Source organism: Streptomyces sp. CB01373 (assembly GCF_002803075.1).
Lineage (GTDB): Bacteria > Actinomycetota > Actinomycetes > Streptomycetales > Streptomycetaceae > Streptomyces.
Genome location: NZ_NNBK01000014.1, coordinates 56,207 through 113,249, shown reverse-complemented (window position 1 = coordinate 113,249; position 57,043 = coordinate 56,207). Strand labels below are relative to the sequence as shown.

Here is a 57,043-nt window from a genome sequence, read left to right as displayed (position 1 = left end):
TCTCCATGGCGTTCACCCGCGCCGCCGGGAAGCACCGACGGCCGAGCCGGATGCACCGCACCACCGCCCGCGCTGCGGGCGTCGCGGCCCTGGCCACCACCGGTGCCATCGGCACCCTCGCCGCCCCGGCCCTCGCGGCGGAGGCTGCCGCCCCCGAGGACACCGGCCTCACCCCGGTCGTCACCCTCGGCGACAGCGTCGCCGAGAAGATCGACGCCCAGGCTGTCGCCCAGCACCGGGCCGCCGCGCGCAAGGAGGCCGAGAAGGCCGCGCGCAAGAAGGCCGCCGAGCAGGCGGTGAAGGAGCGCGAGGCCAAGGCGCGCGCCGCCCGCGAGGCCGAGCGCGAGCGCCTCAACGCCTTCGTCACGCCGATCTTCGACTCCTACGTGTCGACCGGCTACCGGAGCGGCGGCTCCCTGTGGTCCTCCGGCACCCACACCGGCGTCGACTTCCACGCCGCGAGCGGCACCAGCGTCCACGCGGTCGGCAGCGGCACCGTCGTCGACGCCGGCTGGGGCGGGGCGTACGGGAACCAGGTCGTGATCAGGATGGCCGACGGCATGTACACCCAGTACGGCCACCTGTCGTCCATCCAGGTCTCGGTGGGCCAGCAGGTGATCCCCGGTCAGCAGATCGGCCTGTCCGGCGCGACCGGCAACGTCACCGGACCGCACCTGCACTTCGAGGCCCGTACGACCCCGGACTACGGCTCCGACGTCGACCCCGTGGCCTACCTCCGCAAGCACGGCGTCAACGTCTGACCCGCCGCCCGGCGTACCGTCCGTCACTCCCGAGGCCCCGGCTCCCGAGCCGGGGCCTCCGGCGTACCCCGGCGGTCTTCCGGCGGCCGACCGGGCACACGGAAGCCGTGCCACCCGTCCGGGCGGCACGGCTTCGGCGCAGGACCGTTCCTGCCGGTCAGACCGTCTCGGGAAGCTCCTCGAGCCCCTCGGCGACCAGCTTGGCCAGCCGGTCGAGCGCGGCGTCCGCGCCGTCGGCGTCGGAGGCCAGGACGACCTCCTCGCCGCCCTCGGCGCCGAGGCCGAGCACGGCCAGCATGGAGGCCGCGTTGACGGGCGTCCCGTCGGCCTTGGCGATCGTCACCGGGATGCCTGCGGCCGTGGCGGCCCGGACGAAGATGGAAGCGGGGCGGGCGTGGAGACCCTCGGCCCAGCCGACGTTGACGCGGCGCTCAGCCATGTGTTGCTGCCCTTCAGGTGATCAGGGTTGTCTAGACCAGTTTTCCACACGTGGTGCGAGCACGGAGCGGGCGTGTGCGCCGCTCCGGGTGGCGTCGGACCGCGGCCTCGGTCCGACGTGTGTCCTCCACAGACTGCCTCGCGCCGCTGTGGGACGCGAGCCGTACGCTGGGCCCCATGCAGACCTCGCCGGACCGGCACGAGTACCCCGCCCACTGGGAGGCCGACGTGGTACTGCGCGACGGCGGCACCGCACGGATCCGCCCCATCACCGCCGACGACGCCGGCCGGCTGGTCAGCTTCTACGAGCAGGTGTCGGACGAGTCCAAGTACTACCGCTTCTTCGCGCCCTACCCGCGGCTCTCCGCGAAGGACGTCCACCGCTTCACGCACCACGACTTCGTGGATCGGGTGGGACTCGCGGCCACGGTCGGCGGCGAGTTCATCGCCACCGTACGCTACGACCGCATCGACGCGGACGGCATGCCCGCCTCGGCGCCCTCCGACGAGGCCGAGGTCGCCTTCCTCGTACAGGACGCCCACCAGGGCCGGGGCGTCGCCTCCGCGCTCCTGGAGCACATCGCGGCCGTCGCCCGGGAGCGCGGCATCCGCCGCTTCACCGCCGAGGTGCTGCCGGCCAACACCAAGATGATCAAGGTGTTCACGGACGCCGGGTACACCCAGAAGCGCAGTTTCGAGGACGGCGTCGTACACCTGGAGTTCGGCATCGAGCCGACCGACCGCTCGCTGGCCGTGCAGCACGCACGGGAGCAGCGGGCCGAGGCGCGGTCGGTACGGCGGCTGCTCGTGCCCGGCTCGGTCGCCGTCGTCGGAGTGGGCCGCACGCGCGGCGGCGTGGGCCGCGGCATCCTCGACAACATCCGCGACGCCGGGTTCACGGGGCGGCTCCACGCCGTGAACCGGGCCTTCGGCGAGGACTGCCGGGAGATCGACGGGGTGCCCGCCCACCGCTCGGTGCGCGACATCGACGGTCCCGTGGACCTCGCCGTCGTCGCCGTGCCGGCCGAGCACGTCCCGGACGCCGTCGCCGAGTGCGGGGAGCACGGGGTGCAGGGGCTCGTCGTGATCTCCGCGGGCTACGCGGAGAGCGGCCCCGAGGGACGCGAGCGGCAGCGCGCGCTCGTGCGGCAGGCGCGCTCGTACGGCATGCGGATCATCGGGCCCAACACCTTCGGCATCATCAACACCTCGCCGGACGTCCGGCTCAACGCCTCCCTCGCCCCCGAGCTGCCCCGGCCCGGCCGCATCGGTCTTTTCGCCCAGTCAGGGGCCATCGGCATCGCGCTGCTGTCCCGGCTGCACCGGCGCGGCGGCGGGGTCACCGGGGTCACGGGAGTGTCGACCTTCGTGTCGGCCGGCAACAGGGCGGACGTCTCAGGCAACGACGTCATGCAGTTCTGGTACGACGACCCCGACACCGACGTCGCCCTGATGTACCTGGAGTCCATCGGCAACCCGCGCAAGTTCACCCGCCTGGCCCGGCGTACGGCGGCGGTGAAGCCGCTGGTCGTGGTGCAGAGCGCGGGCTCCGCCCCGCAGGGGCACGCGGTACGGGCGACGCGGCTGCCGCACGCGACGGTGTCCGCGCTGCTGCGGCAGGCCGGCGTGATCCGGGTCGACACCATCACCGAACTGGTCGACACCGGCCTGCTGCTCGCCCGGCAGCCACTGCCGCCGGGACCGCGGGTGGCGATCCTCGGCAACTCCGAGTCGCTGGGCGTGCTGACCTACGACCGCTGTCTCGCGGAGGGCCTGCGCCCCCAGCCTCCGCGCGACCTGACGACGGCGGCCTCGGCGGAGGACTTCCGGGCCGCGCTGTCCCGGGCGCTCACCGACGAGACCACCGACGCGGTGGTCGTCACGCTGATACCGGCGGTGGGGGAAGGGGCCGCCGCGGACACGGCCCTGGCCGAGGCGCTGCGCTCGGCCGCCCAGGAGGTCCCCGGCAAGCCGGTCCTGGTGGTCCACGTCGAGTTCGGCGACCTGGCGGAAGCCCTCTCCGCCGCCACGAGCACGGCCCCGCCCCCCGGCCCGGGCCCCCAGCCACCGGCGACCCCGCTGCTGCCGCCGTCCACGGCACCCGGGTCGGCCCCGGCTTCCCCGGGGGGCCCGGACCGCCCGGCGGGCGGGGCGTCTCCCTCGGGTCCGGTTCACCAGGCGGGCGCGGCCTCCCCGGCGGGCGCGGAGCCTCAGCCGGGCGGGGCGTCCCCGGCCGACTCGGGCCCTCAGTCGGGTGCGGCCTTCCCGGCGGGCGCGGAGCCTCGGTCGGGCGGGGCGTCCCGGGCCGACTCGGGCCCCGAGCCCGGCGTGGCACCGCACGTCGGCCAGGGCCTCCGGCCGGGGGCGGCGGGCCATCGGCCCGCCCCGGCCTTTTCGTCCGCCGACCCGAACCCCGAGACCGGCACCGGCCCGAAGGCCGTGTCGGGTCCGGACCGAACTCCCGGCGCGGGCGCGCGGCCCGGTTCCGGCCCCCGGCCACCGGCCCCCCACGCGCCCGAAGAGGCCGGGGGCACGGGCCCTGGGACCGTGGCGTCGGCCGGTGCGAGGGCCGAGCCGGTCCCCGCCGGGTCGCGACTGATCACCGCCTACCCCGCCGCCGAGCGCGCCGTACGGGCGCTCGCCGAAGCGGTCCGGTACGGGCAGTGGCGGCGGGAGGCGGCGGAGCCCGGCAGGGTGCCGGAGTACGAGGACATCGACGAGAAGGGCGCCGCCGCGTTCATCGGCGGGCTCCTGGAGCGCGGGCAGGGCCTCACGCTCGGCACGGAGAAGACCTGCGAGCTGCTCGGCCGGTACGGCATCCACGTGCGCCGGGCCCTGCCCGCGCCCACCCCCGACGACGCCGCCGAAGCCGCCCGCACCCTCGGCTACCCCGTCGCCCTGAAGGCCACCGCCCCCCACCTGCGGCACCGCGCCGACCTCGGCGGCGTACGCCTCGATCTCACCGACGAGGAGCAACTCCGCTGGTCCTACGCCGAGTTGACCGACCTCTTCGGCAAGCCCGAGGAGGTGCGGCCGGTGGTGCAGGCGATGGCGCCCCGAGGCGTCGACACCGTCGTGCGCGCGGTCATCGACCCGGCGGCCGGCGCCGTGCTCTCCTTCGGGCTCGCCGGCGTCGCCTCCCAACTGCTCGGCGACATGGCGCACCGGCTTATCCCGGTCACCGACCGCGAGGCCACCTCCCTGATCCGCTCCATCCGCACGGCGCCCCTGCTGTTCGGCTGGCGCGGCTCCGCCCCCGTCGACACACCCGCCCTGCAGGAGCTGCTGCTGCGCGTGTCACGGCTGGTCCACGACCACCCGGAGGTCGTCGCAGTCACCCTGGAACCGGTCGTCGTCGCCCCGCGCGGGCTGACCGTCCTCGACGCCTCCGTGCGCCTGGCACCCCCGCCCGCCCGCGACGACCTCGGCCCGCGCACGCTCCCGGTGTACTGACCGGGACTCCTCGCTCCGCGGCGGTGCCTCGCAGTCAGTGCGCCCCCGTAGGATGGACGGCATGGCCAAGACCAGTACGACGACCCAGGGGCTGCGTTCGGCGATCGAACGCAGCGGCTACTACCCGGCTCTCGTGGCCGAGGCGGTGGAGGCCGCCGTGGGCGGGGAGCCCATCCGGTCGTACCTGGTCCACCAGGAGACCACGTTCGACCAGAACGAGGTGCGGCGGCACGTGACGGTGCTCGTCCTCACCGGCAACCGCTTCATCGTCAGCCACACCGACGAGCAGGCCGCCGACAGCACCTCCCCGACGCCGTACGCCACCACGTCCACGGAGTCGGTCAAGCTCGACCGGATCTCGTCGGTCGTGGTCAGCCGCGTGGTCGCCAACCCCGAGCAGTACACGCCGGGCACGCTGCCGCGCGAGGTCGTGCTGACCATCGGCTGGGGCGCCGTGTCCCGGATCGACCTGGAGCCCGCCGCCTGCGGCGACCCCAACTGCGAGGCCGACCACGGCTACACGGGCAACTCGACGGCGGACGACCTCAGCCTGCGCGTCAGCGAGGCCGGCGACGGCCCCGAGACGGTCCGGCAGGCCCTCGCCTTCGCCCAGGCCATCTCCGAGGCCACCGCGGACCCGACCCGCTGATGACCCGCCCCTTCTTCCCCGACGACGCCACCGCCTGGGACCACCCCGAGCCGCTGGCCGTCGAGTCCGCACCCGCCCCCGCGTACGGCACCGGCTCGCTCGCCGACCTGCTGCCCACGCTGGCCGCCGGCATGGGCGTCCCGCGGATGACGGCCGCGATCGACGAGCTGGCCCCCGTCGACCGCGCCTGTGTCTTCCTGATCGACGGCCTCGGCTGGGAGCAGCTGAAGGCGCACCCCTTGGACGCGCCCTACCTGAACTCCCTGCTCGGCAGCTCGCGCGGCGGCACCGGCCGCCCGATCACCGCCGGGTACCCGGCGACCACGGCGACCTCGCTCGCCTCCGTCGGCACCGGCCTGCCCCCGGGCGCGCACGGCCTGCCCGGCTACACCGTGCGCAACCCGGCCACCGGCGAGCTGATGAACCAGCTCCGCTGGCAGCCGTACTCCGATCCGCGCGCCTGGCAGCCCCACCCCACGGTCTTCCAGCTCGCCCAGCAGGCGGGTGTGCACGCCGCCCAGGTGTCCTCCCCGACCTTCCAGAACACCCCGCTGACCAAGGTCGCGCTCAGCGGCGGCACGTTCCTGGGACGGCTGACCGGCGAGGAGCGCATGGACGTCGCGGCCGAGCAGCTCGCCGCCGCCGACCGGGCCCTCGTCTACACGTACTACTCGGAACTCGACGGCGCCGGTCACCGCTACGGCGTCGACTCCGACACCTGGCGCGGACAGCTCATGCACGTCGACCGGCTGGTCCAGCGCCTGGCCGAGCAGCTCCCGCCGCGCAGCGCGCTCTACGTCACCGCCGACCACGGCATGGTCGACATCCCGTTCGACGAGCGGCACCGCATCGACTTCGACGAGGACTGGGAGCTGCGCGCGGGCGTCGCCCTGCTCGGCGGCGAGGGACGCGCACGGCACGTGTACGCGGTGCCGGGCGCCGAGGGCGACGTGCTCACCTGCTGGCGCGAGGTGCTCGGCGAGCAGTTCTGGGTCGCCTCCCGGGACGAGGCGATCGCGGCGAGCTGGTTCGGGCCGCGCGTCGACGAGCGGGTGTACGCGCGGATCGGCGACGTGATCGCCGCCGCCCACGACGACGTCCTGCTCATCGCCTCCGAGCAGGAGCCGAAGGAGTCGCTGATGGTCGGCAACCACGGTTCGATGACCCCTGCCGAGCAGCTGGTCCCCCTGCTGGAAGTACGCTCCTGAGGCCCCTTCCCCCCCACTCGCTGTACACCACCGTCCTCCACACTCGCCGAAAGGTGCCCAACTGCTCATGCCAGAGCTGGTGTTCTTCTCCGGAACCATGGACTGCGGGAAGTCGACACTGGCTCTCCAGATCGAGCACAACCGCTCCGCGCGCGGCCTTGTGGGCATGATCTTCACCCGTGACGACCGGGCCGGCGAGGGCAAGCTGTCCTCACGCCTCGGCCTTGTGACGGACGCGGTGGAGGTCGAGGACGGCGTGGACCTGTACGCGTACATCGTCGACCACCTCTCGCAGGGCCGCCGCGCCGACTACGTGATCGCGGACGAGGCGCAGTTTCTCGCGCCCGAGCAGATCGACCAGCTCGCACGCGTGGTCGACGACCTGGAGATGGACGTCTACGCCTTCGGCATCACGACGGACTTCCGCTCCAAGCTGTTCCCCGGCTCCCAACGCCTGGTCGAACTGGCCGACCGCGTCGAGGTACTCCAGGTCGAGGCCCTGTGCTGGTGCGGCGCCCGCGCCACCCACAACGCCCGCACCGTGGGCGGCGTCATGGTGGTCGAGGGCGCCCAGGTGTTCGTCGGCGATGTGACCCGTTCCATGGACGAGATCGGCTACGAGGTCCTGTGCCGCCGCCACCACCGCCGCCGCATGACAGCCGCCTCGGCCCGGGCGGCGGCACTGTCCCCGGACGTCCTGCCCGTGACCGCCGACTGACCGAGCGCCTGCGCCCGCGTCCGGACGGCAGCACGCCTCACGGCACCGTCGCCGGTGCCCCGGCACTGTCACCGGCTGTCCTGCCGATATCACCCTCCTGAGCGACACCAGCCGTCAACACTGCTTGCCGTCCTGCTGGGCATCAACGCGCGCTCCGGATCAGGGCGAACCGGGCCCCCTCCGGATCCGTCACGGTGGCCACGCGGCCCTGGGTGGTGTCCCGGGCGGGGGTGAGGACCCGGCCGCCCAGGACGGCCAGGCGGGCGGTCGCCTCGTCGGTGTCGGGGACCTCGAAGTACGTCATCCAGTGCGGGCCCCGGTCAGGGGGCAGGGACCGGCCCACCCCGTGGACTCCGGCGACCGGACGGCCGTCGAGGTGCAGGGTCACGCGGTCGACGTCGGCGGAGCCGTCCGGCTTCCGTTCGTAGCCGAACAGCCTGGTGTAGAACGTGGCGGCGCCCGCGCTCTCGTAGGTCAGCAGCTCGTGCCACACCGGGGTGCCGGGCAGCCCGGCGATCTCCGTACCCGGATGCGGCCGGGCCCGCAAAAGGCCGAAAACCGCGCCCCACGGGTCGGAGCCGATCGTCAGCCGTCCGATGCCGCCCGCGTCCAGCGGGCCCACCCCGATCGTGCCGCCGCACAGCCGTACCGCTTCCGCCGTCAGGTCCACGTCGTCCGAGGCGAGATACGGCGTCCACGCCGCGGTCAGGCGGCGGCCGGGCGGCAGTTGTCCGATGCCGCCCACCTCGTGGCCGTTCAGCAGGGCCCGCGCGCAGGGGCCCGACCGGCTCGGACCGGGCTGGAACTCCCAGCCGAAGAGGTCCCCGTAGAAGGCCTGCGCGGCGGCCATTCCGTGCACCATCAGGCTCACCCGGCACGGTGTGCCCGGTCTGTTCCGGGCGGGTGCCCGGCCGTTCGGGACGCCCGGCTCAGGTGCCTCGGTCATCGTCACCTTCTCCTCGGCCTCCAGGGCCTCTCGACGGCCGCCTCGATTCCGTTCTCCGGACCCCTAGTGCTGTGACCGGAAAGGTTCACCGGCTCGCGACGCCCGGCACGGCTCCCCCAAGCTCTTCGAGCAGGGGGGACCCCCAGCCGCGTTGTCGCATCACCCGAGTACATCCAGTACACGGGCGATGCTCCGCCTTGCGATGCACCGCACCGGACGCCGCGAGCTTTCCGGCAAACCTTTCCGGCCACAGCACTAGCCGATGCGCCGGCGAGGCGGGGTCCCGTCCGGAGGGTGCCCGGTGTGCGGTGTCCCGACCGTTTCGATGCGTTTACCGAAGGATGTCGATCGGCTGTACAGCATGTGGCCGATCCCGTACGCCTCGTGATCGGAAGTGCCCGGCCGAGCAGAGTAGCCCGACGCGGGCGATGCGGCCACCCCGTGCGCGAGGATGGGGCCATGAACGCCATCATCTCCGCATCCGATCTCGCGAACGCCCTCGCGGGGCCGCGGCCGCCCGTGCTGCTCGACGTCCGCTGGCAGCTCAGCCTGGCCGCGGCGGCCGGCGCGGCGCCCTTCGACGGGCGCGCCGCCCACGCGGCGGGGCACATCCCTGGTGCCGTCTTCGTCGACCTGGACCGCGAACTGGCCTCGGCGCCGGGCGGAAACGGTCGCCATCCGCTGCCCGACCTGGAGGTGTTCGGCGCCGCGATGCGCCGCGCCGGGGTGTCCGCGGACCGGCCGGTCGTCGTTCACGACGGCGGTCAGGGCTGGGCGGCGGCCCGTGCATGGTGGCTGCTGCGCTGGACCGGGCACCCCGACGTGCGGGTCCTGGACGGGGGCCTCGTGGCCTGGGAGGGCCCCCTGGAGACCGCCGTGCCCGAACCGGCCGAGGGCGACTTCGTGCCGAAGCCCGGCGCGCTGCCGCTCCTCGACGCCGACGCGGCCGCGGCGCTGGCCCGGTCCGGCGTGCTCTTCGACGCCCGCGCGGGGGAGCGGTACCGGGGCGAGGTGGAGCCGATCGACCTGGTGGGCGGCCACATCCCGGGCGCGGTGTCCGCGCCGACCACCGAGAACGCGGGCCCGGACGGGAAGTTCCTGCCGGCCGGGGAACTCCGGGCGCGGTTCGCGGCGTTGGGCGCGACCGACGGGCGCGATGTCGGCGTCTACTGCGGCTCCGGCGTCTCCGCGGCGCACGAGGTGCTGGCGCTTGCCGTCGCCGGGATCCCGGCGGCCCTGTACGTCGGCTCGTGGTCCGAGTGGTCCTCGGATCCGTCCCGGCCGGTCGCGGTGGGGCCGGATCCGCAGTGACGGGACGTCAGGTCGTCGGCCGGGAAGATACTCCCAACGAGTGACAGCCGGTCAGCCGGAACCGGTACCGGACCGTCAGGAACCGGTGGCGGCGGCGCGCACGGCGAAGGGCCGCACCCGACGGGCGCGGCCCTTCCTCTCGTACAGCCTTGCCACCGCTGCCCGTTACTCCTGCTTCTTGCGGCGTGTGCCGAACACGATCTCGTCCCAGCTCGGCACGGCGGCCCGGCGGCCGGGCCGGACCCCGTCGGCCTCGGCCTGCCGGTCGGTGGCGCCGGTGAGGCGGTCGCGGTGGCTGGTGACGGAGCGCGGCATGAGGACGTCCGCGTAGGCGGAGCCGGCCGAGGCAGCGGGGGCCGGGGGCTCCTCGGCCGCCAGGTCCTCCTCGGGCTCCTCCACGGGTTCCGGCGCGCGCTCGGGCACCACCAGGTCGCCGCGGAAGCTCGGCACCGCCTCCAGCAGGCTGGTCAGCGTGTCCCGCTCGCCGACGCTCTCCTCGGGGGGCTCGGGTGCCTGTCCCGGCAGTGCCGGACGGTCGCGGTCCCGGTCGAAGGGGCGATCGCGCGGCAGACGCGCGATGCGCGGCACGAACGGAAAGCTGGGCTCCGGGGAGCCGAGGTCGTCGGACTCGCCGATCAGGGCGCGGGCCTCGTCGTCGACGGCCTGCACCAGGCGCCGCGGCGGGTCGTACGTCCAGCTCGCCGAGTGGGGTTCGCCCGCGACCAGGTAGACCAGCAGGACCTCCCAGGTGCCGTCGTCGCGGCGCCAGGAGTCCCACTGGGCGGTGTCCTTCTCGGCGCCGCGCAGCAGCAGCCGTTCCTGGACGGTCTCGCCGAGCGGCGGACCGGAGTTCTCGCCGGGGCGGCGGACGGGGGTCTTGCGGGCGCGCTCGGCCATGAAGGCGCGCTCGGCGAGCACGGGGCCCTCGAAGCGCCGTACCCGGTCGACGGGGATGCCGGCGAGCTGGGCGACCTCTTCCGCGGTCGCGCCCGCTCGTATCCGGGCCTGGATGTCGCGGGGGCGGAGATGGCTCTCCACCTCGATCTCGATCTGGCCGAGGCGGGGACGGTCGCCGCGCACGGCGGCGCGGAGCCGTTCGTCGATCGGAAGCGTGTACTCCGTGCTGTCCGCAGCCTTGAGCACCAGCCGTGTGCCGTCATTGGAGACGGCCACGACACGCAGTTCGGGCATGGGGACCTCCCGGGTGGTGCCTGCCGACGTCACGTGCGTCGCTGCTTCCGCTTGTCGAGTGTGGCCTGCCCGGGTGCAGCCTGCCACAACCTTGCCGAGTTGCCCGGCGTGTCGGGCACGGGCCCTGGAACGCCGTTATGGCACGGTTACCTGTTTGCAACGCTAAGTGACCAACGCCGTCACCCTGTGCAATCAGCCCCCTCCCGGCGGTCCAGCATGGTCCCGGACACCCCGAAGGGAGGCCGGGCCCAGGGCTCATAACGGTACTCCATTCGGGCCACGTGCGTGGATGGGCGCGCCGCCCGAGTTCTGGCCGGAGGCGGTACTCGGCCGCCCCCGTCCGGCTTCTTCGATCATGCCCGTGGGGAACTTCACTTAATCGCCGCAAACGGAACTATCGCTTTCGTCCGTACGTCCCTTTCTCGTGCGTTCGGCCGGTCATCTACGAAGGGTGTGGCCCTGCGCGAAAGATGCGGGTTTGTGCGGAAAGGGCAGGCAAGGTCCGGTCATGCGTAAAAGGTCCGACGGTGGCGGTGTGCCGAGCATCGGCGAGGAGGTGAGGAGGAGGCGGTTCGACCTGAGCGTCGCCCAGGTCGCGGGCAGCGCCCTGGCGGCGGTGGCGGCCGCGAAGCTCGCCTCGTACTTCGGCGTCTACGGCACGATCCTGGGGGCTGGTGTCGTCAGCGTCCTGGCCACCTGCGGCGGTTCGGTCCTCCAGCACTTCTTCCGGCGTACCGGCGAGCAGCTCCGCGGGGTGGGCGCCGCCCCGGGTGCCTTCCCGGCTGCCTCACCGGGGACCCGCCCGACCGCTTCCCCGGCCGCCTCTCCCGCGCCGGTCACGGCGGCCGCCCCCGCCGGGTGTATCCCGCCGCCGGTGGGTGAGTTCGGTGAGGGGACCGTCTACCGGGCCCGGATCAAGAGCTGGAAGCGGCCCGTGGTCGCAGCCGCCCTCGTCTTCGGGGTCACCATGGCCGGAATCACCGCCTACGAGTTGGTGTCGGGCGACAGCTTCAGCGGCGGCAGGGGTACGACGGTCGGCTATGCCGTGACCGGCCATCGCTCGCCCTCCGTGACCCCGGACGAACACGCGCCCACCTCCTCGCCCTCCCGCACATCCGGGAGCGGGGAAGGGACTTCGCCGGACGGAGCCGCCTCCGGTGGCCCCGACCGCGGCACCGGGGCGAGCCCGACGCCCGCACCCGAGGCCACGGGTGACAGTGGCGACAGCGGAGGCGGCACCACGGGGACCGCCGGCACCGACGGCGCCGGGGATGGCGGGCCCTCCGACTCCGGCACCACGGCCCCGGCACCCGGCGCGAGCGCTACGGCCCCAGCACCCTCCGCAAGTAGTCGTTCTGGAACAGCCGCTGGGGATCCAGCCGGTCCCGCAGCGCCGTGAACTCGCCGAAGCGCGGGTGGACCGCGGCGAGTTTGCCGGCGTTCCTGGTGTGGAGCTTGCCCCAGTGCGGCCGGCCCTCGTACGCGGTGAAGATGCTCTCCGCGGCCGTGAAGTACCGCTGGTAGGGGGTGCCCCGGAACATGTGGACCGCGATGTACGCGCTGTCCCGTCCCGAGGCGGTGGACAGGGTGATGTCGTCGGCGGGCGCGGTGCGCACCTCCACCGGGAAGCTCACCCGCAGTCCGGAGCGGTCGACCATCGCCTTCAGCTCGCGCAGCGCGTCGGCCAGGGCCTCGCGCGGCACGGCGTACTCCATCTCCACGAAGCGCACCCGGCGCGGCGAGGTGAAGACCTTGTAGGCGATGTCGGTGTACGTCCGCGCGGACAGCGCGCGGCTGGAGATCCGGGCGATCGACGGAATGGTGGCGGGCGCCGCGCGACCGACCCAGTTGGCCACCTGGAAGACGCCGTTGGAGAGGAACTCGTCCTCGAACCAGCCGGCCAGCCGCCCCACCGGCTGCTCGGGGCCGGCGCTGCGGTTGTTGCGCTTGGTGTTGGTGCTACCGGTGTGCGGGAACCAGTAGAACTCGAAGTGCTCGTTCTCCGCCCAGAGTTGGTCGAACTCCGCGAGCACCTGATCCAGGCTCATCGGCTCCTCGCGGGCGGTGAGCAGGAAGAGCGGCTCCACCGCGAACGTGAGGGCCGTGACGATCCCCAGCGCGCCCAGGCCGACGCGGGCGGCGGCGTAGACCTCCGGGTTCTCCTTCGCGGAGCAGGTGAGCACCGAGCCGTCCGCGGTGACCAGTTCAAGGCCCTTGATCTGGGCGGCGATCGACGCGGAATCGCGGCCCGTGCCATGGGTGCCGGTGCTGGTCGCCCCGGACACCGTCTGCTCCATGATGTCGCCCATGTTGGTGAGCGAGAGGCCCTCCCGCGCGAGAGCGACGTTGAGTCGCTTGAGCGGGGTGCCGGCCTCGACCGTGACCGTCATGGCCTCACGGTCGATCCCGCGTATGCCGGTCAGCAACCGCGGGCGGATCATCACCCCGTCCGTCGCGGCGATGCTCGTGAAGGAGTGACCGGTGCCGACGGCCTTGACCCGCAGTCCGTCCTCGGCGGCCCTCCGCACGGCGGCGGCGACGTCCTCCACCGTGGCCGGAGTGACCTCCCGCCCGGGACGCGCGGCGACGTTGCCGCCCCAGTTACGCCATGTGCCGTTCTTCGCGCTCGTCGTGCTGCTCAACGAAGCCTCCCCGACGCGGAGCCGGCCTGCTGAGCCGGCGGTACCCGAGGAAACCGACCGCCACCGCGACGGCCCCGGACACCGCCGGGACCCCGTACCCGGCCCGCGCCCCGGCCGCGTCGATCACCCAGCCGGCCACCGAGGAGCCCAGCGCCACCCCGACCGCGAGCCCGGTGCTCACCCAGGTCATGCCCTCGGTCAGGTGCGAGCGTGGTACGTGCTCTTCGACGAGGGCCATCGTCGTGATCATTGTGGGAGCGACGGACAGGCCCGCAACGAACAGCGCCACGGCCAGAAACGGCAGGTTTCCGACCAGTAGGAGGGGGATCATACTCACGGCCATCGTGCAGATGCCCAGCAGCCAGCGCCGGGCGGGCGGTCCCGCGAAGCGCAGCAGGCCGAAGACGACGCCCGCCGTGCAGGAGCCCGCCGCGTACAGGGCGAGCACGACGCTCGCGGCGCTCTTGTGCCCCTGCTGCTCGGCGAAGGCGACGGTGACCACGTCGATCGCCCCGAAGATCGTCCCGGTCGCCACGAAGGTCGACACGAGCACCTGGAGCCCGCGCGCACGCAGGGCGGAACCGCCGACGTGGTGCTCGCGCGGGTGCGGCGCGGGCTCGGTGGCGCGCTGGGCGGTCAGCCAGAACACGCCCACCGCCAGGAAGCAGGAGGCCAGCAGCGGCCCCGCCTCCGGGAACCAGACCGTGGACAGCCCGATGGAGACGATCGGCCCGAAGATGAAGCAGGCCTCGTCCACCACCGACTCGAACGAGTAGGCGGTGTGCAGCTGTGGTGTCCCCCGGTACAGGGCGGCCCAGCGCGCGCGGACCATCGCGCCCAGGCTGGGCACGGAGCCGATCCCGGCCGCGCAGACGAACAGCACCCAGTCCGGCCACCGGAAGTGCGCCGCGCACAGCAGGACCGCCGAGGCGGTCAGCGCGACGAGCGTCGCGGGGCGCAGCACCCGGCGCTGCCCGTGCCGGTCTACCAGCCGGGATATCTGCGGGCCCAGGACCGCGGCGGCCAGCGCGATGGTGGCCGACAGCGCGCCCGCGAGTCCGTAGCGCCCGGTGAGCTGGGAGATCATCGTGACCACGCCGATGCCCATCATCGCCAGCGGCAGCCGGCCGAGGAACCCCGCGGCAGAGAAGCCCTTGGAGCCTGGAGCGGCGAACAGGGCACGGTACGGGCTGGGCACAGGGTCTCCGCGAATCCGGTAAGGCGTGAAGGAAGCTGATACAGCTTACGGACCGGGCGCCCCCGGCGCACCACCCCCTCCGGACTTCCGGAGACATCTCCCCACGGACACCCGCGCAACGTCCCACTCCGGACTCCCGCGCGCCGCTGCCTCCGGACTCAGGCCCACCCCATTCCAGACTCTCGCGCCCCTGCGGGCCGGGAGCCCGCCCGTCGGTGCGGAGTGGCAGGATCGAGGCATGCCTGACGTGCTCGACGCCACCCCGTACGACGCCCTGCTCCTGCTCTCGTTCGGCGGCCCCGAGGGGCCGGACGACGTGATCCCGTTCCTGGAGAACGTGACGCGCGGGCGAGGCATCCCCACCGAGCGCCTGAAGGAAGTGGGCGAACACTACTTCCAGTTCGGCGGGGTCAGCCCGATCAACGCCCAGAACCGCGCCCTGCTCGACGCCCTGCGCAAGGACTTCGCCGACCACGGCCTCGATCTGCCGGTCTACTGGGGCAACCGCAACTGGGCCCCCTACCTGACGGACACCCTGCGGGACATGGCCCGCGACGGGCGCCGCCGCATCCTGGTCCTGGCCACCAGCGCCTACGCCTCCTACTCCGGCTGCCGCCAGTACCGCGAGAACCTCGCGGACTCCCTCGCCGCCCTGGGGGCCGAGGGCCTGGACCTGCCGAAGGTCGACAAGCTGCGGCACTACTTCAACCACCCCGGCTTCCTCCAGCCCATGATCGACGGCGTGCTCGAATCGCTCGCCGGCCTTCCCGAGGACGTCCGCGACGGCGCGCACATCGCCTTCTGCACCCACTCGATCCCGGTCTCCGCCGCGGACACCTCCGGCCCGGTCGCGGGCCACGGCGACGGCGGGGCGTACGTCCGCCAGCACCTGGACGTGGCGCGACTGATCGCCGACGAGGTCCGCGAGCGCACGGGTGTCGACCACCCCTGGCAGCTCGTCTACCAGTCGCGCTCCGGTGCCCCGCACATCCCGTGGCTGGAGCCCGACATCTGCGACCACCTCGAGGAGCGGCACGCCGCCGGGGCCCCGGCCGTCGTCATGGCGCCCATCGGCTTCGTCTCCGACCACATGGAGGTCATGTACGACCTCGACACCGAGGCCACGGCCAAGGCCGCGGAACTGGGCCTTCCGGTGGGCCGCTCCGCCACCGTGGGCGCCGACCCGCGGTTCGCCGCCGCCATCCGCGACCTGATCATGGAGCGGGCCGCCATCGAGCGCGGACAGCGGGTCACGCCGTGCGCCCTGGGCGCGCTCGGCGCGGACCACAACCTGTGTCCGGTGGGCTGCTGCCCGGCCCGTACGCCCCGGCCGGCCGCCGCGGGCGCCGACAGTCCCTACGCGTGAGGAGCCCCGTGACCGACACCCTGCCCGCGGAACTGCTGCAAGTCGCCCGCCAGGCGGCGGCACGCGCCGGAGAGCTGCTGAAGGACGGCCGCCCGGCCGATCTGACGGTGGCCGCCACCAAGTCCAGCCCGATCGACGTCGTCACCGAGATGGACATCGCCGCCGAGAAGCTGATCACCGGCCTGATCGCCGACCGGCGCCCCGACGACGGCTTCCTCGGCGAGGAGGGCGCCTCCGTCGAGGGCACGAGCGGTGTCCGCTGGGTGATCGACCCGCTCGACGGCACCGTGAACTACCTGTACGGGCTGCCGACCTGGGCCGTCTCCATCGCCGCCGAGCAGGACGGCGAGGCGCTGGTCGGGGTCGTGGTCGCCCCGATGCGCGGCGAGGCCTTCCACGCCGTGCGTGGTCGCGGCGCCTGGGCCACCGGAGCCTGGGCCGGCGAGCGCAAGCTGTCCTGCCGCGCCGCGCCGCCCCTGGACCAGGCGTTGATCGCCACCGGCTTCAACTACGTCGCCGAGGTCCGCGCCCACCAGGCCGACGTGGCCCGCCGGCTGATCCCGCTGCTGCGCGACATCCGCCGCAGCGGTTCCGCCGCGGTGGACCTGTGCGACCTGGCGCTGGGCCGCCTGGACGGCTTCTACGAGCGCGGTCTGAACGCGTGGGACTACGCCGCGGGCGACCTGATCGCCCGGGAGGCGGGCGCCGCGTCCGGTGGCCGCCCCGGAGAGCGCCCGTCCCGCGACCTGACGGTAGCGGCCGTCCCCGGCGTCTTCGAGCCCCTCCAGAGCCTCCTGGAGGACCTCGGCGCCTGGCACGACTGAGGTCCCACGAGAGCCATCGACACAGCGGGACCCCGGCGCTGGATTCGCCGGGGTCCCGCTGTGCGCGTGCAGGCTGGTCAGACGCCGGACACGCCGACCTCCACACCGTGTTCGGCGGCGAGGCGGCGCAGGTCGTCGAGTTCGGCCAGCTCGACCTCGACGAGGAAGTCGTCGCCCTCGTCACGAGCCCGGGTCAGATCGGACTCGGTCGCCTTTATGCGCTGCAGAAGTCCTGCGGTGAATGCGTCCATGCTTGCGCCCCCTCGTCCTGGGTCGGTGGGTCGGTGGCACGGGGGTGTGCCGTTCGGAAGGGGCGATCACGTCTCAGCAGGTGCCCGGCGCTGCCCGACCGGGCGGCGACGGCGCTGGACACCCACACCCACTCTGCCGAAGCGGATCGCGGAGTACCGCATGGTGCTGCGGCACATGCAGAGCGTGATCGCGGGGTGTAATCCGTCCTCCCCCGACTCCTCGCGACGGAAACCTCGGCCGGACAAGAAAATTCGGGATTCACGGACGCTTCGCCCATCGCTCGCCTGCCGTGCACCGTCCGCTACCACGGCTTACCGCCGACTTACGGCCGAAAAGGGCAGGATGGAAACACACACGAACGAAGACCCCTGCCGGCGTGCGCCCCGAGCGGCGCTACGCGGGTGGACACAGGAAGGACATGCGACGTGCGCGTACTCGTCGTCGAGGACGAGCAACTGCTCGCCGATGCGGTGGCCACCGGACTGCGCCGGGAGGCCATGGCCGTCGACGTCGTGTACGACGGTGCGGCCGCCCTGGAGCGCATCGGCGTCAACGACTACGACGTGGTCGTCCTCGACCGCGACCTCCCGCTGGTGCACGGCGACGACGTCTGCCGCAAGATCGTCGAACTGGGCATGCCCACGCGCGTGCTGATGCTCACCGCCTCCGGCGACGTCAGCGACCGTGTCGAGGGCCTGGAGATCGGCGCCGACGACTATCTCCCCAAGCCCTTCGCGTTCAGCGAGCTGACGGCACGCGTGCGTGCCCTGGGCCGGCGCACCAGCGTGCCCCTGCCGCCCGTCCTGGAGCGCGCCGGGATCAAGCTCGACCCCAACCGCCGCGAGGTCTTCCGCGACGGCAGGGAGGTCCAGCTCGCGCCGAAGGAGTTCGCGGTCCTCGAGGTCCTGATGCGCAGCGAGGGCGCCGTGGTCTCCGCGGAGCAGCTCCTGGAGAAGGCCTGGGACGAGAACACCGACCCGTTCACCAACGTCGTGCGCGTCACGGTGATGACGCTGCGGCGCAAGCTCGGCGAGCCCCCGGTGATCGTCACCGTGCCCGGCTCCGGCTACCGGATCTGAGCCGCCGTGGCCGCGACCCCGGCGCCGCCCCAGGCGCCCCCGAAACCCACCTGGGACCCCAGAAGGCCGGAGCCCGCCTTCCCGTGGCTGCGCCCGACCATCCGGATAAGGCTGACGCTGCTGTACGGCGGCATGTTCCTGATCGCCGGCATCCTGCTGCTGTCGATCATCTACCTGCTCGCCGCGCAGGCCCTGCGCACCGGCAACCAACCGCTGTTCAAGATCGTCGACTTCAACGCCCTGAGGGTCACCAGCACCGACTGTCCGGGCGTCGACAACGGCAACCTGTCGCTGTCGGAGTTCAACGCCGCGATCAGCGCCTGCATCGACCACCAGCGCCAGGCCGCCCTGGACAGCCTGCTCAGCCGCTCGCTCCTCGCCCTGCTCGGCCTCGCCGTGATCGCCTTCGCGTTCGGCTACGCGATGGCCGGCCGTGTGCTGTCCCCGCTCGGCCGGATCACCCGCACCGCCCGCGCGGTGGCCGGCTCCGACCTGTCCCGGCGGATCGAGCTGGACGGCCCGGACGACGAGCTGAAGGAACTCGCGGACACCTTCGACGACATGCTGGAGCGGCTGCAGCGGGCCTTCACCGCCCAGCAGCGCTTCGTCGGCAACGCCTCGCACGAGCTGCGCACGCCGCTCGCGATCAACCGCACGCTGCTGGAGGTGCAGCTCTCCGACCCGCACGCGCCGATGGAGCTCCAGCAGCTCGGCAAGACCCTGCTGGCCACCAACGAGCGCAGCGAACTGCTTGTCGAGGGCCTGCTGCTGCTCGCCCGCAGCGACAACCAGATCGTCGAGCGCAAGCCGGTGGACCTCGCCGAGGTCGCCTCGCAGGCCATCGACCAGGTGCGCGGGGAGGCGGAGGCCAAGGGGGTCGTGATCCGCGGCGAGCGCAAGCCGGCGGTGGTCCAGGGCAACGGCGTGCTGCTGGAGCGGATCGCCCTGAACCTGGTGCAGAACGCGGTGCGCTACAACGTGGCCAATGAGGAGGTGCAGCGCGAAGCGCTTCCGAACAAGGGTGGTGGCGGGAGACGGGAGGGCGGGTGGGTGGAGGTCACCACGGACGTCCAGCACGGTCAGGCGATCCTCGTCGTCACCAACACCGGCCCGGTCGTCCCGGCCTACGAGATCGACAACCTCTTCGAGCCCTTCCGGCGGCTGCGCACCGAGCGCACCGGCAGCGACAAGGGTGTCGGTCTCGGTCTGTCCATCGCCCGTTCCGTGGCGAGGGCTCACGGAGGCCACATTTCGGCCGTGCCGCGTGAGGGGGGTGGGCTGGTGATGCGAGTGATGCTGCCGATCTGAGATCATTGCGCCGACACACGGGGATGTTCGCTTTGCGCGGAAATTCCCGGGGCCGTTCCCGGCTTCACCGTGTGTGATCGATCACATGGGCGGTTTTCCGGCCATCTACTCTGCGTGGTCATGTGAACCCCCAAAATGCCGGAAAAATACCGGTTTTCAGGGGGCATGATCACGGGAAGTACACGGTGGGACCGCTTTGGAGCGGGGCATCCGGACCGTGTACGGTCCCGATCGCCATCCACACCGATCACTCTTGAGGAGTGCGGTTGGGTGTCGATTGAGTAACAGACCTTGATGTGAGGCAAAATCTCCGCCTCAGGTCGGGCACAAGTCCGGCCTCTCACGCGTTACGTGCGCTGGAGACACCGCATACACCCAGAGGGGGAGAGCGACATGGCAACCGATTACGACACCCCACGCAAGACCGACGACGACGTTGACTCGGACAGCCTGGAAGAGCTGAAGGCCAGGCGGAACGACAAGTCCACCTCGGCCGTCGACGTCGACGAGTTCGAGGCCGCAGAAGGCCTGGAACTGCCCGGCGCGGACCTCTCGAACGAGGAGCTGGCCGTCCGGGTGCTGCCCAAGCAGCAGGACGAGTTCACCTGCATGAGCTGCTTCCTGGTGCACCACCGCAGCCAGCTGGCCCGGGAGAAGAACGGTCAGCCGATCTGCCGCGACTGCGACTGAGGCAGGGTCGGCCGTGACTGGCTCGACCCCTCCTTGGAAGCGCCGCATCCCCCGCGGGGGAGCGGACCCGGGGCCGCCCGACGGCCCCAACGGCGCGCGTGACGACGAGCGAGGGCCGTCCCGTACAACCGATCCGGACGGATCGGCGGGATCGCCCGCGCTCGCATCGGTCTCGGGGCGCGGTGACCCCGCCGACCCGGCGGGCGGATCCGCGCCCGCAGTCCGGCGGCAGGCCTCGGCGTTCCGGCACCACGCCCGCACGGTCGGGAGAGTGGCCAGGAGCGGCGCACGCGTGAGCAGTGGCCGCGCCAGGGTGGCCCTCTCGTACCTCACCGACCGCGTCATCGACACGGCCCCGCGGATTCCCGTGAGGGACCTCGGCGCGCTCCGCCGGCAGTTCCCCGGCCTCGGACCCGAACAGCTCGCGGACAAGCTCGTGGCGGGCGCGGCGCACGCCTCCTCCACGGTCGGAGCGGGCGTCGGCGCGGCGGCGATGCTGCCGGTACCGCCCGCGATGCCGACCCAGCTGGCCGCGGAGGTCACCGGAGTCGCGGCGATCGAACTCAAGCTGATCGCGGAACTCCACGAGGTGTACGGGGCGCGGCCCCCCGGAAATCTGAAGGTCCGCAGTACCGCGTATCTGGCCGCCTGGTCGCACGAGCGCAAGATCGACGTGCGGAATCCGACGACGATCGACATCGCCCTCGGGGGCCGGGTGAAGCGCCAGCTGCGCCGGCAGATCATGAAGCGGACGGCGCGGGGCCTGCCCAAGCTGACGCCCTTCATGGTGGGCGCCGCGGCCGGAGCCGTGATGAACCGGCGCGAGACCAGACGGCTCGCCGCCCGCATCCGCTCGGACCTGCGCAAGGTCCAGGTCCCATGGGGCGAACTGCCCCCGCTGCCGTCCCTGGAGGCGGCCGGGCACCCGCTGCGGCTCCAGGACACCGACGACGACTTGGACGGCTCCGGTACCACCGACGGTCCCGACGCCACCGGCGGCTTCGGGAAGCCCGAGAGCTGACCCCGGCCGCCCGGGGTCACCCGTACGAAGCCGCGCGGCCCCGGCGCCCCCTGGACGGCGTTACGGGCGTTACGCGGCCTCGGCCTCCACGGCGGCCCGCGCCGCACGCAGCGCCTCGGCCAGCCGCTCCGGCTCCCGCGTCGACAGGTACAGGTAGGGCGTGGGGTCCTCGGGGTCGGTGACGATCACCCGCAGCGCCCCGGGGATGTAGGCGCGCAGCAGCAGGAAGGCGCGGGTGTCGGCCTTGTGGGTGCGCCAGGCGCGCGCCTCCTCCGCGTCCAGCACCTCCGTCTCGCCGAGCGCCGTGACCGGGATCTTCGCCTCGCCCGCGATCAGCAGTCCGCCCACGACCCGGATCCGCGGCGAGCCGTAGGAGCTCGCCACGACCGCCGACGCCGCGGTGCCGCCGACCAGGCCGCCCAGCATCGGCAGGGTGCCGAAGGGAAGCAGGACCAGGGCGCAGGAGATGCCCATCAGAAGGCTGATCAGCCACCAGGAACGGGGCGCGGTGAGGCGTTCTTCGTAGGGCTGGGCGGAGAGCTGCATGAACCAAGCTTGGCACGGTGACGGGCCCGCGCCGACGCGCGGGTAAGGTCTGCGCCTGTGAGTGGTAGTTCCGCAGCTCTTCAGCCCCCGCCCGACGCCGTGGCCCCGGTCCGGCACCCCGACGCCCCCGCGCCCGGCGAACTCCTCGGCTCGCACTACGCAGAGTGCTTCGGCTGTGGCGAGGAGCAGCCGCACGGGCTGCACCTCCAGGCCCGGGCCGGGGAGGGCGTCGCGATCACCGCCGAGTTCACCGTGCAGCCCGCCCACCAGGGCGCGCCCGGCCTCGCCCACGGCGGGGTCCTCGCGACCGCCCTCGACGAGGCCCTCGGCTCGCTGAACTGGCTGCTGCGGACGATCGCCGTGACCGGGCGGCTGGAGACGGACTACGTGCGCCCGGTGCCGGTCGGCACCGTCCTGCACCTGGAGGCCGAGGTCACCGCCGTGGCCGGGCGGAAGATCTACTCCAGGGCCACCGGACGTGTCGGCGGCCCCGACGGGCCGGTCGCCGTCCGCGCCGAGGCCCTGTTCGTCGAGGTCAAGGTCGACCACTTCGTCGACCACGGCCGCGAGCAGGAGATCCAGGCAGTCATGAACGACCCCGACCAGGTCCGGCGCGTCCGCGCCTTCGAGGTGAACCCGTGAGCCGTGAGCCCCTGAACGTGCTGATCCGGCGTGTCGACGCCGACGTACCGCTTCCGGCGTACGCGCATCCCGGTGACGCGGGCGCCGATCTGCGCACGACCGTGGCGTGCGAACTGGCGCCGGGGGAGCGGGCGGTACTGCCCACTGGAGTGTCTGTCGCGCTCCCGGAGGGGTACGCGGCCTTCGTGCACCCGCGATCCGGACTCGCCGCCCGCTGCGGTGTCGCCCTCGTGAATGCCCCGGGGACGGTTGATGCCGGGTACCGTGGGGAGATCAAGGTGATCGTGGTGAATCTCGACCCGCGCGAGTCCGTGCGGTTCGAGCGCTTCGACCGGATTGCCCAACTGGTCGTCCAGCAGGTCGAGAGGGTCCGCTTCCAGGAGGTGGCGGAGCTTCCCGGATCGGCGCGGGCCGAGGGGGGCTTCGGGTCCACCGGCGGCCACGCCGCCGTGGACGGTGCGAGCGGCACGAACGGCCGGGCCGCCATGGGCGGGCCGGCGGGTGGGAATCGATACGCTTCGGTCGTATCCGACCGGGAAGGACAGTGACGTGTTCGGACGTCGCAACAAGAAGGGTGCCGCCGAGGACGCGGCCGGCGAGGCCGAGCAGGTCGTCGACAGCGTCGACACCGAGGCGGACGTGGACGTGAAGGGTGAGCGCGAGCGCTTGCGGCTCGAGCCCGGACCGCGGCCCGACGGGCCCTGGGACAGCTCCGAGGTGCGCGAGCCGGCCGAGGGCCGCGTGGACCTCGGCGGGATGTTCGTACCGGGTGTCGAGGGCATGGAGCTGCGGGTCGAGGTCGCGGGCGACGCGATCGTCGCGGCGACCGTCGTCCTGCACGACAGCGCCATCCAGTTGCAGGCCTTCGCCGCGCCCAAGCGCGAGGGCATCTGGGGCGAGGTGCGCGAGGAGATCGGCAGCGGCATCACCCAGCAGGGCGGCATCATCGACGAGGTCGAGGGTCCGCTGGGCTGGGAGCTGCGCGCGCAGGTGCCGGTGCAGCTGCCGGACGGCACGGGCGGCTACCAGGTCGTGCGGTTCGTCGGCGTCGACGGTCCCCGCTGGTTCCTGCGCGGGGTGATCTCCGGGCAGGGCGCGGTGCAGCCGCAGGCGGCCGGACTGCTCGAGCAGATCTTCCGGGACACGGTCGTGGTCCGCGGCGAGGGCCCGATGGCGCCCCGCGACCCGATCGTCCTCAAGCTGCCGAACGACGCGCAGATGGTGCCCGAGGGCGTCCAGCAGGACGAGGGCCAGTCGCGCTTCTCCGGCGGGATGGGCCAGCTCCAGCGCGGACCGGAGATCACCGAGGTCCGCTGACCGCGGTCAGCCGGACACGGTCCTCTCATCGACAGGACCCAGGGCCGTACCTCCGCGGTGCGGCCCTCCGCCGTGCGCGGACTCCGCCGCGGCTCCGGCCGGAAACCTTCGCGGACGTCCGTTCGTCTGGATATTGAACGGACGGGCGCGGCTGGTGATACTGGCGCCCGGTCCACGGGGGCGTGAACGGGGAGGGCACATGAGCCAGGTGATCACCGAGACCATGGTGCGCGTGGAGGACGTCCACAAGTCCTACGGGCAGGGCGAGGCCGCCGTGCACGCCCTGCGCGGAGTCTCCTTCGAGGTCCCGCGGGGCGAACTGGTCGCACTCAAGGGCCGCTCGGGCTCCGGCAAGACCACGCTGCTGAACATCGTCGGCGGGCTCGACGAGCCGGACCGGGGACGGGTCCACGTCGACGGCCGCGACCTGTCCGAACTCGGTGAAGAGGGCCTCCTCGCCCTGCGCCGGGACCACGTCGGGTTCGTCTTCCAGTCCTTCGGGCTCATCCCGATCCTCACCGCCGCGGAGAACGTGGGCGTGCCGATGCGGCTGCGCCGCGCCGATCCGCGTGTGCGGGAGGAGCGCGTCGAGCTGCTGCTGTCCCTGGTCGGCCTCGCCGACCACGCCCGGCAGCGGCCCGGTGAGCTCTCCGGCGGCCAGCAGCAGCGCGTGGCCATCGCCCGCGCCCTCGCCAACGAGCCGGCGCTCCTGATAGCCGACGAGCCGACCGGCCAGCTCGACGCGGAGACCGGCCACGCCGTGATGGAGCTGCTGCGCGCCGTCGTCCGCAGCGAGCAGGTCACCGCACTGGTCGCCACCCACGACGCCACCCTGCTGGACCTCGCCGACCGGGTGCTGGAGCTGCGCGACGGCAGGATCACCGAATCGTGACGCCCTGAAGCCCTGAAGCCCTGACGGCCTGATGCTCTGACGCCCTGAGGCCGTATGGCCGTGACGTCGTACCCCCGTGTCGCCCTCCCGCCCCGACCCCGCGCACGTCGGGGTCGTGTCCGTCAGGGTTGTGTCAAAGACGGCCATCCGCCCCCGCGCGACCCCTTATGTCGCGATTATCGGCCGTAAGGTCGACGCGGCATACGGAGCCGTGACGGGAAGACAATGGGGCCATGGGACGCGGCAAGCTTCGGATCTATCTCGGTGCGGCACCGGGCGTCGGCAAGACGTACGCGATGCTCTCCGAGGCACACCGCCGGGTGGAGCGGGGCACCGACTGCGTCGTGGCGTTCGTCGAGCACCACGACCGGCTGCGCACCGAGGTGATGCTGCACGGTCTCGAGCAGGTCCCCCGCAAGGCGCTGGAGTACCGCGGGAGCACGTTCACCGAGATGGACGTCGACGCCGTGCTGCGCCGCGCCCCGGCCGTCGCCCTGGTGGACGAACTCGCCCACACCAACATCCCCGGCTCCCGCAACGCCAAGCGCTGGCAGGACGTGGAGGAGCTGCTCGCGGCCGGTGTCGACGTCATCTCCACGGTCAACATCCAGCACCTGGAGTCCCTCGGCGACGTGGTCGAGTCGATCACGGGCGTACGGCAGCGGGAGACCGTCCCCGACGAGGTGGTGCGGCGGGCCGACCAGATCGAGCTGGTCGACATGTCGCCCGAGGCCCTCCGCCGCCGGATGGCCCACGGCAACATCTACAAGTCGGACAAGGTCGACGCCGCCCTGTCCAACTACTTCCGGCCCGGCAACCTCACCGCGCTGCGCGAGCTGGCCCTGCTGTGGGTGGCCGACCGTGTCGACGAGTACCTCCAGCGCTACCGGAGCGAGCACCAGGTCTCCAGGATCTGGGGCTCGCGCGAGCGGATCGTCGTCGGCCTGACCGGCGGTCCCGAGGGGCGCACCCTGATCCGCCGGGCGGCCCGCCTGGCCGAGAAGGGCGCCGGAGGGGAGGTCATGGCCGTCTACATCGCCCGCAGCGACGGACTGACCTCCGCCTCCCCGAAGGAGCTGGCCGTCCAGCGCACCCTCGTGGAGGACCTGGGCGGCACCTTCCACCATGTCGTCGGCGACGACATACCGGCCGCGCTGCTCGACTTCGCCCGCGGGGTCAACGCCACCCAGATCGTGCTGGGCTCCTCGCGCCGCAAGACCTGGCAGTACATCTTCGGACCGGGCGTGGGCGCCACGGTGGCCCGCGAGTCGGGCCCCGACCTCGACGTGCACATCGTCACCCACGGACAGGTCGCCAAGGGGCGCGGACTGCCGGTGGCCCGCGGTGCCCGGCTCGGACGGGCCCGGATCGTCTGGGGCTGGACGGTCGCGGTCGCCGGCCCGGTGATCCTCGCGCTGCTGCTGAACACCGTGGACCTCGGCCTCGCCAACGACATGCTGCTGTTCCTCGCCCTGACGGTGGCCGCGGCCCTGCTGGGCGGGCTGCTGCCGGCGCTCGCCTCGGCGGCCGTCGGATCGCTGCTGCTGAACTACTACTACACACCGCCCCTGCACCGGCTCACCATCGCCGACCCCAAGAACATCGTGGCCATCGCGATCTTCGTCGGGATCGCCGTGTCCGTGGCCTCCGTGGTGGACCTCGCCGCCCGCCGCACCCACCAGGCCGCCCGGCTGCGCGCCGAGGCGGAGATACTGTCCTTCCTCGCGGGCAGCGTGCTGCGCGGGGAGACCAGCCTTGAGGCGCTGCTGGAGCGGGTCCGCGAGACCTTCGGCATGGAGTCGGTGGCCCTCCTGGAGCGGCAGAGCGAGGTGGACCCCTGGACCTGCGCCGGCCGTGTGGGCACGGGCGGGCCGCTCCAGCGCCCCGAGGACGCGGCCGTGGACATGCCCGTCAGCGACCACATGGCGCTGGCGCTGACCGGACGGGTGCTGCCCGCCTCCGACCGCCGCGTGCTGGCCGCCTTCGCCGCCCAGGCCGCCGTCGTCCTGGAACGCCGGCGCCTCCAGGAGGAAGCCGACCAGGCCCGCGCCCTCGCGGAGGGCAACCGCATCCGCACCGCGCTGCTCGCCGCCGTCAGCCACGATCTGCGCACCCCGCTCGCCGGGATCAAGGCGGCCGTCTCCTCGCTCAGGTCCGAGGACGTCGAGTGGTCCGAGGAGGACCGCGCGGAGCTGCTCCAGGGCATCGAGGAGGGCGCCGACCGGCTCGACCACCTCGTGGGCAACCTGCTCGACATGTCCCGCCTCCAGACCGGCACCGTCACTCCGCTGATCCGTGAGATCGACCTCGACGAGGTGGTGCCGATGGCGCTGGGAGGGGTGCCCGAGGACAGCGTCCACCTGGACATCCCGGAGTACCTGCCGATGGTCGCCGTCGACCCCGGGCTGCTGGAGCGCGCGGTCGCCAACCTGGTGGAGAACGCCGTGAAGTACAGTCCGGCGGACGAGCAGGTGGTGGTGTCCGCCAGCGCCATGGCCGACCGGGTCGAGGTCCGGGTCGTCGACCGCGGACCGGGCGTCCCCGACGAGGCCAAGAACCGTATCTTCGAGCCGTTCCAGCGGCACGGCGACGCCCCGCGCGGAGCCGGCGTGGGCCTCGGCCTCGCCGTGGCACGCGGCTTCGCCGAGGCCATGAGCGGCACGCTCGACGCCGAGGACACGCCCGGTGGCGGTCTGACGATGGTCCTCACCCTGCGGGCCGCGGAAAGCCTTCGCGGCCCCGCACGACTCGCCGAACCAGAAAGGCAAACCACATGACGCGGGTGCTGGTGGTCGACGACGAGCCGCAGATCGTGCGGGCCCTCGTGATCAACCTCAAGGCACGCAAGTACGAGGTCGACGCCGCCTCCGACGGCAGGAGCGCCCTCGACCTCGCAGCCTCCCGCCACCCCGACGTGGTCGTGCTCGACCTGGGCCTGCCCGACATGGACGGCGTCGAGGTGATCAGGGGCCTGCGTGGCTGGACCCGGGTTCCCATCCTGGTGCTGTCCGCCCGGCACTCCTCCGACGAGAAGGTCCAGGCGCTGGACGCGGGCGCCGACGACTACGTCACCAAGCCGTTCGGCATGGACGAGCTGCTGGCCCGGCTGCGGGCCGCCGTCCGCCGCGCCGAGCCCGTCGGGAGCGGCGAGGACGGCGTGCTGGTGGAGACCGAGGACTTCACCGTCGACCTGGCCGCGAAGAAGGTCAACCGGGCCGGCAAGGACGTACGGCTCACCCCGACCGAATGGCACCTGCTGGAGGTGCTGGTGCGCAACACCGGCCGGCTGGTCAGCCAGAAGCAGCTGCTCCAGGAGGTGTGGGGGCCGTCGTACGGCACGGAGACGAACTATCTGCGCGTGTACATGGCACAGCTGCGCAGGAAGCTGGAGGCCGACCCCTCGCACCCCAAGCACTTCGTCACCGAACCGGGGATGGGCTACCGCTTCGAGAAGTGAGCGGTTACGTCCCCCTCGGGGACCCCCGGTACGCTTCAGACATGAGTGCTGTTCCTCGTTCAGACAAGCCGGTGGGCCGGTTCCGGCGCATGCTCGACCGGCTTTCCTCGTCGCAGGAGGACCTGGAGTCCGAGGAACTGCGTGAGGACGCCGAGACCGCGGGCTGTACACGCATCGGCGACTGCACCGACCGGCAGATCGTCACGGTTACTGGTACCTTGCGCACGGTCACCCTGCGTCCGCGTGCCGGAGTCCCGGCCCTGGAGGCCGAGTTGTTCGACGGCACGGCCGCCCTGGACGTGGTGTGGCTCGGCAGGCGTTCCATCGTCGGTATAGAACCGGGGCGCAGGCTGATCGCATCGGGCCGGATCTCGATGAGCCGGGGCCGCCGGGTGCTGTTCAATCCCAAGTACGAACTGCGACCCCTGGGACGGGAGTAGCCGGTGACGTCACTCGACAAGCCGACCGAAGACACGACTGCCGACCACGATGCCCGGGCGGTGACGGAGGCCGCCCTGTTCGAGGCGTTCGGCGGGGTGCGGGGCATGGTCGAGACGGTGCTGCCCGGCCTCCTCTTCGTCACCATCTTCACGATCAACAAGGACCTGCACTGGTCGGCGATCGCCGCGCTGGCCGTGTCGCTGGTGCTGGTCGTGGTCCGGCTGGCGAGGCGGGACACCGTCAAGCACGCCTTCAGCGGTGTCTTCGGCGTCGCCTTCGGTGTCGTCTTCGCGATGATGACCGGCAACGCCAAGGACTTCTACCTGCCCGGCATGCTCTACACGCTGGGCCTGGCCGTGGCGTACATCGTGACGACGCTGGCCGGGGTCCCGCTGATCGGCCTGATGCTCGGCCCGGTCTTCAAGGAGAACCTCTCCTGGCGCACCCGCAACCCGGGCCGCAAGAAGGCCTACGCCAAGGCGAGCTGGGCCTGGGGCCTGATCCTGCTCGCCAAGTGCGCGATCCTCTTCCCGCTGTACTGGTGGGCCAACACCGCCCAGCTCGGCTGGGTCCTGGTCATCCTGAAGATCCCGCCGTTCCTGCTGGCGGTCTGGCTGACCTGGGTCTTCCTCGCCAAGGCGCCCCCGCCCATCGACGTGTTCGCGGAGATGGAGGCCGAGGAGAAGGCCGAGGAGGAGCGCAAGGCGGCCCTGACGCCGGAGCACGGCGAGGAACCGGCCGCAGGCCGTCACCGCCGCCAGAACTGAGCACCGCCGCATACGGCGAAGGGGCGCCCCGGATCTCCGGGCGCCCCTTCGCCGTATGCGGGCGCCGGTGCTCGTACCGGGCGCCCCGCGCCGTGCGCGGACCTGTGTGCGGACCTCGGGCGCTCAGCGCTCCCGGCGCACCGACAGCAGGTCCTCCAACTGCTCCTCACGGGCCTGCGCGGCCACGAACAGCAGCTCGTCACCCGCCTCCAGGGAGTCCTCCCGGGACGGGGTGAGCACCCGGGTGCCGCGGATGATGGTGACCAGCGAGGTGTCCTCGGGCCACTCGACGTCCCCGACCTGGGTGCCGGCCAGCGCCGACTCCTCCGGCAGGGTCAGCTCCACCAGGTTGGCGTCGCCGTGGCTGAAGCGCAGCAGCCGTACGAGGTCACCGACGCTCACCGCCTCCTCGACCAGCGCGGACATCAGCCGCGGCGTGGACACGGCCACGTCCACGCCCCAGGCCTCGTTGAACAGCCACTCGTTCTTCGGGTTGTTCACACGGGCCACCACCCGCGGTACCCCGTACTCCGTCCTCGCCAGCAGGGAGACGACCAGGTTCACCTTGTCGTCGCCCGTCGCGGCGATCACCACGTTGCAGCGCTGGAGCGCGGCCTCGTCCAGCGAGGTGATCTCGCAGGCGTCGGCCAGCAGCCACTCGGCCTGCGGCACGCGCTCGACCGAGATGGCGGTCGGCGCCTTGTCGATGAGAAGGACCTCGTGGCCGTTCTCCAGCAGCTCGCCCGCGATCGAGCGACCGACCGCGCCGGCACCGGCAATGGCGACCCTCATCAGTGACCGCTCTCCTCTTCCGGGCCCTCGGCGAACGCCGCCTCGACCTTCTCCACGTCGTCCGTCCGCATCATCACGTGCACGAGGTCGCCCTCCTGGAGCACGGTCTGCGAGCTCGGCAGGATCGCCTCGCCGAGGCGGGTCAGGAACGCCACCCGGACGCCCGTCTCCTCCTGGAGCTCGCTGATCTTGTGGCCCACCCACTTGGGGGAGGCGTGCACCTCGGCGAGCTGGACGCCGCCGGTGGGGTCGCGCCACAGCGGCTCGGCGCCCGAGGGCAGCAGCCGGCGGAGCATCTGGTCGGCCGTCCAGCGGACCGTGGCCACGGTCGGGATCCCCAGGCGCTGGTACACCTCGGCGCGGCGGGGATCGTAGATACGGGCCGCGACGTTCTGCACGCCGAACATCTCGCGGGCCACCCGGGCCGAGATGATGTTCGAGTTGTCCCCGCTGGAGACGGCCGCGAAGGCACCGGCCTCCTCGATGCCCGCCTCGCGCAGGGTGTCCTGGTCGAAGCCGATTCCGGTGACCCTGCGGCCACCGAACCCGGGGCCCAGCCGGCGGAAGGCGGTGGGGTCCTGGTCGATCACGGCGACCGTGTGCCCCTGCTGCTCCAGGGTCTGGGCGAGAGCGGAGCCCACTCTCCCGCAGCCCATGATGACGATGTGCACGACCGTCCTTCCGATGTCAATAGCGACTGCTCAGCCCCATCAGGGTCTCAGACAGAGGGACAAGCTACACATGCCCGGTCCGGGGCGGGCACCCCCTGTCGCGTCCTTAACGCCTCCGCGGCGCGTGGCGCCTCACTCGGCCCCAAGGCGTCCCACTCGGGTCCGCTCGGTCTCGAAGGGCCGGCGCCGAGTGATGCTGCGCACGCTGCGCAGGGTCAGGAATCCGAGGCCGAGCAACGCGGCGGCGGCGCCGATCAGCTCCGCGGTAGGGGGCACGGGACCTCCGGGGGGTCGGCGGGGAGCGGGGTCGAGACATCTAGGCACGACACACACCCCGCCTGCGGAATCCGCAGGGTCTTCGGTACCGGAATTCACTCGTGAGGCAGATCTGGACCGGCGGGTGCACGACCCGGGGGGCTAAGGCCTACGATGCTCTGTTGTGTCCAAACTGACCGACGTGCCCAAACGTATTCTGATCGGGCGCGCACTGCGCAGTGACCGGCTGAGCGAGACGCTCCTGCCGAAGCGCATCGCCCTACCCGTCTTCGCCTCCGACTCGCTGTCCTCCGTGGCCTACGCGCCCGGCGAGGTACTGCTGGTCCTGTCCGTCGCCGGCGTGTCGGCGTACCACTTCAGCCCCTGGATCGCGGTCGCGGTCGCCGTGCTGATGCTCACCGTGGTCGCCTCCTACCGGCAGAACGTGCACGCCTACCCGAGCGGTGGCGGCGACTACGAGGTCGCGACCACCAACCTCGGCTCCAAGGCGGGCCTGACCGTCGCGAGCGCGCTGCTGGTCGACTACGTCCTGACCGTCGCCGTCTCGATCTCCTCCGGCATCGAGAACCTCGGCTCCGCCGTCCCCTTCGTCGTCCAGCACAAGGTGCTGTGCGCGGTCGCGGTGATCGTGCTCCTGACAGTGATGAACCTGCGCGGGGTGAAAGAGTCGGGCACGCTCTTCGCCATCCCCACGTATGTGTTCGTCTCCGGCGTCTTCATCATGATCGTGTGGGGCGCCGTCCGCGGACTCGTCCTCGGCGAGACCATGCGGGCGCCGACCGCCGACTTCCACATCAAGGCCGAGCACCAGGGACTGGCCGGATTCGCCCTCGTCTTCCTGCTGCTGCGCGCCTTCTCCTCCGGCTGCGCGGCGCTCACCGGTGTCGAGGCGATCTCCAACGGCGTCCCCGCCTTCCGCAAGCCCAAGTCCAGGAACGCGGCCAGCACGCTGGCGATGATCGGCCTGCTGGCCGTGACGATGTTCTGCGGCATCGTCACCCTGGCCATGACGACCGGCGTCCGCATGTCCGACAACCCGGCCGCCAACCTCCTGAACAACGGCGTCCCGGTCGGCCCGGGCTATGTGCAGAACCCGGTGATCTCCCAGGTCGCCGAGGCCGTCTTCGGCAAGGGCAGCTTCCTGTTCCTCATCCTGGCCGCGGCGACGGCGCTGGTCCTGTTCCTGGCCGCCAACACCGCCTACAACGGCTTCCCGGTGCTCGGCTCGATCCTCGCCCAGGACCGCTTCCTGCCCCGCCAGCTCCACACCCGCGGCGACCGGCTCGCCTTCTCCAACGGCATCGTGCTGCTCGCGGGCGCCGCCATCCTGCTGGTCGTCGTCTACGGTGCCGACTCCACCCGGCTGATCCAGCTGTACATCGTCGGCGTGTTCGTGTCCTTCACGCTCAGCCAGGTCGGCATGGTCAAGCACTGGAACCGCCACCTGGCCACCGAGCGGGACCCGGCCAGGCGCAGCCACATGATCCGCTCCCGCGCCATCAACACCTTCGGCGCGTTCCTCACCAGCACCGTGCTGGTCGTCGTCCTCGTCACCAAGTTCACGCACGGCGCCTGGGTGGCCCTGCTCGGCATGTGCATCTTCTTCGCGACGATGACCGCGATCCGCAAGCACTACGACCGGGTCACCGAGGAGATCGCGGCCCCCGACGGCCCGGACGACGACACCGTCCGGCCCTCCCGCGTCCACTCCGTGGTCCTCATCTCCAAGATCCACCGTCCCACCCTGCGGGCCCTGGCGTACGCCAAGCTGATGCGCTCGGACACCCTGGAGGGCCTCACCGTCAACGTGGACCCGGCCGAGACCCGGGCGCTGCGCGGGGAGTGGGAGCGGCGCGGCATCGACGTACCCCTGAAGGTGCTCGACTCGCCCTACCGCGAGGTCACCCGCCCGGTCATCGAGTACGTCAAGAGCCTGCGCAAGGAATCCCCGCGCGACGCCGTCTCGGTGATCATCCCCGAGTACGTCGTCGGCCACTGGTACGAGCACCTGCTGCACAATCAGAGCGCGCTGCGCCTGAAGGGCCGGCTGCTGTTCACGCCGGGCGTGATGGTCACCTCGGTGCCCTACCAGCTGGCCTCCTCCGAGGCGGCCAAGCAGCGCGCCCGCAGGCGCCAGGAGTGGAGCGCGCCGGGTGCGGTGCGGCGCGGCCCGGCCCAGGAGCGCCCGAAGGAGCCGAAGGAGTCGCCGGCGGCCAAGGGCTGACCGGCTTCCGCTCGGCGCCGCACCTGATGGTGAACGGCCGGATGGCACCCACGTAGACTGGTGGGCTGTTGTCCGGCCGTACGCCTTTCCCGATCTGGAGTCACCCCACCATGCACGCAGAACAGAAGAACTCGCGGGTGGGCCAGGAACAGGGCCCCTCGCTGGTGGGGCAGGAGTACGAGGTCGAGATCGGCCCCGTCGCCCACGGCGGCCACTGCATCGCCCGTACCGCCGAGGGCCAGGTGCTGTTCGTACGGCACACGCTGCCCGGCGAGCGGGTCGTGGCACGGGTGACCGAGGGCGAGGAGGGCGCCCGGTTCCTGCGCGCCGACGCGGTACGGATCATCGACGCCTCCAAGGACCGTGTCGAGGCCCCCTGCCCCTACGCGGGCCCCGGCCGCTGCGGCGGCTGCGACTGGCAGCACGCCAAGCCGGGTGCCCAGCGGCGGCTCAAGGGCGAGGTGCTCGCCGAGCAGCTCAAGCGCCTCGCGGGCCTCACGCCCGAGGAGGCCGGCTGGGACGGCACGGTGATGCCCGCCGAGGGCGACAAGCTGCCCGCGGGCGAGGTCCCGCAGTGGCGCACCCGCGTGCAGTACGCGGTCGACCCCGCCACGGGGAAGGCCGGCCTGCGCCGCCACCGCTCGCACGAGGTCGAGCCGATCGATCACTGCATGATCGCGGCGGCCGGGGTGAGCGAGCTGGGCATCGAACGGCGCGACTGGACCGGCATGGAGTCCGTGGAGGCGATCGCGGCGACGGGCTCGCAGGACCGCCAGGTGATCCTGACCCCGCGCCCGGGCGCCCGCCTGCCGCTGGTGGAACTCGACAAGCCGGTCTCGGTCCTCCGCGTCGACGAGAAGACCGGCGGCGTCCACCGCGTCCACGGCCGCCCGTTCGTCCGCGAACGCGCCGACGGCCGCACCCACCGCGTGGGCGGGGGCGGCTTCTGGCAGGTCCACCCGAAGGCGGCGGACACCCTGGTCACGGCGGTCATGCAGGGCCTCCTGCCCCGCAAGGGCGACATGGCGCTCGACCTCTACTGCGGCGTCGGCCTCTTCGCCGGCGCCCTGGCCGACCGCGTCGGCGACAAGGGCGCGGTCCTCGGCATCGAGTCCGGCAAGCGCGCGGTGGAGGACGCCCGGCACAACCTCGCCGACTTCCCCCGCGTCCGCGTCGAACAGGGCAAGGTCGAGTCCGTCCTCCCGCGCACCGGCATCACCGAGGTCGACCTGATCGTCCTCGACCCGCCCCGAGCGGGCGCCGGCCGCGCCACGGTCGCCCAGCTCGCGTCCCTCGCCGCCCGCCGCATCGCCTACGTCGCCTGCGACCCGGCCGCCCTGGCCCGAGACCTGGCGTACTTCCGCGAGGGCGGCTACCGGGTGCGGACGCTGCGGGCGTTCGATCTGTTTCCGATGACGCATCATGTGGAGTGCGTGGCGATTCTTGAGCCGACTGCTAAGGGCGTCTGACCTGCGGTTCAGTAGTAGCGTCGGCGGGTCTCGACCTGTTTCGCTATATCCAGCAGGTCGAAACCCTCGGACCCGCTTCACCTGCAGGTTAGTGCTGGAGTGACTGGTGGGAGCGGCTGCGTGATGCCCGGTCGTCGGGACTCTTGACGCTCATATGACGCACTGCCCCAGTCGGCTAGGCCGACTGGGGCAGTGCGTTGCGATGCCTGTAAACGGCCTCGCCGGGGAGCCGCTGACATGGCTCTGCGCCGACCAGCATGAGTGATTTCTGTGGCCAGCCACTAGGAAAGTCGGGCTGGACAGGATTTGTCTAAGCAGACTTAGACACACTGTGGTCGATCCAGGCTGGTGGGGAGTTCCGGTGGATGAGAGGGTGCTTGCCAAGCCCGAGGACGTGGTCGACCGTGATCGTGAGTGGGATCTGCTCACCGAACTTGTCACGGACCCGGATCCGGCGATGCGTCTGGGGATCGTGTCGGGGCGCAGGCGGTACGGGAAGTCGTATCTCCTGCAGGCGCTGTCGGAGCGCGTCGGGGGTCTGTACGTCACCGCGGTCCGGGAGGAAGGGCGGCTGCCGGCGCTCCAGCGGTTCAGCGGTTCAGCGACGCCATCGCGACCCACGCGGGTCTCCGGCCCGGCACGCTGCGGTTGACCGACTGGCGTGAGGTCCTGTCCAACGCCCTTGATGTCACTGCGCGTTCACAGACACCGTTGTTGGTGATCGACGAGTTGCCGTATCTCCTCCAGCGCTCTCCCGAGATCCCTGGCCTGCTCCAGCAGCTCTATGACGAGCGTCAGCGGGGCACCGGGGCCGGACCTGGAGCGCGGGTGATCCTGTGCGGGTCCGCGACGAGCGTCATGCACGAACTGCTGTCGGGAACGAAGCCGTTGCGCGGCCGTGCGGTGATCGACCTGAGGCTGGGGGCCTTCGACTACCGGGCCAGCCGTGCGTTCTGGCAGATCGAGGATCCGCTGACCGCCCTGCGGGTGCACGCCGTCCTCGGTGGCGCTCCCGGTTACCGGCCGGTGGCGGCCCGCCCGCACCCGAGCGACGGCTTCGCCGCCTGGCTGACGCGGACACTCCTGGACCCGGGGCGGGCGGTGTACTCGCGCACGGAGACGGAATATCTGTTGCGTGAGGATCCTCGGATCACCCAGCACAGCCTCTACTACGACATCCTCACCGCGATCGCCCAGGGCGCCTCCACCCCCACCAAGATCGGCGCGGCCCTGGAACGGCAGCGCAACGCGGTCACCCACCCGCTCGACGTCCTGGAGTCCACGGGCTACATCCAGCGCGAGCAGGACATCCTGCGTCCCCGCCACCCCGTCATCACCCTGGCCGACCCTGTCATCCGCTTCAATCAGCTGATCACCCTGCCGCAGGCGGCCACCGTCGAACAGGGCTTCGCCGAAGAGGCGTGGCAGGCCGCCGCGCCGACCTTCAACTCGAAGATCCTCGGCCCTCACTTCGAGGACCTGGCTCGCGCCTTCACTCGCCGATACGCCCACGCCCTGCTTTCCGGCGGCCTGCCCGGCCCGGTCGGCACCACCGAGGTGGCGGACCCCGCAGCCCGCACCAAGCACGAGGTCGACGTCATCGCCCTGGCCCTGGGCGAGCGCCCGCAGGCTCCTCGCGCCCGGATCGCCCTCCTCGGTGAGGCCAAGGCCACCGTCGCCCGCCGCGGCACCGGGGACCTGCAACGCCTGGAGCACATCCGCACCTTGCTCACCGACCAGGGCTACGACACCACGGGCACCATCCTGACCCTGTTCTCCCTGCACGGGTTCTACCCGGATCTGATCGAGTCCGTGGCCGGCCGCGAAGATCTGCTCCTGGTCGACCTGGCGACTCTCTACGGGATTGGCTAGCCACCAGTCCTGTCGTGATGTCTTCGGCAGCCCCAGCGGCGCGATGGGGCGTGCCTGCGCACAGCGTCGGCGGAGGCGAATGGTCTGCCGCAGCCGGTTCAGGCAGTCGTGGCGACGCCGACGCCGATGAACAGCCGGCCAGTCGGCAGCCTCCAGTGGTGGCGGACCACCGGGTGGGTGAGGAGCGCGCGTGGGACGGGACAGACCACGCGGAAGCCGCGCAAGCCGGGGATTCGGTGGCATGCGCCCCGCCCACGAACGCACCCGTACGTCCACGGCGTTGCACGGTGCGACGCTAGAGGTACGACGTGATCACCACGACCGAGACGAGTTCTCCGGCGGCGGAGCGGCCGGGCCATACCGGCCAAGTCCCTTCGCCTTCGTGTGGAACGACACCAGATTGCTTCCGGTCGCATCAGCGACGGCACGTATGTGGCCGTCGCTGATGGACTCGCATGCGCCGTCGTTCTGCTCCTACCTGCCGCCGTACGCGCCGCAGCTCAACCCGGTCGAGGGCATCTGGTCCCTGCTCCGCCGGCGCTGCCAGGCCAACACCGCCTTCACCGACCCCACCCACCTGATGCGCGCCCTCCGGCAAGGACTGCGCCAGGTCCAGTACCAGCCCGACCTCATCGACGGATGCCTTGCCGGCACCGGACTCACCCTGACGAGACCACGCCTACAGTGAGGAGAAGCCCTTACGTGACGCCGGACCGGACAACAGCGCCGTCTGCTCGGCGTAGTTCTCCGGCTGCCAGAACAGCATAGGCAGCGCCGAGGAAGAGCACGCCTGGGATGGCGAGCATGGTGCGCTGATCGCTCTCCAGGACATCTTGGTAGCGGCTCTGGGAGATCTCGACCGTGCCGCGCTCATGGGGCGTCGTGTCGAAGGCGACATAACGGCCGTCCCTTACCTCGGCTGACTGAAGGTTCCCCTCTGTTGCCGTGCTGAAGACCAACAGCACCACACCCCACAGGGCCAACGCTCCGAGTGTCATCTGCACCTTGCCGGGCAGGCACCGGAAGGCCATCCATATCGCATGCTTGTCCGCGCTCCTCATGATCAGTCGGACCAGAGCAGATGCAAAGGTCAAGAAGAGCGATACAAAAATCGCGGCCGCCAACCATCTCGCGCCTGTGAGCGGCAAGGCCCCGGGCAGCCACGTGAGCGTGGCCAGCACCAAGAGCGTGGTGCCCAGCCCGGCTGCAACACCACCGTGCAGCTTGAAAGTCCACCCCATGCTTCACAGCGTGTCACAGAGTCCGGTCAAGGTCGTTGCCGTGCACCCTGTGCGCACCTCAGCAAACGGCATACCGCAGGGATCACGAATCGTCAGTTTCTCTACGACATCACGCCAACAAGGTCGGTAATGACCCGGCACGGGCGCGTCGCCCGCACCCCGGTCAGCCCACGCGACCCCGCCGAACCTGCTGCGATCCTGGCTGAACGAACGCGCTGGACGACGCGGCGACCCCTTGTTCTGTACCCGCACCGGACGGCGCCTCAGCCGCGACGCCGTCGCCCAACGCCTGAGCACCCACGCGCAGGCCGCCGCACAAGCCTGCCCGTCCCTGCTCGACAAGAGCATCCACCCGCACGTCCTACGGCACAGTTGCGCAATGTCGCTGCTGCAGGCCGGCGTCGACACCACGGTCATCGCGCTCTGGCTCGGCCACGCCGGCGTCCGCTCCACCGACGCCTACGTCCACGCCGACATGACCATCAAGGAGCAGGCGCTCGCCCTGACCGCACCGGTCAGCGCGAAGCCGGGCCGCTACCGCCCCAGCGACAACGTCCTCGCGTTCCTCGACAGCCTGTGACTATGCCGAAGCGCCTTCTCAGCGCGCCATCGCGAGATCCAGTTGCCGAGCCTGCTCTCGAACCCGGACCGCCCAACCGATCCCGGAACCAGCCTTTGCCGGAGCCACCTGGACATCGTGCAGGCCAGCCTGGGCAGAACCAGGCTGGTCTGGCCAGCGCACCTCGGCACCTGCCCGTTCAGCCAACACCAGCATTGTCGCGATGAACTCGTCAGACAGCGCCTCCAGAACGGGATGATTCGAGCTGTCACGCCAGGCGAGCAGGGCGCCGACGAACGCTGCCAGAGAATCCGGAACTACTTCGGCCTCATCCTCTTCCATCGGGCCGATCCCCGACGGCAGACCGAGCACCTCTGCAAAGACCGCCGTCTGACCCAGGAAGAGCGCCGACGCACCGTTCGACGGATTCCACAGGGTCGCATCCCCCAGCGAGAAGTACTGGCTCATCAAACGCCTCTCCGCTGGTCCAGTTGCCGCACCGCGAGCAATCCTAGGACCCAGCCGGCATCAGATCAGCATAGTCGCGGGCTCGGCATAGATCGATGAGCTGGGATATATGGAACTGGACCGCCACGGCGCCGAACTGCTATTCCAGGTTCTGACCGAGCGGGAGGAGAAGAACAGCGTCGCCATCGCCTCGAACGAGTCCTTCGGAGGCTGGACCAAGACCTTCACCGACCCACGTCTCTGCGCGGCCATCGTGGACCGCCTCACCTTCAACGGCACCATCATCGAGACCGGGACCGACTCATACCGCCTTGCCAGCACCCGGGCACGGGCCGAAGAGCCTGCCAAGACCGGCTGACTCCAGCGGGCTCGGCACCGCTGTTCCCGGCAGGATTCTGGCGGGTCACACTGCCGGTCGGGGCACTTCTGGTTCCAGCGCGTCCGTGCCAGCCTGGGCGGTCGGTGACTTGACCGGCTAGCAGACGGGGGGAAGCGTGGGAGACGTTGCGGTGCAGGTGGACAGTGTCTTCGACGGCCGGTTGAAGTGGCGTTCTGGCTACCTCATCCGCAGGGCCCGCCGGCGAGGCCGGACCGACCTGCTGATCCAGGTGGACCTGCGCGACCCTCCCGGCAGCATGTCACCCAAGTGGTGCCTGGTGTCCGTCACGGAAGGCGAGCGCCAGTTCTGCAGCGTGGATCGGAGCACCCTCAGAACGGTTCGCTTCGTCCCTCTTCTTCCAGGCCCGCACTCACTACGGCTTGAGGTTCTTCGAACCCGCAGGCGACGTTCCACACGAGTCGAGCGGACGGTTGTGCTCGGCCAGGGAGACATTCTGCTGGCGACCTGCGACCCGGTTCAGCCGAACGTCTTCTACCGGCGCAGTCCCGAGGCGGACACATGGAGTCTGCAGATCCTTAAGTAGCACCACATCGGCCGCATATGTCTCACACCTGCCGCTACCTGCTTCGACGGCCCACTGCCCTGACGGGCAGTGGGCCGTCCCGCGTTCGCGGACTCGACAGTGCCGTCATTTCTCGTCGACATTCACGAGCTGGCTGATCGACAACTGACTCCGGAACCGGGCGACAATCGCTGTTCCTTGAGATGAACGAAGCCAACCCACAGATCACCGGCCACGGTACTCACCAGCCGCACCGGGGCGGGTCGTCCTGCCAAGGGCGCGGGGGCCTGCAGGAATCCGAGGTAGCCGTGACGCTCGTTTGACGCCCCGGCCCTTGCGGGGCACCTCGTGACACTCGCGTCAGAGCACCCGCGGCCCCCCTGGCCCCGATCCGCCCTGTCCTGGTTCACCCAGTTCCGCAGGCCCTCCGGGGCTCACCCCGATCTCCCGGGCAACCTCTGTCACCGTCTTCCCCGACGAATGGACAAGCGCGACCGCGTCCCGCTTGAACTCGGCCGTGTTGAGTGGGCCGCCGCTCGTACCGACTCTGACGATCATTTGCTGGTCCAGCTGCTCGCGCTCAAGACGTGCCAGCGCATGGGGTCTTCCCGAAGCTGGACGAGATTCCCGACACGGTTGTCGACTTCGTCCGCCGCGCGGTCGACCTGCCGGGGTCGGGGGCGCGACGAGCGGCATACACGGTCGTGGACGATGAGGGTGCCGGACCGGTCCGTTTCGGCCCGGAGGGTCCGGGTTGCGGGCTATCGTCTGACGCACAGTCTTAGCGCTTTGAGGGGGACGGATGACGGGCGTCGAGGTCGCGGTCGGGTATGTCTTCGCATGGCTGGTGCGCAAGGCCAGGCCCGTGGCGGCAAGAGCGGACGCGGAGGTCGACCGCGGCCTGGACGCGGGCATGGACCGCCTGCACGACCTGGTGAGCCGCAAGCTCGGTCGGGACCCCGCGTTGGAGCGCGCCGCAGAGGAGGCCGTCGCCGAGCCGGGACAGCTCTCGAAGCGGACCCGGCAGCGGCTGGTGTTTTCCCTGGAGGACGCCGCCGAGCACGACCCGGCCTTCGCCCGGGCCCTCACGGCCCTGGTGGAGCAGCTGCAGGCCGCCGGGCCGGCCGCCGCCGCGGGCGCGGTGTTCGCGTCCGACCACAGTCAGGTCGTCACCGGCCCGATGTCTGTGACGGCGACGGGCGACCGCTCGATTGCCGCAGGGCAGATCGGCAGCGTGACGATGGGTCCCGCGCCGGACCCTCAGGTGCCGGGTTCGGCTCAGGGCTGATCGCACCCGGAGTCGGCTCCACCAGCCCGCACCATGGCGGGGGTTCCGCCATCTCTGCCGTCGGCGGCGTCGCCGCCGCCTCGATCGACAGGCTCGAATACCACCGCCACGAGCATGCCCCGCCGCGCCCACCCGTCTCGTGGCCGGTCACGCCCGAACGGATACCTCTCCCAGACTCGGCCGACCAGCCGCGTTCGAAAGTCGGGCAGCAGCTGGCGGACGCGCTCGCCACGCACCGGTCGGTCCTGCTCAGCGGGCCGGGCGGGGTCGGCAAGTCGCAGTTGGCCGCGGCCCATGCGCGTCAGGCCCTGGACAGTGGTGCCAGCCGGTTCGTGCTGTGGGCGGACGCCACCGACAGCGCCTCGCTCAAAACCTCGTACGCCAACGCCGCCGAGCGGCTGCAACTGCCCAACCTTCCTGAACGCGATCTCCACCGGAAGGCGGAGGCGTTCCTGGAGTGGTTCCGCACCCCCGGCCCGCCCGGCCTCGTCGTCCTGGACAACCTCGCATACCCGGCCACTCTCGCCGACTGGCTGCCGTACAGCACCGCCGCCGACCGGCACGTCATCGCGACATCCCGCATGCGCGGGGCTTCCACCGGTGCGCTGCTCGGTACCATCGTCGAGATCGGTGCCTTCGGGCCGGACGAATCACTGGCTTTCCTGCGCAAGCGCATTCTGGCCTCCCCGCGGTCCTACCTGGCCGGGGACGAGCACACCCGGGCGCTGTCCGAGCTGGCCGGGGAGCTCGAACACCTCCCACTGGCCCTCGGCTACGCCGCGACGGCCATGGTCAAGGAGGCACTCACGGCCACCGGCTACCTGAAAGCGCTCCGGGACCGATCCCGCCGCCTTGACGCACTGCTGCCCCCGGACCCGACCGGCAGCGGGACCACCGTCACCGCGGCGCTCCTGCTCTCGCTGGAGGCCGCCGAACATCAAAGCCCGAAGAGAGCCGCTACCCCAGCCCTTCGGCTCGCCGCCTGCCTCGACCCCGCTGGGCACTCCAAACGGCTCTGGCAGGCACCCGCGGTGCGGGACTTGCTGATCAGCGAGGGTGCCGAGGACTACTCCGGGATCGATGGCCGCGGCGTCGGCGGCATGGCCCTGCAGGTGCTGGACGATTACGGGCTGATCACGTACGCCGGGGAAGCCGAACCCCGGGCCGTGCAACTGCACGCCCTGACCGCTCGGGCCGCCCGCGAGACCCTCACTCCCGACCGGCTCGCCGCCTGGGCTGCCTGCGCGGCCACCGCCCTGCTCGGCCTGTGGCCCGAATTCGACTACTCTGAAGCAGAGTTGGAGAAAACCCTGCGGGCCAACGCGCGCACCCTGCGGCAGCACTTCGACGACCGGCTCTATCTGGTCGCGGACGGCCCCGCGCTGATTACTCGCTACGCCCGCAGCACTGCCGCCGCCGGTCTGCTCCGCGACGCCGCCGAGCTCTGGACCGCCCACGCGGACGCCACCGCCCGGCTGCTCGGCCCGGACGCGCCGGAGACGGTCGCCGCCCTGGCCGGCAGGGCCGAGACCTTGATCGCCACCGGTGACCACGCGGGGGGTCTGGCACTCGTCCAGGAGGCTGTTGAGCGGGCGCTGCGAACCGAGGGCCTGGTTTCGGAGGCATGCCTGTCCGCTCGGCTGATTGCCGTCCAGGCCCACAGCTCGGCCGGCCGGTACGATACCGCCGCCGCGCTGGCGGGCGAACTGGTCGACGACGCGGTGTCCGCGCTCGGCCCGGCCCACAGGGTCGCGCTGGCTGCCCGGCTGGCCGCGGCGGATGCCGAACTTTCGTGCGGCCGCGCGCAGGCGGCGGCCGCGCACGAACAGGCGGTCCTGGACCAGTCGGGAACCGCCGGGCTGCTCGGGGGCGCCGCCGAACTGCGGCTGGAGGGGTCGGTGCTGATCACCCGGTTCGTCCGGACCGGGGACGCGCGGGCCGCCCACGACGCGGCGACGCGGCTGCTGGAGCGCCGAGAGCGGCTGTACGGCCCCGACCACCCGGAGACTGTCGCGGCGCGGCTCGCCGTGGCCGTGGCCGCCCTGCGCGGCGGGCGCGGTGATGAGGCGTTGGAGCAGGCGGCCGAATCCGCAGGTGCCCTGTCCGCGGCCCTGGGCGACGGGCATCAGGCGACCTTGGGCGCCCGGAGGGTCGCCGCGCTGGCCCTGATCTCACTCGGGCGTCCGGCCGAGGCCGCCACGGCGGCGGCCGCCACTCTGTCGGCGGCGACCTCTGCCCTGGGCGAGGAACACCCGGCCGCGCTGCACTGCGCTGCCACGTTCGCCGCCGCCCTGAGCGAGGCGGGGCGGCGCCGCGAGGCCGCGCCGGTGCTGGAGCGCATCCTGGAGGTGCGCACCGGGCTCCTGGGCGCCACCCACCCGGACACGCTCAACTCGCGGGCCGAGCTCGCCGCGTCGCGCAAGCTCGACGGCCGGCTGGCCGAGGCCGAGGCGATACTCCGGGAGGTCCATGACGCGGAGGCGACGCAGCGGGGCAGTGAGCACCCCGAGACCCTGACGGCCCGCCACAATCTCGCTGTGGTCTGGTCGGAACTGGGCCGCGACGCGGAGGCGGCGGCGGCCTTGGCCGAGGTGGTCCGGCTCCGTTCGGCCCTGTTGGGGGCCGAGCACCCGGACACCCTGACCGCCCGTCAGTCCCTGGCCGCCACGTGGGCGCAGACCGGCCGGATGCTGGACAGCCTCGCTGAGAACCGTGCCGTCCGGGCAGTCCAGGCCGCCACCCTGGGCCTCACCCACCCGAGCACCTTGAACAGCCGCAACAACGCGGCGCTCTCCCTGCACAGATGCGGGCGCACGGCGGAGGCCGTCGACGAGTTCCGCGCGATCGTCGCCGACGCGACCGAGGCGCTCGGAGCGGACCACCCGATCGGGCTGACCGCCGGTTCGAACCTCGCCGCCTGCCTGACCAAGCTCGGCCGGCACGCCGAGGCCGTCGACCTGGCCCAGGAGCTGCTGGACCGGGTGGTGGCGACTGGCACGTCAGCCGCTCAGCTGGTCCTGGTGCTGCGGACCGGGCTGGCACGGTCCCTGGACGGGGCGGGCCGCGCGGCCGAGGCGGTCGCCGTTCAGGAGCGGTTGCTGGCCGATGTCGAATCCGCGTTCGGCCCCGACCATCCGACCGTCCTGCTCGCCCGGAGCGACCTGGGGAACATGCTTGTCCAGTTGGGGGACCTCACCAGGGCGGTCGAGGTCGTCCGCGCCACCCTGGCGGGTAGCGTGGAGCGCTACGGCGAGGACCATCCGCAAAGCCTGTCGGCCGCGGTCAACTTCGGTGCCGCGCTGTACGCGGCCGGGCTGGTGGAGCAGTCGGCCGCGGTGACCGAAGCGATCGCGCAGGGCTCCGCGCGGGTGCACGGGCCACTGGCGCCCGCCGCCATCAACGCGCGTGGGAACCTGGCAGTCGCCCTGGCCGGGATCGGCCGCACCGCCGAGGCGATCGAGATCGGCCGAGACGTCCTGCGCCACCTCACCGACCTGCACGGCCTCGGCCACCCGAGCACACTCACGGCCAAGGCCAACCTCGCCGCGGCGCTCAAGGCCGACGGGCAGTTCGACGAAGCCCTGGCGCTGGCCCGGGAAGTGGCCGAGACACGCCGCAGCCTGCTCGGCCCGGAGCATCCGGACACCCTCACCGCCAAGGTCAACCTCGCGGCGCACCTGTGGGACGCGGACCAGGTGGACGAGGCGGTCACCCTGGAGAAGCAGGTCCTCGGGCTGCGCGAGGCGGCGCTCGGCCCCGGGCATCCCGACACCCGGCTGACCCGCAACAACCTTGCTCACAGCCTGTCGGCCCTCGGCGACGACCAGACCGCCGCCGAGTTGCACGGCCGCAACGTGGAACTCGCCACCGAACGCCTCGGGCCTGACCACCAGTCCGTCCTGGAGAGCCGCTGCGCCCTGGCCCGCGCGCTGGGCTCGGCCGGGCGGCCCGCCGACATGCTGGTGGAGCTTGAGGACGTGGTGGCACGGGCCGACGCCGCCGCCCTGGACGCGGCCGTCCGCTCGTACTTCCGCCTGCAACTCGCCCTTGCCCTTGACGAGGCCGGTCGCACCGCCGAGGGACTGGAACTGATGCGCCAGGTCGCGGCGGAACTCGCCGAGCGAGTCGGGCTGGAAGAGCGGGACACCCTCCGAGCCCGGGCCAACGTCGCGATCATGCTCGGCCGCCTCGGCCGGACGGGCGAGGCGCTGACACTCCAGCAGGAGCTGCTCGACATCCGTGAGCGGCTGTGGGGGGCGGACCACCCCGACAGCCTGACCGCCCGGGCGGACCTTGCGGCGGCCACCTACCGGGCCGGCCGGTTCGCGGCCGCCGCCGCCCTGCTGGAGCCGGTCCAGTCCGCACGGCGCGCGGCGCTGGGGCCCGACGACCCCCGCGTCCTGGCGCTGACCGGCAACCTCGCCGCCATGCGCTCGCGCGCCGGCTTCGCCGAGTCGGTGATCCCGATTGAGGAGGAGGTGCTGGCCCGACGCGAACGCGTCAACGGGCCGCAGCACCCAGACACCGTCTGGACCCGAGCCAACCTCGCCGCCACCTGCCGCCGCGCCGGACGCACCGCAGCCGCGGTCGGGCACGCCCGGCAGGCATACGATGACGCGCTCGCCGTCCTCGGCACCGGGCATCCGACCACCCGGCAGACCGCCGTCGGTCTCGCCGACGCTCTGTTCGCTGACGGCCGGCCCGACGAGGCGGCCGATCTGGCCGAGCCCGCGTGGTCCGCCGCGCTGGCCGAAGGCGCTCCGGGCCATCCGACCGCCGTCCAGGCATGCACGGTTCTGGCGCGGATCGCCCTTGGCTCCGGCCACCCGGACCGGGTGGCCACCCTCGCCGCGCCCGCGCTCACCGCCGTGCCGGACACTATCGGTCCTGAGCACCCCGACACGCTGATCCTCCGTCACCTCCACGCCATCGCCACCGCCTCCAGCCCGGCAACCGACCCCCGGGTCCGGCAGGTACTCGCCGCACTCGCCGTAGCCCTTGGCCCGCTGCATTCGGAATACCTTGCGGCAGCCCGGCTCAGCACCATGCGCTGAGCCGGGTCGGCGCTCGGGGTGCTCGGTGCCGAGCAGCCCCTCGCTGCCGGCCAGGACCTGCTCCAGCAGGGCGGTGGCCTCGGTGCCTTGACCCACAGGTCAACGATGCGGGAGGCCATGTCGTCCGGATTCCACGCTGCCCGGCGGGCCAGCACAACAGGTCCAGGCGGCAAACGGAAGCAGCTCACGACAGTTGGCTGCGAACAGCCCACCCGGTGATGGTCCACAACCAGCCACGTCGCGGTCGGAAATCAGGTCACGGCTGAGGCCGACGGCCGCCGTCCGTGAGGCACTGCACTGGACGGGTCTCAGGAACGGAGGCCAACGCGTACCTCGGCAGTGACGCTCGTTTGACGCTCTGAGCGTCCAAAGGGTCCTTCGACGGAGTTCAAACGGCCCTTTGACCTGCGGCTACGTCAGAAAGCCACACTTCTGACATCTTTCCGATGACGCATCATGTGGAGTGCGTGGCGATTCTGGAGCCTGCGGGAAAGAGCCGCTGACCTGCGGTTCAGCGGTGACGCCAGCGGGTCTTGATGCTCGGTCGTCCGGACTCTTGACGCTCATATGACGCACTGCCCCAGTCGGCCAGACCGACTGGGGCAGTGCGTTGCGATGCCTGTAACGGCCCCGCCGGGGGAGCCGCTGAATGGCTCCGCGCCGATCACCATGAGACGTCTGTTACTAGCCGTCAGGAAAGTCGGGCTGGACAGATTCTGCACAGCAGCCTCGGCTACCGCAGCCCCGCCGACTACGAAGCCGCCCCGGCGGCCTGACCACCACACCGATGGTGTCCGTCGAAGCGGAACAAGCTCACTCGACCCGTGTTCGATCCGGGACCGTCGGATTCTCCGATCCGCGGTGGACTACGGATGCGGGCATTGGCTCGGGCGTCGGAGAACGTCCTGGCTGAGCAAAGTTGTGGCCGACAGCTCGCGTAGGGCTGTCGGCCGCAGCACGTCTGGCAGTGTCCGACCAGCCACGGCGTATCAGCAGCCGTCTCTCTTCCGACTCAGCCGCGACTGTCAGAGGCGCGCACTACGGTCCTGCTATGGCAGCCAGAATCGATCTGACCCTTGATTGCGCAGACGCGAAGCTCCTCGCTGAGTTTTGGAAGACGGCCCTGGGGTATATGGACGAGCCGCCGCCCGCTCCCTTCAGAACCCGCGAGGAGTGGCTCGCGCAGTTCGATCTTCCGGAGGACGACTCCGCGGACGACGGCGCGTGGCTTTGCGATCCTGACGGCGACGGCCCCCGGCTCAGCATCCTCAAGGTCCCCGAGCCGAAGACCGCGAAGAACCGACTCCATATCGACGTCCGGGTGCCGGGACACGGCAGCCGCGATGAGAAGTGGGCGCGGATCAGGGCGGAGTCCGAGCGGCTGGTCAAGGCGGGCGGGGTCGTCCTGGAGGAGTTTGAAGGGCATCACATGGTGATGGCCGACCCGGAGGGCAATGAGTTCTGCGTTGCCGCGGCCTCCGCTTGACGCTGACCGGGTGCGGGATCACCCCGCCGCCGACCGGCACGATCCGCTCGTCGCCCAGTAGCAGACTTAGGGGTCCACCGGCAGCGGTGGGCGCCGGTCCTCGGGCGAGCGGCCCGTCGTTGGGGCAGCGACAACGGTCTCCTCGGCCCAGGGCGGAGGATCGTCCTTCTCGTCCTCCGTGTTCGAACGCATCCGCCGGGATGTGCGTCTTGATCCGTTGCTGTCGCAGCGGGCTCTGACCAAGATCTTGGTCGACAACCCATATACCGGGAGCTTCACCTCTTCGTGTGTCCAGTCTCGCGTCACCTAGTGACCAGGAAGATTTGAAAGCGCTCATCGCTCAGCTGGTCGTCTTGACGGGTGCGCTGCTGCGCCCATGGCGTCGCCCGCTGAGCTCGGCATCGAGCGTCTCCTGAGCTACGCGCATGGCCTCGGCGTATACGGGCGCCTGCAGTCGCTTCCACATCTCTTCCTCAGAGACGTCTTCAACGCGGCTGATTACCCACCAGATGTTGCCGAACGGGTCCTTGATACGCCCTCCGCGTTGTCCGAAGGCGTCGTCCGCGAGGGAAGTGACGGCCTGGCCTCCGGCTGCGACGGCTCGTGAGAACGCCTCGTCCGCGTCGCCGACGAACACGCGTAGCAGGCTCGGCATGGGGGGCCAGTCAGCATGTCGGTCGAAGGCCAGCACGACGGTGTCGCCGACCCGGATCTCACCGTGGCCGATCAAGCCATCTTCGGTCGACACCCGCCCCAACTCCTCACCTTCGAACGCCTGGGTGACGAAGTCGAGGAAGGCCCCCGTGTCGTCGGTTACGACCCAGGGCGCAACGCTGGTGTAGCCCTCGGGAGCGGCGTTGGTCTGCTCGGGCATCGCGGTCCTCTCGCTGATGTTGGTCGTCAACAGCGACGCTAGGTGCGATATAGGCCAGTTACCGTCCTAGATCACGGCCGGGCTTTGGAGCGCAACCGGTCCTTTCCTCACAACTGCTCGCGCTACGCCCGCTCCATCACTTGCCCCGACCTGGCCGCGTCAGATTGGTAGTTGGTCTCCGTCAGCGCGTCCGGGTGCCGCGGCGTCCTGAACCAGGCCGACGCGCTCTGGGAGTTGGCGGCGGCCGGCGGCTTGCCGCGGCGCGTCGACGGCTGTGTGCCGTGCTGGGGTGCAGGTCAGTTGCGTCCTGCCATGACGCCGCCGTCGATGTCCCAGACGGCGCCGGTGACCCAGTCGGTGCCGGTCGACAAGAGGAAGGCGACGGTGGCGGCGATGTCGTCGGGGGTGCCGGTACGGCCGAGGGGGTGGAAGGTGTTGAAGCCGTCGAGCGCGGCGTCGACGTCCGCCTTGGGGATGAACTCCTCGTAGATCGGGGTGCGCACGACGGCCGGGGCGACCGCGTTGACGCGGATGCCGTGCGGGGCGAGTTCCATCGCGAGGTGCTGGGTGAGGGAGTGCAATCCGGCCTTGGCCATCGAGTACGCCGACGAGGGCGTGGCCGCGACGGCCTGGTGTGCCCACATGGAGCCGATGTTGACGACGGCTCCCTTCGTGCCGCGGGCGATCATGTTTCCGGCGACGGTCTGGGTGAGGAAGAAGAAGGCCCGGTTGAGGGCCTGGTAGCGGTCGTAGTCCTCGGACGTGTGCTCCAGGAAGGGCTTCGGCGCGAAGACGCCGGCCGCGTTGACGAGGAGCGTGGCGTCGGCGTGCTCCTCGGTGAGGATGACGCGCAGGCGGTCGACGGCCGCGGGGTCGGCCAGGTCGGCCGCCAGACCGACGGCCTTGCCGTGGGTGGACAGGGCAGCCGCCGCCTCGTCGGCGCTTGACTGCGTGCGGCCGGTGACGACGGCGCTGCCACCGGCATCGAGGACGTGGCGGGCGACGGCGCGGCCCATACCGCTGGTGCCGCCGATGACGACGAGCTTCTGGCCGGAGAAGTCTAGGGTGGTGCTGGACGTGTGATATGCCATGGTTATGCCTTACTCGGTCGGCAGGGGTGGAGTCGTGCGGTAGAACCCGCGATGTGCCTGCCAAGTTAGGCATTCCGCGCAAGGGCCGGTAGAGGCTCCTGCTGAATCGCGCTATAAGTGATGTGTATGGCTAGCCGCGGGCAGCCGCGAGGCTGTCGGCAAGGCGGCGCAGGTCCGCGGCGAGCGGGGAATCGGCGCTCCAGACCGCTTCGAAGGAGATTTGAACCTCGCGGCCCTCATTCACCAGCGGACGGTGGGGCACGTCGGGCGAGGTGAGCTTGGAGCGGGGGACCATGGCCGAGCCCAGGCCCAGCTTCGTCCAGTCCTCCAGGACCTGGTAGCCGGCGGCTTCACCCGGATACGTGTTCAGGGGCATCTCGTGCGCCTGGAAGAGCTGTGCGGTGAAGGTGGTCAGGCCGCATGTGTCCGGCACGAGGATGAACTGATCCTTGCCGGCCTCTTCGAGTTCGAGCGGAGTCCCCTGCGTAGAGTCGGGGGTGACGACGACGATCGGCTCGACGTCGACGACCCGGTGCTCGAAGCGTGGCATCGCGGCGACGGCCGGGATCAGGATGATGTCGAGCTGACCGGCCAGCAGGCATGCGCGCAGGTCCTGCATGTTCGCCTCGCGCAGTACGAGGTCGCGGGGGTCGGGAAGGTCGCAGACCTTGGCGAACGCCCGGGCGACCAGGTGGGAGCCGATCAGAGGCGAAAGGCCCATGCGGATCTTCTGCTCGCCCGGCTCGGTCAGCCGTCTGGCCTCCGCCGCGACGGCGTCGAGCGCGGCCAGGGCACGTTCGATCAAGGGAAGGATCCCGGTGCCGAAGGCGGTCCGGGTCACGCCGCGCGGCGAGCGGTCGAAGAGCTTCCCACCGAGGCGTTCCTCCAGCTTGGCGATCCCGTTGGACAGGGCGGGCTGGGTCACACCGTAAGCGCGTGCGGCGGCACTGAAGGAGTTCGTCTCGGCGACCGCCTGCGCATACCGGAGCCCTTCGGGGTTCAGGCGATCGGGCATAACCATTCCTTATTGCTCCATTCGCGCATGCCCCTACCCGGTCAGGTTTTACTGCTGTTACGGTGGGGCTCCAGCTGGTTCAGCATAACCATCACCTATATGCCTCGTGGGTGTTCGGAATGGAAGGCACCCCTTTGTGGTCACCTTTGTGGCCGAGAGGACCTCGCTCAGGGGCACGTTGGTGCGTGTGTCGGTCACGACGAGCGGTGTGCGCAAGGTGTCCGGCATGCCGAGGTTGCAAAGCTCCGGCAGCCCGCGGACGGTCGTTTTTGCGTGCCTGCGGCCGAACTCTTCGAGATCGGCAGTGTTGACGCGGACCACCGCCGCGATGTCGGCCATGGGCGCCGGGTTCTCGGTGGCGACATCGAGGTCCTGGCTCGGGCGGCTCACGAGGCGGTGCGCCCGCACGGCATACCCGCCGGTGAGAACCAGGGGATACGGAGAGCCGAGCGCGATCACATCCGCCAGGAGGCGCGTGTGCAGCTCCGGCATGTCCGTCACGCCGCTGCCCGGGTGTGGGAGGCGAGCTGGGGGAAAGCGTCTTCCCATACGGCGCGCACGGTGCGGCCGACGAGGGTGCGCAGGACCGGCCACAACTGGAGGAGCAGGTCCCGGTTGAGCTAGTGCTGTGACCGGAAAGGTTCACCGGCTCGCGACGCCCGGCACGGCACCTCGCCGCGTTGTCGCATCACCCGAGTACATCCAGTACACGGGCGATGCTCCGCCTTGCGAGGCATCGCACAGGACGCCGCGAGCTTCCGGCAAACCTTTCCGGTCACAGCACTAGCGGGGCAGATCGTCGCGCAGGCCCTCGTGCAGGACGGTGCGGTAGAGGCCCATGCGCTGGCGAGGCTTGCCCAGGTCGTACGAGGTCATCCCCGACCAGGCCATGTGCAGTGGCAGCTTTACGACCCCCTGGGACGGGCCGTGCAACTCGTCCAGCGACTCCGGCAGACGCCGCCGGAACTTCTCCCGGTACAGCGCGAGGTCCTCGGCGACCGGGCCCGAGATGCTGCTCGGCGTGGGTGCGGCGTCCTGTGGGCTGGAGGGCATGACTCCATCATGGCGACCGGAGGAGTCGTGAGGGTCATGATGCGCGAGGCTGCTTCCGCACTGAGTGGGCTCGCGCAGGTGAGCTGGCCGTGGCCGCCTGTTCGGCTCGATCAGGAGGGGTGGACTGTTGGCCATGACGCTCGTTCGACCTCCTGGGCGCCCGCACGCGGGACAGCCACCTGCGGCTTCTTGCGGCGGGATGCGGGTGGGGAGTGCTCTGCCTTGACGGCGCCCGGCCCGGCGAGTCTTCTCGCCCGCCGATCACGGGCTTGACCTTGACATGGTGACAAGGTGTCCCCTGGGTGCAGGAGGTGGTTTCGATCAACCCGACAAACGGAACCCCGCAGAACGCCCGCGTGGTCGCCGCCCTGAGCGCCGCGGACTCGTCGGTCCGGCTTCAGGCGGCCCTGGCGGTCGGCTCGAACCCCGACTCCGGCTTCCTGGAGACGCTCGTCGAGCGGTGTGCGGTCGAGCCGGACTTCTACGTGCGGGACATGCTGACCTGGGCGTTGACCCGCCTCCCGGCGGAGATCACCCTGCCGCGGATCCGCCAGGAACTCGACTCCGAGCGCGCTCGGGCCCGTAGCCAGGCGTTGCACACCCTCTCCAAGATCGGCGACAGGAGCGCGTGGGCCTGGATCACGCGCGACATGCTGCGTGACGCCGACGACGAGGTCGCGCGGACCGCGTGGCGCGTCGCGGTCGTCCTCGTGCCGGAGGACGAGAAGAAGGACCTGACCGACGAACTGGTCACGCAGCTCGGCCGCGGCGACCGCGATGTGCAGCTGAGCCTCAGCCGGGCCCTCGTCGACCTCGGCGACGTGACCGGGCCCGCCCTGGAGAAGGCCGCGGCGAGCCCCGATCCGGTGGTGGCCGCGCACGCCGGTGCCACCGAGCTGCTCCGGCGGAATCCGGAGACCGGTTTCGACGCGGCCGTCGACGAGGCGAAGCGAGTGGTGACCCTCGGCCCGGAACGAGCCGCTGCCGTGGAGACCGCGGAATGCTGATCGGTGACGTGGCCCGTCACTCGGGGGTGAGCCCCCGGATGCTCCGGCACTACGACGCCCTCGGGCTGGTGCGGCCGACGGGTCGCACCGTCGGCGGCTACCGCGAGTACTCCGCAGAGGACGTCCGCAGGATCTTCCACGTGGAGAGCCTGCGGTCCCTCGGGCTCTCCCTCAAGCAGATCGGGCGCGCGCTGGAGGACCCGGCCTTCACGCCGTCCGCCCTGGTCAGCGACCTCATCCGGTGGACGGAAGACCGCTTGGAGCGGGAACAGGAGCTGCTGGACCGGCTCCGCGCCGTCGACGCGTCGGCGCCCACCGGCTGGCAGGACGTCCTGCGCATCGTCGAACTCATGCAGGGGCTCAACTCGCCCAGTGCCGCGCGCAGGCAGCAGGCCGTCCTGGCCCGGCCGGAGGGTGTACCGGTTCCCGCCGAGCTGCTGGCCGAGGCGGTCCTCACCGAATCCGACGCCAATGTCGCGGGCGCCCTGCGCTGGGCGCTCGCCCGATCGGGCGGCGACGGCGTGGCGGCACTGGCCGCCGGCGTGCACTCGGAGGACGTCGACATCCGGCGACGCGCGGTGCTGGCGATCGCCGAGATGGCGGAGGCCCCGGGCGCGACCGCGGTGCTCGCGGACGCGCTCGGGGACCCGGACACGAGGGTGCGCAGGTATGCCGCTCTGGCGCTGGGCAGGCGCGGCGTGACCGGGGCCGTGCCGACGCTCGTCGGCATGGTGGTCGAGGGCTCCAACGACGTCGAAGCGGCGGAGGTTCTGGGAACGCTGTCCCAGGACCCCGGGTGCGCGGACCGGATCATGACCGCGGTGGTCGACGAACTCGCCGCGCCCACCGCGGACTCGGCGACGCGGATACGTCTGACCCAGGCGCTGGTCGAGCTGTCGGGGACCTCTGCGCAGGAGGTCCTTCGCCAACTGGCCCACGACGACGACCCCGCTGTCGCCCGCGTTGCCTCGGTCTTGGTCACGGTGGTCGACGAGCGGTCTTCCGGAGACCGAGGCGACGAGGATTCCTGAAGAGGCCATCCGCTGAGAAAAGCCGGCCCCTGCCGGGGTCAGGTCGTCGTCGACGACTTCCCGGTCGACCGCCGTCAGGAAGGTCTCGGACAACACCTCCTCGGCCGTCGGCCAGTCGCCCGACAGCCGGTAGGCGTGGTTGTAGACCTCCCGCGCGTATTCCTCGTAGAGCGCGGTGAACGCCTCGTGGTCGCCCGCACTGATCCGTGCGCGCATGCGCTCCCGATCTCCCTGCGCGCCCGGCGGAACGCAGCGCAGCAGGGTGTTCGTACCTGCCCGAACTGCCTGGCACGCTTGATCGTTGATGGGCAGTTTCCATGCGTGTTCGGCAGTTCTGTAATCTTCGCGCTCTCAGCTCCCACGCCACCGAGGAAGTACACATGGCCGAAACGCCCGATCTCCGCTCAGACAGCGCAAAAGGGAACTTGTTCACTCAAATCCGCAATCTTCCCCGCTGGCAAGGCATACTCGCGGCCCTCCCCCTGGGGCTGATCCTCATCGGTGGATTGATCGGCGGTCTCATCGGCGTGCTCGGCGCGGTCATCAACCTTAAAATCGCCCGCACCGCTCTGGCCCCCACCGGGAAAGCTCTCTCCATGACGGGCGTCATCTTCGGGGCCGTGATTGCTTTCCTCTTGATCGCTGCTGTACTGGCGGGGTTCTAGCAAGCGCGGTTGCCGCTGTCCCGCGCACGGTCGTGAGAAACGTGAGGACGTGAACGCGTCCACGTGGGGTCGGATTGCCTCGATCTGGCATGCGGACATGGTGCTGGTGCCGAGGTCACTGCGGCACGAGGCGTGTGCCGCCCTGCGGGACGCCTGCCACGAGATTTTCGGCCTCGCACCCTGACCGTCGCTTTCCCGCGAAGTCCGCGAACCGGCCTGGGGCATCACACCACTTCGGCAATTCCGGTGGCGCGCAGGCGGCTGTCCGGATCGGGGAGAGCGGTGGAGATGTGTACTCCTCCCGTCGAGCCCTGCCGGGCGTTCAGGGGTCAGGCCGAGGTGTCATCGCAGGACGTCCAGGACCGCGTCGGGCGTGTCGTCGCGGAGGAGGGAGGCGAAGACGACTTCGCCTCGACGGCCATCCTCTGGCCAACATGCCTTGGCGTATCCGGCTTGGAAGGTCGTCATCACAGGTCAGCGTGCCTGCCGCAACGCAGAAGCGGATGGTCTTGAAAGCCGTCGGGGCAGCGATGTCACCGTGGTTTCTTGCCAGAGCTGGTCAACGCCCTGGCCTCACCCAGAGGCATCATGGGGGCGTGGACATCGAACTTCTGTACTTCGCCGGCTGCCCGAACTGGACCGTCGCCCAGGAGCACCTCACGGAGGCGCTCGCCGCCGCGGACCTTTCCGGCCTGGGCGTGGAGCTCCGCGCCGTCGAAACGGATGAAGAAGCCCGGGCACTGCACTTCCCCGGCTCTCCCACGATTCGCATCGACGGCCAGGATCCGTTTCCCGCCGTCACGGAGACATACGGCCTGACCTGCCGCGTCTACTCGACGCCCGGCGGCCTCGCAGGGGCGCCCACCGTCGAGCAGCTCGTCCAGGCCCTCACCCGGCCTCTTTTCCTTGAGCAGACTTCGCCAGCTCCGCGTTGAACTGAGCACCGACCAGAAGAGCCAGGTTGGCCAGCCACAGCCAGACCAGGAAGACCACGACGCCCGCCAGTGAGCCGTACAGGCGGTGATAGGTGCTGGCGTGGGAGGTGTAGACGCCGAAGCCGAGCGAGACGGCCAACAGGAGCCCTACCGCCAAGGTGCCGCCGGGGGCCATCTTCCGCACAGGGCGGGAAGGCGCGGGGCCCGAACGGTACAGCACGAGCACCAGGGCGACGGCGACCGCGGCCACGACCGGCCATCGCAGCGCACCCCAGACGGCCTGCGGCCCGGTACCCAGGTCCAGCGCCCGGCCCAGACGCCGGGTCAGGCTGCCGGTGAGAAACAACGCCAGGGTGGTCGTGAGAAGCAGCGAGATCAGGACGAGGGCCGTGGCGATGATGCGCGGAGCGGTGCGCCAGACCGGCCGACGTGCGCTGACGCCCTGCATGGCGTGCAACGCCCGGCGGAAGACACTCAGATAGCTGGATCCCGACCATAGGGCTCCCGCTCCGCCGAGAAAGACCAGCGTCCATGCCGCTGACGACTGTTCGGACATCTGCCGCAGGGTGCTGCGCAGCAGTGCGCGGGACTCCACCGGGGCGGCCTGCGACAAGCGGTCGATGACCTCCGGTTTGGCCGTCGGGATGGTCAGTCCCACAATCGAGAGGATCACCAGCAGCACCGGAAACAGGGCCAGGACCGCGTAGTACGTCAAAGCGGCGGCCCAGTCCGTGACGTCGTCGTCCCAGACCGCCACCGGCGTTCGGCGCAGCGCCGCCGCCCACCGGCCCGCGCGGCCGTCTGCATTGGTCATGAGGCGAATTCTCTCCCCCTGTTCTAGGCCGCTGCCATAGAAGAGGAGCCGAAGGGGCCTTCCCGGATCACACCCGGCAAGGCCCACCTTTTCGAATTCCCTTTACCTTTTCCTCGGCCCTCAGCGCCCCACGCGACTTCTGTCCCGCTGTGGCGATAACCGGCTCGTGCCCCGGTTTCCCCTTCATAAACAAGGCGCCGTTGCGGCATGTCGGTGACATTGCGGGGCACACGGCGGACAGGAGGTTGATAAATATGGGTCCCCTGCTGCTCGTTCTGCTTCTTGCCCTGATTCTCTTCGGTGTCGGCTTCGCCATCAAGATTCTTTGGTGGGTCGCCATTGCCGTCCTGGTGCTGTGGCTTCTCGGCTTCGTCATGCGCTCCACCACCGCCGGCGGTGGCCGAGGCCGTTGGTATCGATGGTGACCTGACTCGCATATGCGCGTGCTTCGCAGGGCTCGGCCGATGTGACGGCCGAGCCCTGCGCGTAGGCACCGGACAAGAGGCCTGACCGGAAGCTCAGAGGCGTGCGTCGGCCGCCAGTGCGGTGAACGCCGACCAGGCGCCGGGGGAGACGGCCAGCGCCTGCCTGTCCGTGTCCTTCGAGTCCCGGACGAGAACGGCGCCGGGGCGCAGGGCGACCTCGATGCAGTTGTCGCCGCCGCCGCCGCTGTAGCTGCTCTTGAACCAGGCCAGCTCGCTGGTGCTCATAGCGCTCCTCGCATCTGATCCAGCAGGCTCGCGGTGGCTTGGTGACTCAGAGCCTGCGAGCGCATCTTGCCATAGCGCTGGAACATCTGACTTACAGCTTTCGGGTCACTGATGAGCATGCTGGTGCCGTGGCCTTCGACGTAACCGGCCCAGCGGTGTTCGGCTGTCTCGGCAAGGTACATCTGGCCTTCGAAGCCGGAGTGTTCCTCCAGGAGCAGCGGCACGACCTGGAGTTCCACGTTGCGGTACCGGCCGACTGTGATGAGGTGGTCGAGGAGGACTTTCGTGACGGCCGTACCTCCCATGCGGCGCTCCAGGAGTGCCTGCTCGACGACGAAGCTGAACGTCGTGTTGGGGCGCTCGACGAGAAGCTGCTGCCTGGCCAGTCGTGCTGTCACCTGCCGTTCGCACTGTGCCTCCGTGAGCGGA

The 57,043-nt window shown here is 71.1% G+C and carries 50 protein-coding genes and 6 pseudogenes (1 of these 56 only partly in view); 35 read left to right on the top strand and 21 right to left on the bottom strand.

Annotation, left to right across the window (positions count from 1 at the left end):
• Positions 1–5: 5 nt before the first annotated feature.
• Positions 6–761 carry a M23 family metallopeptidase gene (locus tag CG719_RS23550; RefSeq protein ID WP_100570668.1) on the top strand — a complete coding sequence of 252 codons (756 nt, stop codon included), beginning with the start codon at positions 6–8 and terminating at the stop codon, positions 759–761.
• A gap of 157 nt (positions 762–918) precedes the next feature.
• Here the strand turns inward: CG719_RS23550 and CG719_RS23545 are convergent, their stop codons facing one another.
• Positions 919–1,200, bottom strand: a complete 282-nt coding sequence (locus CG719_RS23545) for an HPr family phosphocarrier protein (protein WP_100570667.1) — start codon at positions 1,198–1,200, stop codon at positions 919–921.
• Positions 1,201–1,376: 176 nt separating this feature from the next.
• Here CG719_RS23545 and CG719_RS23540 point away from each other — a divergent pair, with 176 nt between their 5' ends.
• The 4 genes from CG719_RS23540 (at position 1,377) to CG719_RS23525 (ending at position 7,227) form a co-directional block, all read left to right on the top strand.
• On the top strand, positions 1,377–4,652 hold the full coding sequence (locus CG719_RS23540) for a bifunctional GNAT family N-acetyltransferase/acetate--CoA ligase family protein (protein ID WP_100570780.1): 3,276 nt from the start codon (positions 1,377–1,379) through the stop codon (positions 4,650–4,652).
• 52 nt (positions 4,653–4,704) lie between these two features.
• Positions 4,705–5,301, top strand: a complete 597-nt coding sequence (locus tag CG719_RS23535; protein WP_100570666.1) for a DUF5998 family protein — start codon at positions 4,705–4,707, stop codon at positions 5,299–5,301.
• Positions 5,301–6,509 carry an alkaline phosphatase family protein gene (locus tag CG719_RS23530; RefSeq protein ID WP_100570665.1) on the top strand — a complete coding sequence of 403 codons (1,209 nt, stop codon included), beginning with the start codon at positions 5,301–5,303 and terminating at the stop codon, positions 6,507–6,509. The genes CG719_RS23535 and CG719_RS23530 overlap by 1 nt, the downstream gene beginning before the upstream one ends.
• A 67-nt stretch (positions 6,510–6,576) precedes the next feature.
• Positions 6,577–7,227 (top strand): thymidine kinase, encoded by a 651-nt coding sequence (locus CG719_RS23525; RefSeq protein WP_100570664.1) that lies wholly within the window; start codon positions 6,577–6,579, stop codon positions 7,225–7,227.
• Positions 7,228–7,369: 142 nt separating this feature from the next.
• On the opposite strand, the gene CG719_RS23520 is transcribed toward CG719_RS23525, so the two are convergent.
• A complete protein-coding gene (locus tag CG719_RS23520) occupies positions 7,370–8,173 on the bottom strand; it encodes a VOC family protein (RefSeq protein WP_100570663.1) in 804 nt (267 codons plus the stop codon).
• Between the two features lie 459 nt (positions 8,174–8,632).
• Between CG719_RS23520 and CG719_RS23515 the strand changes: the two genes are divergently transcribed.
• Positions 8,633–9,484, top strand: a complete 852-nt coding sequence (locus CG719_RS23515; RefSeq protein WP_100570662.1) for a sulfurtransferase — start codon at positions 8,633–8,635, stop codon at positions 9,482–9,484.
• A 165-nt stretch (positions 9,485–9,649) separates the two neighbouring features.
• Here the strand turns inward: CG719_RS23515 and sepH are convergent, their stop codons facing one another.
• Entirely contained in the window at positions 9,650–10,675 is a 1,026-nt protein-coding gene (gene sepH, locus CG719_RS23510) for a septation protein SepH (RefSeq protein WP_100570661.1), read from the bottom strand.
• A 508-nt stretch (positions 10,676–11,183) separates the two neighbouring features.
• On the opposite strand from sepH, the gene CG719_RS23505 reads away from it, so the two are divergent.
• Positions 11,184–12,074, top strand: a complete 891-nt coding sequence (locus CG719_RS23505) for a hypothetical protein (RefSeq protein WP_100570660.1) — start codon at positions 11,184–11,186, stop codon at positions 12,072–12,074.
• Here CG719_RS23505 and CG719_RS23500 read toward each other — a convergent pair.
• Complete coding sequence (locus tag CG719_RS23500; protein WP_100570659.1) at positions 11,998–13,317, bottom strand: D-arabinono-1,4-lactone oxidase; 1,320 nt, start codon at positions 13,315–13,317, stop codon at positions 11,998–12,000. The two genes, CG719_RS23505 and CG719_RS23500, sit on opposite strands and share 77 nt — an antisense overlap.
• Positions 13,277–14,515, bottom strand: coding sequence for an MFS transporter (locus CG719_RS23495; RefSeq protein WP_100570658.1), 1,239 nt, complete (start codon positions 14,513–14,515; stop codon positions 13,277–13,279). Before CG719_RS23495 ends, CG719_RS23500 begins: the two co-directional genes overlap by 41 nt.
• Before the next feature lie 238 nt (positions 14,516–14,753).
• On the opposite strand from CG719_RS23495, the gene CG719_RS23490 reads away from it, so the two are divergent.
• Together CG719_RS23490 and CG719_RS23485 are read left to right on the top strand one after the other, a co-directional pair.
• On the top strand, positions 14,754–15,881 hold the full coding sequence (locus CG719_RS23490; protein WP_100570657.1) for a ferrochelatase: 1,128 nt from the start codon (positions 14,754–14,756) through the stop codon (positions 15,879–15,881).
• Between the two features lie 8 nt (positions 15,882–15,889).
• On the top strand, positions 15,890–16,705 hold the full coding sequence (locus CG719_RS23485) for an inositol monophosphatase family protein (protein WP_100570656.1): 816 nt from the start codon (positions 15,890–15,892) through the stop codon (positions 16,703–16,705).
• 77 nt (positions 16,706–16,782) lie between these two features.
• Here CG719_RS23485 and CG719_RS35915 read toward each other — a convergent pair whose 3' ends face one another.
• Entirely contained in the window at positions 16,783–16,956 is a 174-nt protein-coding gene (locus CG719_RS35915) for a hypothetical protein (RefSeq protein WP_019981855.1), read from the bottom strand.
• Positions 16,957–17,382: 426 nt separating this feature from the next.
• Between CG719_RS35915 and CG719_RS23480 the strand changes: the two genes are divergently transcribed.
• From CG719_RS23480 to CG719_RS23465, 4 genes are all read left to right on the top strand, one after another.
• Complete coding sequence (locus CG719_RS23480; RefSeq protein ID WP_028424348.1) at positions 17,383–18,036, top strand: response regulator transcription factor; 654 nt, start codon at positions 17,383–17,385, stop codon at positions 18,034–18,036.
• A 6-nt stretch (positions 18,037–18,042) separates the two neighbouring features.
• On the top strand, positions 18,043–19,344 hold the full coding sequence (locus CG719_RS23475; protein ID WP_100570655.1) for a sensor histidine kinase: 1,302 nt from the start codon (positions 18,043–18,045) through the stop codon (positions 19,342–19,344).
• Between the two features lie 393 nt (positions 19,345–19,737).
• Positions 19,738–20,034 carry a DUF4193 domain-containing protein gene (locus tag CG719_RS23470; protein WP_005481602.1) on the top strand — a complete coding sequence of 99 codons (297 nt, stop codon included), beginning with the start codon at positions 19,738–19,740 and terminating at the stop codon, positions 20,032–20,034.
• A gap of 13 nt (positions 20,035–20,047) precedes the next feature.
• Positions 20,048–21,055: a hypothetical protein gene (locus tag CG719_RS23465; RefSeq protein WP_100570654.1), complete on the top strand. Its 1,008-nt coding sequence runs from the start codon at positions 20,048–20,050 to the stop codon at positions 21,053–21,055.
• A 69-nt stretch (positions 21,056–21,124) separates the two neighbouring features.
• Here the strand turns inward: CG719_RS23465 and CG719_RS23460 are convergent, their stop codons facing one another.
• A complete protein-coding gene (locus CG719_RS23460) occupies positions 21,125–21,601 on the bottom strand; it encodes a DUF3093 domain-containing protein (protein WP_100570653.1) in 477 nt (158 codons plus the stop codon).
• Between the two features lie 57 nt (positions 21,602–21,658).
• Here CG719_RS23460 and CG719_RS23455 point away from each other — a divergent pair, with 57 nt between their 5' ends.
• The 8 genes from CG719_RS23455 to CG719_RS23420 all read left to right on the top strand — a co-directional run bounded on the left by CG719_RS23455 (position 21,659) and on the right by CG719_RS23420 (position 29,117).
• Positions 21,659–22,243: a PaaI family thioesterase gene (locus CG719_RS23455; RefSeq protein ID WP_100570652.1), complete on the top strand. Its 585-nt coding sequence runs from the start codon at positions 21,659–21,661 to the stop codon at positions 22,241–22,243.
• On the top strand, positions 22,240–22,791 hold the full coding sequence (dut, locus tag CG719_RS23450) for a dUTP diphosphatase (RefSeq protein WP_100570651.1): 552 nt from the start codon (positions 22,240–22,242) through the stop codon (positions 22,789–22,791). Before CG719_RS23455 ends, dut begins: the two co-directional genes overlap by 4 nt.
• A 1-nt stretch (position 22,792) precedes the next feature.
• Positions 22,793–23,560 (top strand): DUF3710 domain-containing protein, encoded by a 768-nt coding sequence (locus CG719_RS23445; protein ID WP_100570650.1) that lies wholly within the window; start codon positions 22,793–22,795, stop codon positions 23,558–23,560.
• 199 nt (positions 23,561–23,759) lie between these two features.
• Positions 23,760–24,452, top strand: coding sequence for an ABC transporter ATP-binding protein (locus tag CG719_RS23440; protein ID WP_100570649.1), 693 nt, complete (start codon positions 23,760–23,762; stop codon positions 24,450–24,452).
• 233 nt (positions 24,453–24,685) lie between these two features.
• Positions 24,686–27,229, top strand: a complete 2,544-nt coding sequence (locus CG719_RS23435; RefSeq protein WP_100570648.1) for a sensor histidine kinase — start codon at positions 24,686–24,688, stop codon at positions 27,227–27,229.
• Positions 27,226–27,909, top strand: coding sequence for a response regulator (locus tag CG719_RS23430; protein ID WP_100570647.1), 684 nt, complete (start codon positions 27,226–27,228; stop codon positions 27,907–27,909). Before CG719_RS23435 ends, CG719_RS23430 begins: the two co-directional genes overlap by 4 nt.
• A gap of 41 nt (positions 27,910–27,950) precedes the next feature.
• Positions 27,951–28,349 (top strand): OB-fold nucleic acid binding domain-containing protein, encoded by a 399-nt coding sequence (locus tag CG719_RS23425; RefSeq protein WP_100570646.1) that lies wholly within the window; start codon positions 27,951–27,953, stop codon positions 28,347–28,349.
• A 3-nt stretch (positions 28,350–28,352) separates the two neighbouring features.
• Entirely contained in the window at positions 28,353–29,117 is a 765-nt protein-coding gene (locus tag CG719_RS23420) for a DUF3159 domain-containing protein (RefSeq protein WP_100570645.1), read from the top strand.
• A 123-nt stretch (positions 29,118–29,240) separates the two neighbouring features.
• Here CG719_RS23420 and CG719_RS23415 read toward each other — a convergent pair whose 3' ends face one another.
• The 3 genes from CG719_RS23415 to CG719_RS35910 all read right to left on the bottom strand — a co-directional run bounded on the left by CG719_RS23415 (position 29,241) and on the right by CG719_RS35910 (position 30,856).
• Positions 29,241–29,909 carry a potassium channel family protein gene (locus CG719_RS23415; RefSeq protein WP_100570644.1) on the bottom strand — a complete coding sequence of 223 codons (669 nt, stop codon included), beginning with the start codon at positions 29,907–29,909 and terminating at the stop codon, positions 29,241–29,243.
• Positions 29,909–30,580, bottom strand: a complete 672-nt coding sequence (locus CG719_RS23410; protein WP_100570643.1) for a potassium channel family protein — start codon at positions 30,578–30,580, stop codon at positions 29,909–29,911. The genes CG719_RS23415 and CG719_RS23410 overlap by 1 nt, the downstream gene beginning before the upstream one ends.
• A gap of 132 nt (positions 30,581–30,712) precedes the next feature.
• Complete coding sequence (locus CG719_RS35910) at positions 30,713–30,856, bottom strand: hypothetical protein (RefSeq protein WP_199836750.1); 144 nt, start codon at positions 30,854–30,856, stop codon at positions 30,713–30,715.
• 163 nt (positions 30,857–31,019) lie between these two features.
• Here CG719_RS35910 and CG719_RS23405 point away from each other — a divergent pair, with 163 nt between their 5' ends.
• From CG719_RS23405 to CG719_RS35220, 4 genes and pseudogenes are all read left to right on the top strand, one after another.
• Positions 31,020–33,080, top strand: coding sequence for an APC family permease (locus CG719_RS23405; protein ID WP_100570642.1), 2,061 nt, complete (start codon positions 31,020–31,022; stop codon positions 33,078–33,080).
• A 110-nt stretch (positions 33,081–33,190) separates the two neighbouring features.
• Positions 33,191–34,549 (top strand): class I SAM-dependent RNA methyltransferase, encoded by a 1,359-nt coding sequence (locus CG719_RS23400; RefSeq protein ID WP_100570641.1) that lies wholly within the window; start codon positions 33,191–33,193, stop codon positions 34,547–34,549.
• A 361-nt stretch (positions 34,550–34,910) separates the two neighbouring features.
• Positions 34,911–36,421 (top strand): annotated as a pseudogene (locus CG719_RS23395) (AAA family ATPase).
• Between the two features lie 418 nt (positions 36,422–36,839).
• A pseudogene (locus CG719_RS35220) lies at positions 36,840–37,109 on the top strand (transposase); the annotation flags it as partial.
• A gap of 10 nt (positions 37,110–37,119) precedes the next feature.
• Here CG719_RS35220 and CG719_RS23385 read toward each other — a convergent pair.
• Positions 37,120–37,662 (bottom strand): hypothetical protein, encoded by a 543-nt coding sequence (locus CG719_RS23385; RefSeq protein ID WP_100570639.1) that lies wholly within the window; start codon positions 37,660–37,662, stop codon positions 37,120–37,122.
• Between the two features lie 187 nt (positions 37,663–37,849).
• Between CG719_RS23385 and CG719_RS23380 the strand changes: the two genes are divergently transcribed.
• A complete protein-coding gene (locus tag CG719_RS23380) occupies positions 37,850–38,242 on the top strand; it encodes a tyrosine-type recombinase/integrase (protein ID WP_100570638.1) in 393 nt (130 codons plus the stop codon).
• Between the two features lie 18 nt (positions 38,243–38,260).
• Here the strand turns inward: CG719_RS23380 and CG719_RS23375 are convergent, their stop codons facing one another.
• Positions 38,261–38,689 carry a DUF6086 family protein gene (locus tag CG719_RS23375; protein ID WP_100570637.1) on the bottom strand — a complete coding sequence of 143 codons (429 nt, stop codon included), beginning with the start codon at positions 38,687–38,689 and terminating at the stop codon, positions 38,261–38,263.
• A gap of 91 nt (positions 38,690–38,780) precedes the next feature.
• Here CG719_RS23375 and CG719_RS23370 point away from each other — a divergent pair.
• The 4 genes and pseudogenes from CG719_RS23370 to CG719_RS23350 form a co-directional block, all read left to right on the top strand.
• Positions 38,781–39,047, top strand: a pseudogene (locus CG719_RS23370) (ATP-binding protein); the annotation flags it as partial.
• A gap of 1,346 nt (positions 39,048–40,393) precedes the next feature.
• Positions 40,394–40,879 carry a chromosome partitioning protein gene (locus CG719_RS23360; RefSeq protein ID WP_100570635.1) on the top strand — a complete coding sequence of 162 codons (486 nt, stop codon included), beginning with the start codon at positions 40,394–40,396 and terminating at the stop codon, positions 40,877–40,879.
• A 281-nt stretch (positions 40,880–41,160) separates the two neighbouring features.
• On the top strand, positions 41,161–45,933 hold the full coding sequence (locus CG719_RS37190; RefSeq protein ID WP_159024941.1) for a tetratricopeptide repeat protein: 4,773 nt from the start codon (positions 41,161–41,163) through the stop codon (positions 45,931–45,933).
• 1,051 nt (positions 45,934–46,984) lie between these two features.
• Complete coding sequence (locus CG719_RS23350; RefSeq protein ID WP_100570633.1) at positions 46,985–47,419, top strand: VOC family protein; 435 nt, start codon at positions 46,985–46,987, stop codon at positions 47,417–47,419.
• Between the two features lie 340 nt (positions 47,420–47,759).
• Here CG719_RS23350 and CG719_RS23345 read toward each other — a convergent pair whose 3' ends face one another.
• The 5 genes and pseudogenes from CG719_RS23345 to CG719_RS23325 form a co-directional block, all read right to left on the bottom strand.
• Positions 47,760–48,293: a VOC family protein gene (locus tag CG719_RS23345; protein ID WP_100570779.1), complete on the bottom strand. Its 534-nt coding sequence runs from the start codon at positions 48,291–48,293 to the stop codon at positions 47,760–47,762.
• 296 nt (positions 48,294–48,589) lie between these two features.
• Positions 48,590–49,384, bottom strand: a complete 795-nt coding sequence (locus tag CG719_RS23340; protein WP_100570632.1) for an SDR family NAD(P)-dependent oxidoreductase — start codon at positions 49,382–49,384, stop codon at positions 48,590–48,592.
• 130 nt (positions 49,385–49,514) lie between these two features.
• Positions 49,515–50,399: a LysR family transcriptional regulator gene (locus CG719_RS23335; protein WP_100570631.1), complete on the bottom strand. Its 885-nt coding sequence runs from the start codon at positions 50,397–50,399 to the stop codon at positions 49,515–49,517.
• Between the two features lie 282 nt (positions 50,400–50,681).
• Positions 50,682–50,891, bottom strand: a pseudogene (locus tag CG719_RS37575) (nucleotidyl transferase AbiEii/AbiGii toxin family protein); the annotation flags it as partial.
• 300 nt (positions 50,892–51,191) lie between these two features.
• Positions 51,192–51,452, bottom strand: a pseudogene (locus CG719_RS23325) (hypothetical protein); the annotation flags it as partial.
• 302 nt (positions 51,453–51,754) lie between these two features.
• Here CG719_RS23325 and CG719_RS23320 point away from each other — a divergent pair.
• Both CG719_RS23320 and CG719_RS23315 read left to right on the top strand, forming a co-directional pair.
• Positions 51,755–52,459 (top strand): HEAT repeat domain-containing protein, encoded by a 705-nt coding sequence (locus CG719_RS23320; protein ID WP_100570630.1) that lies wholly within the window; start codon positions 51,755–51,757, stop codon positions 52,457–52,459.
• Entirely contained in the window at positions 52,453–53,490 is a 1,038-nt protein-coding gene (locus CG719_RS23315) for a MerR family transcriptional regulator (RefSeq protein WP_100570629.1), read from the top strand. Before CG719_RS23320 ends, CG719_RS23315 begins: the two co-directional genes overlap by 7 nt.
• A gap of 69 nt (positions 53,491–53,559) precedes the next feature.
• On the opposite strand, the pseudogene CG719_RS23310 reads toward CG719_RS23315, so the two are convergent.
• Positions 53,560–53,706: pseudogene (locus tag CG719_RS23310) on the bottom strand (RNA polymerase sigma factor); the annotation flags it as partial.
• 164 nt (positions 53,707–53,870) lie between these two features.
• Here CG719_RS23310 and CG719_RS23305 point away from each other — a divergent pair.
• Together CG719_RS23305 and CG719_RS23300 are read left to right on the top strand one after the other, a co-directional pair.
• Positions 53,871–54,155 carry a hypothetical protein gene (locus CG719_RS23305; RefSeq protein WP_100570628.1) on the top strand — a complete coding sequence of 95 codons (285 nt, stop codon included), beginning with the start codon at positions 53,871–53,873 and terminating at the stop codon, positions 54,153–54,155.
• A 596-nt stretch (positions 54,156–54,751) separates the two neighbouring features.
• Positions 54,752–55,090: a DF family (seleno)protein gene (locus CG719_RS23300; RefSeq protein WP_100570627.1), complete on the top strand. Its 339-nt coding sequence runs from the start codon at positions 54,752–54,754 to the stop codon at positions 55,088–55,090.
• Here CG719_RS23300 and CG719_RS23295 read toward each other — a convergent pair.
• On the bottom strand, positions 55,044–55,904 hold the full coding sequence (locus CG719_RS23295; RefSeq protein WP_100570626.1) for a YihY/virulence factor BrkB family protein: 861 nt from the start codon (positions 55,902–55,904) through the stop codon (positions 55,044–55,046). The two genes, CG719_RS23300 and CG719_RS23295, sit on opposite strands and share 47 nt — an antisense overlap.
• Positions 55,905–56,158: 254 nt before the next feature.
• On the opposite strand from CG719_RS23295, the gene CG719_RS23290 reads away from it, so the two are divergent.
• A complete protein-coding gene (locus CG719_RS23290; RefSeq protein WP_100570625.1) occupies positions 56,159–56,329 on the top strand; it encodes a hydrophobic protein in 171 nt (56 codons plus the stop codon).
• Between the two features lie 93 nt (positions 56,330–56,422).
• Here the strand turns inward: CG719_RS23290 and CG719_RS23285 are convergent, their stop codons facing one another.
• Positions 56,423–56,614, bottom strand: a complete 192-nt coding sequence (locus CG719_RS23285) for a DUF397 domain-containing protein (RefSeq protein ID WP_100570624.1) — start codon at positions 56,612–56,614, stop codon at positions 56,423–56,425.
• Positions 56,611–57,043 carry the 3' portion of a helix-turn-helix domain-containing protein gene (locus CG719_RS23280; protein WP_100570623.1) on the bottom strand. The gene runs 419 nt beyond the window's last position, so only the last 433 of its 852 coding nucleotides appear in the window; its start codon lies off the right edge, out of view — the gene reads right to left on this strand; its stop codon occupies positions 56,611–56,613. The genes CG719_RS23285 and CG719_RS23280 overlap by 4 nt, the downstream gene beginning before the upstream one ends.

Coding starts and splice junctions, on each gene's coding strand:
- CG719_RS23550 (WP_100570668.1), top strand. CDS start 6: ATGGCGTTCACCCGCGCCGCCGGGAAGCACCGACGGCCGAGCCGGATG.
- CG719_RS23545 (WP_100570667.1), bottom strand. CDS start 1,200: ATGGCTGAGCGCCGCGTCAACGTCGGCTGGGCCGAGGGTCTCCACGCC.
- CG719_RS23540 (WP_100570780.1), top strand. CDS start 1,377: ATGCAGACCTCGCCGGACCGGCACGAGTACCCCGCCCACTGGGAGGCC.
- CG719_RS23535 (WP_100570666.1), top strand. CDS start 4,705: ATGGACGGCATGGCCAAGACCAGTACGACGACCCAGGGGCTGCGTTCG.
- CG719_RS23530 (WP_100570665.1), top strand. CDS start 5,301: ATGACCCGCCCCTTCTTCCCCGACGACGCCACCGCCTGGGACCACCCC.
- CG719_RS23525 (WP_100570664.1), top strand. CDS start 6,577: ATGCCAGAGCTGGTGTTCTTCTCCGGAACCATGGACTGCGGGAAGTCG.
- CG719_RS23520 (WP_100570663.1), bottom strand. CDS start 8,173: ATGACCGAGGCACCTGAGCCGGGCGTCCCGAACGGCCGGGCACCCGCC.
- CG719_RS23515 (WP_100570662.1), top strand. CDS start 8,633: ATGAACGCCATCATCTCCGCATCCGATCTCGCGAACGCCCTCGCGGGG.
- sepH (WP_100570661.1), bottom strand. CDS start 10,675: ATGCCCGAACTGCGTGTCGTGGCCGTCTCCAATGACGGCACACGGCTG.
- CG719_RS23505 (WP_100570660.1), top strand. CDS start 11,184: ATGCGTAAAAGGTCCGACGGTGGCGGTGTGCCGAGCATCGGCGAGGAG.
- CG719_RS23490 (WP_100570657.1), top strand. CDS start 14,754: ATGCCTGACGTGCTCGACGCCACCCCGTACGACGCCCTGCTCCTGCTC.
- CG719_RS35915 (WP_019981855.1), bottom strand. CDS start 16,956: ATGGACGCATTCACCGCAGGACTTCTGCAGCGCATAAAGGCGACCGAG.
- CG719_RS23470 (WP_005481602.1), top strand. CDS start 19,738: ATGGCAACCGATTACGACACCCCACGCAAGACCGACGACGACGTTGAC.
- CG719_RS23460 (WP_100570653.1), bottom strand. CDS start 21,601: ATGCAGCTCTCCGCCCAGCCCTACGAAGAACGCCTCACCGCGCCCCGT.
- CG719_RS23440 (WP_100570649.1), top strand. CDS start 23,760: ATGAGCCAGGTGATCACCGAGACCATGGTGCGCGTGGAGGACGTCCAC.
- CG719_RS23435 (WP_100570648.1), top strand. CDS start 24,686: ATGGGACGCGGCAAGCTTCGGATCTATCTCGGTGCGGCACCGGGCGTC.
- CG719_RS23430 (WP_100570647.1), top strand. CDS start 27,226: ATGACGCGGGTGCTGGTGGTCGACGACGAGCCGCAGATCGTGCGGGCC.
- CG719_RS23425 (WP_100570646.1), top strand. CDS start 27,951: ATGAGTGCTGTTCCTCGTTCAGACAAGCCGGTGGGCCGGTTCCGGCGC.
- CG719_RS23415 (WP_100570644.1), bottom strand. CDS start 29,909: ATGAGGGTCGCCATTGCCGGTGCCGGCGCGGTCGGTCGCTCGATCGCG.
- CG719_RS23400 (WP_100570641.1), top strand. CDS start 33,191: ATGCACGCAGAACAGAAGAACTCGCGGGTGGGCCAGGAACAGGGCCCC.
- CG719_RS23385 (WP_100570639.1), bottom strand. CDS start 37,662: ATGGGGTGGACTTTCAAGCTGCACGGTGGTGTTGCAGCCGGGCTGGGC.
- CG719_RS23375 (WP_100570637.1), bottom strand. CDS start 38,689: ATGAGCCAGTACTTCTCGCTGGGGGATGCGACCCTGTGGAATCCGTCG.
- CG719_RS23360 (WP_100570635.1), top strand. CDS start 40,394: ATGACGGGCGTCGAGGTCGCGGTCGGGTATGTCTTCGCATGGCTGGTG.
- CG719_RS23350 (WP_100570633.1), top strand. CDS start 46,985: ATGGCAGCCAGAATCGATCTGACCCTTGATTGCGCAGACGCGAAGCTC.
- CG719_RS23345 (WP_100570779.1), bottom strand. CDS start 48,293: ATGCCCGAGCAGACCAACGCCGCTCCCGAGGGCTACACCAGCGTTGCG.
- CG719_RS23340 (WP_100570632.1), bottom strand. CDS start 49,384: ATGGCATATCACACGTCCAGCACCACCCTAGACTTCTCCGGCCAGAAG.
- CG719_RS23335 (WP_100570631.1), bottom strand. CDS start 50,399: ATGCCCGATCGCCTGAACCCCGAAGGGCTCCGGTATGCGCAGGCGGTC.
- CG719_RS23315 (WP_100570629.1), top strand. CDS start 52,453: ATGCTGATCGGTGACGTGGCCCGTCACTCGGGGGTGAGCCCCCGGATG.
- CG719_RS23305 (WP_100570628.1), top strand. CDS start 53,871: ATGGCCGAAACGCCCGATCTCCGCTCAGACAGCGCAAAAGGGAACTTG.
- CG719_RS23295 (WP_100570626.1), bottom strand. CDS start 55,904: ATGACCAATGCAGACGGCCGCGCGGGCCGGTGGGCGGCGGCGCTGCGC.
- CG719_RS23290 (WP_100570625.1), top strand. CDS start 56,159: ATGGGTCCCCTGCTGCTCGTTCTGCTTCTTGCCCTGATTCTCTTCGGT.
- CG719_RS23285 (WP_100570624.1), bottom strand. CDS start 56,614: ATGAGCACCAGCGAGCTGGCCTGGTTCAAGAGCAGCTACAGCGGCGGC.